This is a genomic window from Paenibacillus sp. FSL R10-2736, from assembly GCF_038000245.1.
In the GTDB taxonomy this organism is placed as follows: domain Bacteria; phylum Bacillota; class Bacilli; order Paenibacillales; family Paenibacillaceae; genus Paenibacillus_AQ; species Paenibacillus_AQ phytohabitans.
Genome location: NZ_JBBOBN010000001.1, coordinates 5,879,755 through 5,937,425, shown reverse-complemented (window position 1 = coordinate 5,937,425; position 57,671 = coordinate 5,879,755). Strand labels below are relative to the sequence as shown.

Genomic DNA, 57,671 nt, shown 5'->3' with positions numbered 1-57,671 from the left:
CCGAGTCGGCCAAGGATATGGCCCAGGAAGTCTTCATCAAGGCCTATAAGGCTCTTCCCTCCTTCAGAGGACAGTCTTCATTCTCCACATGGCTGTACCGGATTGCTTACCGGACCTGTCTGGACTGGAAACGGGCCAATGACCGGGAATGGCGGCACCGGAGCACTGCGGACTACACTGAGAATGATTGGGTGACTTCGCAAACGCCTGAGCAGGCGGCGCTCCGCAAGGAAGCCTCCCAGGAGCTGGGTGAGAATTTGAACAGTCTGACAGAGCCGTACCGGTCGGTTGTGCAGCTGTACTATTTTCAGCGACACTCGTATCAGGAGATTGCCGATCAGAAAGGGATTTCGGTCAAAACGGTTGAATCGCAGTTGTATCGGGCCAGACAGATGATGCGCAAAAGCGGGGAGGAATGGCGATGAATTGTGCAACAGTAAAAGAATGGATGCCGCATTATATCGATGGCCAGCTGCCGCCTGAGGCGCAGCAGACAATCCGCCTGCATGCCGAGTCCTGTCCCGACTGCGCGCAATGGCTGGAAGAGGCACGCGGTCTCGCAGCGCTGTGGAATGAGATGGAAGCCGGGCTGGACGGCCTTGGCCAGGAAGCAATGCAGCCTATGGACTTCCCTGATCTTACAGCGGATGTGATGGCTAAGATTGACCGTATGGAGAATGGCCGCAGGGAACGGGTGATTAAAGCAACGATGTCCAGACGGCGTACCGCCCCGGGAACCTCCTGGATGCATTATGGCGTTGCCGTGGGGCTGACTTTTCTCCTGCTGCAGTTCGGTGTGTTCGAACACCTTGCCTATGGCATTACCGAAATTAATGGGCAAATGTCCACTTCAGTCAGCGCCTGGTTCGGCCCTCAAGGCAAATAATCCAACAATTCGCAGGGGCTATTCCGGCTAATTCATACTAATTAAAACCCGCGTACGATAGAAGCAGCTTTGCTGCAAGAAGATTTCGAAGAAGCGGATGTTCCGCAAAACTCAGCATATGCTTTCGAAGCAGTTTTGCTGTAAAGAGAGTTCGAAGAAGCGGATGTTCCGCAAAACTTTTAGGAGGTTATTATATGATTAAGAAAAGACGCTGGCTCACTTTTCTCCTGGCGATGGTTCCGGGACTGGGCCATATGTATTTAGGCTTTAAAAAACTGGGTCTTGAGTATATGCTTGGAGCATCGCTGTGTATTATGTTCATTCCGTCGATGCCCACCGTATTTCCGTTCGCGCTGGCAGCACTCTGGTTCTATCAACTATTCGATGCGCTGCAAAAAGCGGCCTGGATGAAGCTCTCTGCGGCTGAGCATGAGCGGATGATGTTCCATCCAGACAGCTTCGGGGCACCTTGGACTATGGGAATGCCGGCACCTCCGGTGTATCCGCATGATGATGTTAATCCGGTATGGGTAGGCATAGGCTGTGTCATAGCGGGTATTATGCTAATGCTCATTACGGTATTTCCAACCCTCTGGAGAATACTCAATGACATGAACATCGGGGCGATCGTGCTGTCTCTTGCCTTGATCGGATATGGACTGAGAATGCTGAAGAACAATTCTAAAGTATAGTGAAATGGGGAAATGAATTATGGGGAGATGGAAAATCGGCAGCTTTACCGCCGCAATAGGCTGCATTGTGATTGGGGTCATTGTAGTACTTGCCCAGTACGATGTAATCACTTACGAGGCGCTGGGCTATATCTGGCCGGCACTGCTTATTCTGTTCGGGCTGGAGATGCTGCTTAGGCTCTTCATTAAATCGGATGTCAAGAGCCGTGTGAGCGGCTGGGCGATTGTGCTGATTATCGTGCTTGTCGCGGCAAGCGGGGCACAGACGGTACTGGCCGGCGGTTCGCTGAGCAGTATCTTGGGCAATACAACGCTTGTCCCGGTAAGCGGGACGGTAGAAGTGAATCAGGAAATTAAGAATGTACGGATTGAATTGCCTGACGGCAAGGTTAAGATTGAAGGCGTACAAGGAAACACCCTGGAATATGAAGGAAAGTTGGAGCTGCCGGGCAATACGGACAGTGAAGCAGCAAGCGCACTAGAGCGTAAATGGAAAGTGACGACCGAAGGCGACACGCTTGTCATGGAGCTGGAAGGAGATTCCGGCTGGCTCGCGAACATCCAGTTCGGAATTAATGTCAAAGCTCCTTACCTGAATGTTAGCATTCCGCAGAATTTAGCCGCCCAGGTAGAGACCAGCGACGGATCCATCGAAGCTGCCGGTCTGACAGCAGGCATTGATGTGGACACCAGCAACGGGACAATGGATATCCATGATATTACCGGAGGCGTGGAGGCTCACACCAGCAATGGTACAGTAACCGTGCAGAATATACAGGGTAAAGTGGAGCTGGTCAGCTCGAACGGGGCGATTACACTGGGCAATATCGACGGCTCCTTATCTGCCAAGAGCAGCAACGGCAAAATTACGGTCAATTCTGCGGTGACAGGCGACTGGGAGCTGAAATCCAGCAATGGCAAGATTATAGTGGGCCTGCCGGCTGTTACGGATGCGACAATCCATGCGGATACGAGCAATGGTTCGCTTAAAGGGAATGTTACCTGGGATGGCGATGATAACAATGGAACAGCTGTGCTTGGCAGCGGAACCCATGAAGTTACATTGTCCACCAGCAATGGTTCTGTGACGGTGGACACTGCACAATAAATCGCACAAAGAGCTGTTTACCGGAATAATTGCCGGTGAACAGCTCTTTTTATGACCTGCTATAGAACAAGAATACGAGTCAGATCGGGGTTCTTAAACCCTGCTTACCAGGCATAAGCCTTCGGAGCAGCCCCGCCGGGTCCCGGGAAAATCTCGTCCAGACGTTTCAGCACGGACTCGTCCAGAGTGATCTCCAGGCTGCGCAGCGCGCTTTCGAATTGTTCCAGTGTACGCGGTCCTATAATCGGAGCCGTCACCGCAGGATTGGCCAGCAGCCAGGCCAGTGCGATATTATCCTGCGGTTCGCCCAGCTCCAGACTCAGCTCCGCAAAGGCTTCCAGCTGGCTCTTATGCTGCTCTACACGTTCTGAATTGCCCCCGCTGCGGCTGCCTTCGATCTTCTTCAAGGCATTGCGGCCGAGGAGTCCCCCGTCAAGCGGGCTCCACGGGATAATTCCAAGACCGAGATGCTGGGCAGCAGGCAGAACCTCCAGCTCCGGCAGACGGCAGGTGAGGCTGTATTTATGCTGCTCCGATACCAGACCCAGGAACCCGCGGGCCTTCGCTTCCTGCTGGGCTACGGCAATATCCCAGCCGGCAAAGTTACTGGAGCCGACATAACCGATCTTGCCCTGGCTGACAGCAAGCTCAAAGGCGCCCCACAGCTCGTCCCACGACACGTTGCGGTCGATATGGTGCATCTGGTAGAGTTCAACATGATCGGTCTGCAGACGCTGCAGAGAGGCTTCCAGGTGCCTGCGGATAATATAGGAAGAGAGGCCGGCCTCATCGTTTGGACCATCCAGCTTGTCACTCATTGCGCCATAGACCTTAGTGGCGAGCACAACCTTTTCACGGCGTCCGCCGCCCTGCTTGAACCAACGCCCGATAATGGTCTCGGTCAGGCCGGAATTCTCACCCCAACCATACACGTTAGCAGTATCAAAAAAGTTGACTCCGGCGTCCAGCGCAGCATCCATGATGCGGAAGGCTTCCTTCTCGTCGGTAATCGGCCCGAAATTCATCGTTCCCAGACAGAGGCGGCTAACCTTCATACCGGACTTGCCAAGCTTAGTATATTGCACCTTAGTATCACTCCCTCATTAAGATGGACTAACGGTTATATACAACAATTGCATACTAATTGTAAACAACTTAAGAATCAAGAGCAAACTGCGGTGCAGTTTTTATCAGTGCAAGATACGGTAACCGTACTCCTATAGGCTTCGCCTATCAGTTCAATAGAATCTATATCTTTGTTCTTTGTCTGTTGTTATGATACAACAATATACAGAAGAACTATGTCTGCGAGCAGCAGGACTACCTAAGGAGTGACAGGAATGAGCGAGGTTAAGAAAATCGCCGTAATTGCCGGGGACGGTATCGGACCTGAAGTTGTGGCAGAAGCGGAAAAAGTATTGAAAAGAACGGAAGAAGTGTTTGGCTTTGCTTTTGAAACGGAGCATGCCCTCTTTGGCGGGATTGCCATTGACGAGCGGGGAACACCCCTGCCGGAGGATACGCTGGAAATCTGCCGCAGTGCAGATGCCGTACTCCTGGGAGCCGTTGGCGGACCGAAGTGGGACAACAATCCGAAGGAGCTGCGTCCGGAAACGGGACTGCTGGGTATCCGCAAAGCACTGGGTCTGTTCTCCAATCTGCGTCCTGCAGTTGTCTTCGACTGCCTGAAGGATGCTTCAACGCTGAAACCGGAAGTACTGGAAGGCACGGACCTGATGGTGGTGCGTGAGCTGACAGGCGGTATTTATTTCGGTGAGAAGCTGCGCCGTCAGGGTGAACACGGGGAAGAAGCTGTGGATACCTGCGTATACAACGTAACGGAAGTAGAGCGCATTGTACGCCAGGCGTTCGAGATAGCCGGCAAACGCCGCAATAAGCTGGCCAGTGTCGATAAAGCCAATGTCCTGGAGACCTCGCGCCTCTGGCGTGAGGTAGTGAACAGATTGGCGCCGGAATATCCGCAGGTAGAGCTGGAGCATGTACTGGTGGATAACTGTGCAATGCAGCTGCTGCGCCGTCCTTCAAGCTTCGATGTCATCGTTACTGAGAATATGTTCGGAGATATCCTTAGTGATGAAGCAGCGATGCTGACCGGTTCCATCGGTATGCTGGCTTCGGCTTCACTTGGAGAAGGCAGCTACGGCCTCTACGAGCCGGTACACGGCTCTGCGCCTGATATTGCCGGCCAGGGGCTCGCGAATCCGATCGCGACGATTCTGTCGCTTGCGCTGATGTTCCGCATGACCTTCGGCTACGAAGAGGCAGCGGCTGCCATAGAAGCAGCTGTCGCTGAGGTGCTCGATGCCGGCCACCGGACCAGCGATATCGCTGTAGACAAGAGCAAGGCAATCAGTACTACAGAGATGGGCGATCTGATTGTTGCCGCTATCCGCAAAGCCTAGTTCTACCACATATGCCCTCCTTTGACGCAGAAAGAAGAAAAACTTCACAAAATGTTGCTTATTTATAATAATTATAAAAAAGTAATCAATGTAATATTGACTTTGATTTTGTACGATGATAACATTTGTTCTGTAGCAGCAACAATGTAACCATCCCATCAAAATCAAGAAAAGCATATTGCACCGGCTAACGGCACCGTAGTTGTTTTTCTTACATAATCAAAGGAGGATTTAAGCAATGGCAGAACGTTTGGTAGGTAAACCAGCCCCTGATTTCTTCATGGAGACAGTAACGGGCGACGGTAAGGATTTCGGTAAGGTTAGCTTGTCCGACTATCGCGGCAAATGGCTTGTATTCTTCTTTTATCCGCTTGATTTCACATTTGTTTGTCCGACCGAAATTACAGCACTGAGTGATGCTGCGGCTGATTTCGCAGAACTCGATACAGAAATTCTTGGTGTGAGCATCGACTCCATTCACAGCCACAAAGCCTGGTTGACAACCCCTAAGGATATGAATGGCCTTGGTCCGGTTAACTTCCCGCTGGCGTCTGATATCACGAAGAAGGTTGCCAGCGATTATGGCGTCCTGATCGAAGAAGAAGGTATCGCACTCCGCGGATTGTTCATTATCGATCCTGACGGCGAACTGAAATATCAAGTGGTTAACCACAATGATGTAGGCCGCAGTGTGGAAGAAACTCTGCGTGTACTGCAGGCCCTGCAATCCGGCGGGCTGTGCGCTATGAACTGGAAACCGGGCGACAAGAATCTGTAAGCTGCCGGTCCTCATCAGCTGCGATCTTTGATATACGAAGAGAACCTCCTTGCGGGAGTATTTCCCGGCAAGGGGGTTTTTTGCACCAAAACGGCCCATCCTTAGCGGACAAGCCGTTTGAAAATGGGCGTAAAGGTTAATATATAGCTTCAAGGAGAGGAATCTCTCCTGCCATTGTGTAATATAATAATAGGAATTCAACGGAAAAAATCAAGGAGGGTGAACAAAAATGAGCTTTTGCTGTGGAGCGAGTATGGTTGGAACTAAGGGGACCCTAAAGCATTATCGCACGCAAGTCCATAATGTTCCCCTGCTTTTTTGTCCGGTATGCCACCGGGTAGAGGTACATTATAAAGTCGAAAATGAATATGAAATCCTGGCAGAATATGCCCATGGCGACGGAGTTACGGATGTTGATTTCCAGGATTATGTAATGGAAGATGAGGAAGCAATCTTCGAGAATGTGATAAATATGGAGAGCGAGGATCCGCTCGCTATTGTGCGCAGCCAAATCGACATGTCGCTTGACCTGCTGGCCGTAGCCAAACAAATTGGCGATACCAAATGGGAACGTGAACTGAAGAAGCGTCTGGCGGTTATGAGTCAGCGGCGTCACCGGCTGCAGCAGAAAGCCTGAATACCAAGCTTAATGCTTCCACGGAATGTCATAAAAGAGGAGAGTCTTCGCGAAATGCGGAGGCTCTTTTCATTGTATTTGCAGGAAACGAAACATTCTAACGATATTTAATGTGTCTTAAGAATCATTTTAAGAATATTTTTATCATTCGACAGTTTCTCCGATTGCGTTGTCTTCTTCTCTTGGATATGATTGGAATATAGTTGAAACGGTTGGATAATATAATACGATTTCCGAATGTTCTGGCGGCTTCGTCATATACTCATATACATAGTAATTTGATGTCGCTTAAGCGTCTTCGTCAATTGCAGTAAAAGGGGGAACTTCGTATCGTGATAAGCCAATATCAGGAAAGCTTGCTTTTACCGGCAAGAACGTTTCAATCCGGACCGATGGATACTACATATGAGGATGTTCTGGAGCATATCGACAGCGGGATTCTGCTTTTTGATGAAGAGGGAGTTCTGACGTTTGTAAACAAGCAGATGTACGGCATATTGGAGCTGGGCCGTCATTCTCTGCTTGGCTGCACCCTGACTCATTTGATAAGCCATATTCAACTAAGCCGTTTTAAGAAGAAGCTCGTTTTGCGGAGCTACCGTGAAATGGTGATCAAAGGTAAGCCAAGCTATGAATTTGTAGATGAGTATGGCCGATACTGGCGCGCCTCTCTCTGCAGCGGTGAGCAGATGAAGGGCTGCTACCTGTTCACGCTCAAAGAGATCTCAGACTTCAAGCTGATTGAACAGACAGCATACCAGAACGACAGTCTGGCGATGCTCGGCAGATTATCGGCTTCAATTGCTCATGAGATCCGCAACCCGCTGACTGCGATCCGGGGTTTTATTCAATTGCTGCATCCCCATCTTCACCTGCTCGGCAAGGAGGAGTATGCGAAGATTATATTGGCTGAGATTGATCGTGCCAATGACATTATTCATGAATTTCTGACTTCCTCCAAGCCTTCGGTGCCACAGGTCAGTATGATTCCTGTCTCGGCGCTCCTTAAGGAAGTCGTTCTGCTTACGGAGAGTGAAGCTCTGATGAAGGGCTGCCAGATTAATCTGCAGGTGCTTCAGGAAGATCTGTTCATCTCCGGAGACACGAAACAAATGAAGCAGGTCGTCTTAAACATGATTCGGAATGCTATGGAAGCGATCTCGGAGAGAGCGGATGATTCCATGGGCAGAATAGAGGTCGGAGCGCGCAAAGAAGGAACAGAGGTGCGGATTTTTATCTCTGACAATGGCAAAGGCATGGATATATGCACACTGGATAGGCTGTTCAATCCTTTCTTCACCACCAAGGAGAATGGTACGGGATTAGGACTCTCGGTCAGTGACCGTATCATCAAGAATCATGGAGGCTGCATCTCTGTCAGCAGCCGGCTGAATGAGGGAACCCGGTTCGTGATTTCGCTTCCGCTTATTCATTAATCTAACAATAGACTCGGTATTTCCAGGCTTCCGGGTTATAATCAATATATTAAGGGCTGATTCCTGCAGTGCACGGTCATGTGCGGGAGATCAGCCCTGTCTGCGTTATTTAGAATAATACAGTGAGTCAGTGGAGGGATGCAGCATGAATATTGAATGGAGCAGCGGTTCAGAGGCAGCTTCGCTGCAAGGCGATGCCTTATGTTTCATAGTCTCGGAGGAACAGGCGCAGGGGGAAGGACTTTCGGCCGAATGGGCGGAGAGGATCAGCCTGCTGTCCCGGGCAGGGCTGTTTAGCGGCAAGCTGGGGCAAATTTACCTGCTGCCGGTGACTGGCCGTCCGGAGCTGCCGGTAGTCATTCTGGCCGGAAGCGGCAATGGCAGCGCAGCAGTCCATGACCTGCGGCTGCTGATGGCGCAGGCCGCCAGGGCGGCTCACAGACTGAAGGCAGCTACCCTGATCGTGCAGATCCCCGATCAGCTGAACCAGCTGCCTGAGGCCCTGAAGGCTGAGACAGCAGGCCAGGCCCTTGCAGAAGGCCTGGTCCTTGGGGCCTACCGCCGCAGACAATACAAGCTGGAGCAGCCGGGTTACGCCGGCTTAAGCGCCGTAAGGCTGCATATGGAGCGTCAGACCGAAGAGTCAGAGGATGAGCGCTGGAAATCAGGCGTGTTGCGGGGGCAGGCTTTTGGGGAAGCGACGAATCTGGCCCGGGACTTAACCAATCTCCCGGGTAATCTGCTGACCCCTTCAGAGCTTGCGGCAGCAGCCATCGAAGTAGCAGAACGCCACGGCCTTCCTGCTGAGGTGCTGGATGAACGTGAGATTGAGCTTAAGGGAATGGGCGGATTACAGGCCGTAGGCAAAGGCAGTGTGAATCCGCCGCGTATGATAGCCATTCGCTATCAGGGAACCAATCAGTGGGAGAATGTGGTGGGGATTGTCGGCAAGGGCATCACCTTCGACACTGGAGGCATTTCGCTCAAAAGAGCTCCTGGGATGGAGGATATGATCAGTGACATGGGCGGTGCAGCCGCAGTACTCGGAGTCATGGAGGCCTTGGGGCGTTTGCGCCCCCGGATCAATGTGGTCATGCTTATTCCGTCGGCGGAGAATATGCCGGCAGGCAATGCTTTTAAACCTGGTGATATTATAACCTCCCTCAGCGGAAGAACGATTGAAGTGCTGAATACCGATGCGGAAGGCAGAGTGGTTCTGGGAGATGCAATCACGTACGCGCGGGAGTGGGGGGCGGAACGGATTATTGATGTCGCCACGCTAACAGGGGCCGTCTTGTCCATTCTGGGCGATGTGGCTACGGGCGCTGTAACGAATGATGAAGAGTTCCTGGCGGAGCTCCTGGAGGCCTCTAGGCTGTCAGGCGAGCAGATATGGGCCCTGCCCGTCTATCCGGAGTTCCGCGAGATGCTAAAAAGCGAGGTCGCCGATATCCGCAATGCTGCCGGAAGATACGGCGGAGCTACTACAGCCGGATTATTCATCGGCGAATTTGCCGAAGGTCTGCCATGGATTCATCTGGACATTGCCGGAACGGCATTTTTGTCGAAAGAGCGGGGAGTGAACCCGAAGGGGGCAACGGGTGTGATGGTGCGCACGCTCCTGGAGTATCTGCTCCGCTTAGCTCCTGGCTCTGGATTCGAGGCAGATACTGCGCAGTCCTCTTCATAAATCTGTTATGACCAATTATGAAGCTAAACAGCCGCAGTCTCCGGATTCCCGGGACTGCGGCTGTTTAAGCTTGAACTATTATTGGAAGAAGCGATTTTAGTTTGAGTTACAACCTATTTTCTGGCTTTCATCTGTGCAGTAAAGGACTGGACCCCATTCATGATCTTGTCCCGCGTATTCTTATTCTTCAGCAAGTAGGCTGCTCCCAATGCTACCGTAGTAAACAATGTCTTTTTGGTGTTCATGGTAATTCCTCCTTGGTATGGTCTGGCTGTAATTGCTTATAACTAACATACCCGCATGCCAAGGATTCTAAACGAATTGTATTCTTTTCTCTAGAGACGCAGACGGATCTAATGTTTGGGATCGGCTGTAGTTCCACAGCAGGACAAAGGTGAATCCAGCGATGCGGCCGAACAGGTTTTGCTTTTGTCACAGCCGGCACAGGCGCCTTCTTTGCCCTTTTGAACATGACGGTACAGCATCCAGCCGGAGTACCCGAAGATAAGCGCTACAATCAGAATATTGACTATCATTGCTGCTCTCGCTTCCTCTCAGTAAATCTTGGACTTGCTGCCTCTACGACCATCCCAACAGCCGGCCGCCCTGGAAAATAACCAGTGACACGGCATACGCCAGTACCAGTGAATATCCCATGGAGAAGAAAGTCCATTTCCAGGATGCCGTCTCTTTCCTGATTACTCCGACCGTAGCCAGGCAAGGAATATAGAGCAGGATGAAGGCCATGAAGCTGATCGAACTAAGTGGTGTGAAGACTGAAGCAATTTGTCCTTCCAGCCCAGCGCTATCCGGCGCATGGTAAATGATATTCATGGTGGAGACCACAACCTCTTTGGCGAGGAAGCCGGGAACCAGTGTGGAACCGGCCTGCCAGGTGCCGAAGCCGAGCGGCTGCAGCAGCGGTGCGATCAGCCCGCCGAATTTGGCCAGGAACGAGTGGTCCATCTCTACATTGAATCCGGCAGGACCCGCGTAGGACATCAGCCAGATAATGACCGAACCGGCAAGAATGATGGTTCCTGCTTTACGCAGGAAGCCTTTGCCCTTCTCCCAGGTGCTTCGGCCTAGTGTCTTGAACTGCGGCATCCGGTAAGGAGGCAGCTCGATGATGAAGATGGAGGATTCATTCTTGAACAGATGTTTGGAGAATAATTTACACAGAATCAGGGCGAAGACTACTCCCATCACATACATCGCCAGCACCGCAGTTGCTTGCCGGGCCGGGAAGAAGACCGCTGCAAACAGCAGGTACACCGGCAGCCGGGCTGAACAGGACATCAGCGGCATAAGCAGCGTTGTCAGCATCCGGTCCTTGGGCTGTTCGATACTGCGCGCAGCCATAATCGCCGGCACGTTACAGCCGAAGCCGATAATGAAAGGGATAAAGGCTTTGCCGTTCAGGCCCATCCGTTCCATCGTGCTGTCCATCAGCAGGCAGACGCGTGCCATGTAACCGGAATCCTCCAGGAAGGAGATCATCAGGAACAGAATGAAAATCTGGGGAACGAAGACAAGCACGCCGCCGACACCGCCGATAATACCATCGACAATCAAAGCATGAGTAAAGCCTGATGCACCGATCGCCTGCAGCAATGAGTTGGCTCCGTCACTGAGAGGGCCCCCAATAAAGCCGTCCAGAAGATCCGATAAAGGTCCGCCTGCCCAGTCAAAGGTCGTTTTGAACATAGCATACATAAAGACGATAAACAGAGGCAATCCCAGAAAACGGTGAGTCAGGATGGAATCCAGCCGCTCCGTCAGATTATGCGGCTTCTGCTTCGTCGCATCGATGGCCGCCGCGCATACACTGCGGATGTAGTCCATGCGGATGGAGCGGATCCATTGCGGGAGGGTAAGCGCCAGCTTCTGCTTTTGCAGCTGGGTCTGGCAGGCATCGCAGAGGAGCATCAGCTCAGAAGTATCCATACGTTTCTTGAGCAGCTCCAGTACTACCGGATTCTGCTCCATCAGCTGCAGGGAAACCCAGCGCAGGTTAGGCAGCCCGGAGATCTGCTGCAGTTGATTTGAAATAGAAGCTATCGTCGCTTCAACGAGTTCACCATAATTCAGATGGAAGCTTACAGGCGGAATATTCGCCGGCTTCTCCAGAACGCTGAGCACCTGGCTGCTGCCTTTGCCTGTTCTGGCAATCAGCGGTAACACGGTTATCCCAAGCTGTGCCTGCAGTACTTCAGGATTCACCTGAATTCCGCGGGCATTGGCAACATCGATCATGTTCAACCCGAGTATAATCGGCTTGCCGTATTCGAGCAGCTGCAGGGTAAGCAGCAGATTTCGTTCCAATTGTGATGCATCGACAATATTGATGAGTGCTTCGGGTGATTCTTCGATCAGATATTGGGCGGCTACGCCCTCATCGCGGGAGAGCGGATGAAGTGAATAGATTCCGGGTAAGTCGATCAGCTTGCCGGCTCCGTTCTTCAGGCTGCCGACCTTCTTCTCAACAGTAACGCCTGCCCAGTTCCCGACATATTCATACGAAGATGTGAGTGTATTGAAAAGCGAGGTCTTTCCGGTGTTTGGATTCCCTACAAGGGCGATGGAGCTCATGAAACTTTCACCTCAATCATCGAAGCTTCCTTCCGGCGGATAGCGAATAATTGACCGTTACATTCCAGCGTAATGGGGCCCATAAAAGGACCTTTACCCTTCAGGCGGATCATTACACCTTCGGATACTCCAAGATCGGCAAGGCGGCGGCGCAAGATGGGGTTCATGCCTTCAATTCTATAAATAGAACCGGTAGTGCCCGGTTGTAAACGCAGCAAGGAGCAGGATGCAGAAGCCATTGTAATCCCTCCGAGAGAGATTGATAATCAATCTCAATTATTTCTTGTACTGTAGCATTTTGTAAGGAACTTTACTGTGACTAATATCATTGTTTTGATCTCCTGAAATCTATATGGAAATTACTGAAATTTTCTTTACAATTTATTCTTCATTAAAGTATGATTGAACGATAATGTAAGCATAGTAAGTTTGTGGCCTTGTTTATTATGAGGATATAATATGAAGCTAAGCCCGAAGGGAGAACAGATTGTGAAGACTAATCATAGCAAAATTGTCGATTGTACCATCCGTGACGGGGGATTGGTGAATAACTGGGATTTCAGTATTGAATTTGTTCAGAAATTATACGCTGGTTTGAATGAAGCCGGTGTTGATTATATGGAAATCGGATATAAAAACTCACCGAAGCTGCTGAAAGGATCGGAGGGTGCCGGTCCGTGGCGTTTTCTGAATGATGATTTCCTGCGCAAGGTTATTCCGCAAAAAGGCCACACCAAGCTGTCGGCACTGGTCGATATCGGCCGTGTAGACGTGAATGATATCCTGCCCCGCAGTGAGAGTATGCTGGATCTGATTCGTGTAGCCTGCTACAGCAAAGATGTGGACAAGGCGCTTGAGTTGGTGCAGACCTTCCACGATCTGGGGTATGAGACTACGATTAATATTATGGCTCTATCCAATGTCATGGAGAATGAACTGCTTGAAGCGTTCGAACAAATCCGCGAAAGCGTTGTTGATGTTGTATATATCGTAGATTCCTATGGCAGTCTGGATCATAATGACATCCATTACCTGGTAGAGAAGTTCAGAACACATTTGCCGGATAAGCGCCTGGGTGTACATACGCATAACAATCTGCAGCTGGCCTTCTCCAACACACTGATTGCAGCGGAAAAAGGTGTCGAACTGCTGGACGCTTCCTGCTACGGCATGGGCCGTGCTGCCGGCAATTGTCCTACAGAGCTGCTGGTTACCCATTTGAAGAACACCAGATACACCCTCCGTCCCGTTCTGGATATCGTTGAGAACCTGATGATTCCGTTGCGCGAGAAGGAAGAGTGGGGATATATCATCCCATACATGATTACGGGAACACTGGACGAGCATCCGCGCTCGGCGATGGCGCTGCGTTCTTCAGCCGATAAAGACAAGGCGGTTGACTTCTATGACAAGCTGACTACACCTGAGGTTAATTTCGGGGATAAATAAACGTCCGGAAGAAGAAAGCACTGACCTCTATTTAGAGGAAGGTGCTTTTTTTCTGCCAGAGATGGCTTCTTTTAATATTGTAGGATGAACGATGTAACTTTACGGGGGTATTCAACCGATATTTATACATAGGACATGATACACATAAACTAGTTATTATAGATATCATTTTTAGACGCGAGGGACTTATGAGACAAGAAGAGAGAAAGACCATTCATGCGGCGGTTATAGGGGCTGCGCTGTTCCTTCTGATCCAGATTTTTCGTACACCGCTGGGCCATATAGAGGATAAAGATTTACTGCTGGCATTCTATCTTATTTCGGGCTGCTGCACTGTGGCTTTCGGCTTTGCGATTTTTGCCCAGGGCAGGTTGTTATTCTCCAATAAATTATCCAAAGCAAGACTTTATACATCCGCGCTGTTTTTGGGTGTAAGCATCTTTGATTTCCTGCATGTTCTCAGTTTTGTAGGCATTCCCGGAGTTGCCTCTTATATTAGTTCCGGACAGTCCCTATGGCTGCTGACCTTCTCGCGGCTTGCCAGTGCGCTGGGGATCGTACTTATCTTCTGCAGGGCAGATCAGCCGGTGTCGGTTGACAGCAAGCACAAGGTATTCCGGAATTCATTTATGTTAATTCTGCTATCTGCGGCAGCGTTTGGCGCCGGCAACCTGATTATCCCTGGACTGGCGGGTTATTCGTGGGTAGAGACCGTAAGAGATCTGGTGAATATGGCTGTACTGTTCGTTTATCTGCTTGGAGTAGGAATTATTGTATATCCGGGCAAAATTGAGAAGTCGGCTTCGTTGCTGATTATTATCCGCTCCCTTGTATTCTTTGCACTGGGCCAGGTCTTCTTCATGAATCTGTTCAGTGTCGGAGATATGGATTATCTGTTCGGGATGCTCAGCAGCGGAGTTGCTTATTATCTTCTGCTGACTGGTGTCTACAGATTGACGATTGAGGAGCCCTTTGAGGAGAACCAGCAGGCTGAGGCGCGGATTAATTATCTGGCCTTCCACGATGATCTTACAGGTCTTCCGAACAGACGCCGCCTGATGCAGCGTATGGAAGAGATCGTGCTCCAGAGTGAGAAGGACAAAAGCCGCGGATTCTCAGGCCTGGTTATCATGAACATCAATCATTTCAAGAATATTAATGACTCCCTCGGACATTATGCAGGAGATTTGCTGCTGCAGCTGGTCGCCCAGCGGATCGGGAATCAGGTTAGAGTGAATGAAGAGCTCTATAGTATGGGAGCGGATGAGTTTGCTTTTCTGATGACAGAACGGACCGGTCTTGAGAACTGTCTGGTCCGGGCGAATGAGCTGCTGCGGCTGTTCGAGACACCCGTAAGCCTCGAGTCCGGAGAATATCACATTTCGCTTAGTCTGGGGATGAGCATCTTCCCCGGAGACGGTGATACGGCAGAGCAGCTAATTCAGAACGCGGATACTGCTGTGCACAATGCCAAGGAGCAAGGGGTGGATATCCGCCGCTATATTCCGGCTATGCAGATGAAGGCGAAGGAACGCCTCAAGCTGGAGAATGATCTGCGCAGAGCCCTGGAGCGTAATGAATTCTATCTTGTCTATCAGCCTCAGGTGCTGCTTGAGACCGAAGAGATTGTCGGCATGGAGGCGCTGCTGCGCTGGAATCATCCCAAACGCGGACTCGTCTCTCCCGTTGATTTCATTCCAATCGCAGAAGAGAGCGGGCTGATTGTTCCAATCGGGGAATGGGTGCTAAGAACGGCCTGCCAGCAGAATAAAACATGGCAAAATGCCGGTTATCGGCCCATTTGTGTCTCTATTAATCTATCGATGCGTCAGTTCCTGCAGCCGAATCTGGCTGGTAAGATTGGGGCAATTCTGCAGGAGATCGGTCTCGATCCCAGCTATGTTGATCTGGAGATTACAGAGAGCATGACACTGGATAAGGAGACTGCCTTTGACCAGTTGAACCGCCTGAAGAGACTTGGCGTATGCATCAGTATTGATGACTTCGGCACAGGCTACAGCTCATTGCATTATCTCAAGAACATGCCGATTGACCGGCTCAAGATTGACCGCTCCTTTGTCTCGGAAGTGATGGAGGACAGCAACAATGCGGCGATTGTCTCCACGATAACGTCCATGGCTCACCACCTGAAGCTTAAGGTAACTGCGGAAGGCGTTGAGAATAAGGAACAGCTGCAATTCCTGCGCCAGCAGCATTGCCATGAAGCCCAGGGGTTTCTGTTCAGCAAGCCGGTCAAGGCAGAGGAGTTCGAACTGTCTTTTCTGAAGCCGCTGCTGGAAATGCCATCGTAATGTGATCTTGGAGATCCTGCTAGGGTTGCAATTTATTCGTAGTGATGCTACAATGTTTTTTGTACTCAATTTGAGTTGCGGGTGTAGTTCAATGGTAGAACTTCAGCCTTCCAAGCTGATAGCGTGGGTTCGATTCCCATCACCCGCTCCATATTTTAATTCCAAATCCTTGTCCGCAAGGGTTTTTTTGTTGCTTATTTTCGTTATACAACCGGCGAGAATAGGATTATAGGACAGTCATACGTATTACGTATTATGATCCGCAAAAAGCCAGGCTTCCGATTCTCCGGGAGCCTGGCTTTGCTGTTGCAGCTATTGTGGACCAGCCTGGGAAATGCTGTGCCGGATTATACGGTCTTCAGAAACTCTACAATCGTCAGCAGGCCTTTATCGAAATTCTCCAAATTGAAATGCTCATCCGGAGCATGCAGGTTCTCGTCATCGAGGCCAAAGCCCATCAGAACCACCGGAGCCTTCAGAATGCGGGAGAAGCTCTCCATGATCGGGATCGAGCCGCCGTCTTTGGTGAAGAGGGCACGGGTGCCGTACACTTTGCCGTAAGCATCCGCAGCAGTCTGCAGAATTGGATGAGAAGGATCGATGTTGAAGGCGCGGGCTTTCTCCATCTGCTTCACATGCACTTTCGCGCCGCTCTGGATATTAGCCTGCAGATGCGCTTCTACAGCATCCAGAATATGCTGCGGGTCCTGGTCGCCGACAAGGCGGCAGGTAATCTTAGCATGGGCTTCCTTCGGAATAACGGTCTTGCTGCCTTCGCCCTGGAAGCCGCCGTACACGCCGTTCAATTCAAGCGTCGGACGTGCGCCAACCCGTTCTACGAAGCTATAGCCTTCCTCGCCGTATAATTGCTCCAGGCCAAGGCCTGCTCTGATTTTGTCTTCATCTACGCCCTGCTTGGCGAATTCCTCACGCAGCAGCGGAGAGAGCGTAGGCACGCCTTCATAGAAGCCTTCAACGGACACACGGCCCTTGTCATCATGAAGCGAGCTGAGCAGCGACACCAGGGCATGCAGCGCATTGGGAACGCCGCCGCCGTAAGAGCCGGAGTGAAGATCTGTCAGTGCGGTGTTCACAGTGACTTCAAGTGAGCACAGTCCGCGCAGTCCGGTGCAGATTGCAGGGCGTCCGCGTTCCAGCAGGGAGGTATCCGAGACAAGTACGGCATCTGCCGCAAGCTTGTCCTGGTTGGCTTCCAGGAATGGAGGCAGGTTCACGCTGCCGATCTCTTCCTCGCCTTCGATGCACAGCTTGATGTTGACAGGAAGTGTGCCTTCCTGCTTGAGAATGGCTTCGATGGCTTTGATGTGCATAAACACCTGGCCTTTGTCATCAGTGGCTCCGCGCGCGTACAGCTTGCCGTCACGGATCTCCGGTTCAAACGGAGGGGTAGTCCACAGATTCAGCGGATCAACCGGCTGCACATCGTAATGTCCGTACACCAGAATCGTCGGCTTGCCCGGGGCATGAAGATAGTCTGCATATATAACAGGATGGCCTGCAGTGGGGTGCAGCTCAATATTGTCCAGTCCGGCACGCTTCAGGGTCTCTACCAGCCAGCCTGCGGCGGCGTTCACATCTTCCTTGTGGGTAGAGATAGCCGAGATGCTGGGAATTGCCAGCCATTGCTTGAGTTCGGTTAGCTGAGCCTCACGCTCAGTCTGAAAATAAGTTTCGTAAGACATAGTAATTATGTACCTCCTTGGAATCGCTGCATAATGCCGCCAAGACCCGTATCATGCCAGGGCAAGATAACAGGTCCGGACGGGCTTAGGTTCGGCAGTGTAATGCATCCATTATACTGGAGATATCATTAGGGATCAAAAAGGTTTGTTCAAAACGCTTACCAGAGGATGGTGGCCGGTGTAACGCCTTGGGGGAAGGTACCCTCGGCCTCAATGCCGCCAGCGTACAGATTGTACCATGCATCGGCAATCAGATCCGGATCGGCCGCAGTTCCCGGCCTGATAAATGCGCCGATAGCCAGATGGGCCACATAAATACCTTGCGGTGCCAGATCCGAATGCAGGTTCATCGCATAGTTGCGCAGCCCGCTGAGAGCTATACCCATATTGCCCATCATCGGAATCGGGTACAGGGAGGACAGTCCGGTTGTGAATAAAATAGCGCCGGTTTTCTTCTCCAGCATCTCCGGCAGCACCTGCTCCACACTGCGGATCGCGCCGATGACTTGTGACTGGAACGCGTCAAGGGCAATTTGTTCCGTAACCTGCGTTGCCGGAGTCGGCGGATAGCTGCCGCTGGCCGGACTGAACTCAAGGACATCAATGAAGCCGTAGTTGTCTTTGATGTCCTGGAAGGCAGCGGTCAGCTGCTCTTTATTGTAGAGATCTGCCGGAAAGGCAGCGGCTTCAATGCCCAATACTGCGAGTTCCTCTACTAAATTATTTAATTTGTCCGCGTTGCGGGAGATCAAAGCGGCACGGAAGCCATGTGCACCAAACTTCTTGGCGATAGATAATCCCAGACCCGGTCCTGCGCCTACGATAGCGATAGTTTTCATGGTTCATCAGTTCCTTTCAGGTTGTTGATTACTAACAGTAACCATGATAGACTTAGTTAGCTTAAGCGGCAAGAAGGCACTATTAGCTGCTTAGGTTACATGGAGGTAACTACCTTGAAGAATCAATCGAATGAACGGCTACAGGTACAGCAGCTTACTACGCTGGAGGATTGCACGGTTACCCGGCAGATCCTAGACCGTGTTGGCGATAAATGGAGTATGCTGATTATTGTGAACCTTGGTGTGCAGTCTTTGCGTTTCAAGGAACTGCAGCGCCGTTCGAGCGGTATCTCTCAGCGTATGCTGACCCAGACGCTCCGCCATCTGGAACGTGATGGGCTGGTCTGGCGCAAGGCCACACCCACAGTCCCTTTAACTGTAGAGTACGGTCTTACAGCACTGGGTGAATCTCTTCTTGGCCCGTTGACTTTACTGGTAGAATGGGTGAATGGAAACCGTGGCGAAATCGCCAAGGCAAGGATCAGCTATGATAGCGGGCATGAGGATGTTGAGCCGGCCGATAGCCCGGAAAAGTTGAGTATAGAATCAGAAACAGAAGCGCCGCCAGCGGCGGAAGCGATAGGAGCGGAATAACAGTGTCAGCGAATGTACCAGCAAGTCTTGAATATGAAGCACAAATGCCCCAGGCCGGAAACAGGTCTTATATCTATACGTACGCCCATTCTGAGGATGAGACATCCCTATGCGGTATGGAGCTGCGCTGCCTGTTTGGACGGGAGATCCCGCCGGCTATATTCTCAAGCGGGACCCGGGTGGACGTCAGCCGCAGCCCTTTTATCAAAGAGCGGATTGATGTGATATATGAAGGGGACACGCTCCCGGAAATCTACCGGCAGACGGAGCAGGTGGAGCTGGAGGGGAAGACCTTTAAAGTTATTTTTGTGAAGACGAATGATCTGGCACCTGAGCATAAAGTTGAATACGATGAGCGCAGAGTGATTGAACGGGAAATAGGCCTGCGGATTGAAGGCGAGGCGGATGTGAATCATCCGGAGCTGGTGTATGGAATTGTAACGCTGGGCGGACGCTGGTACTTCGGCGCTTATCATAAGAATAAGGCAACCTGGTTCCGGCAGATGAAAAAGCCGCGCAGTTACTCCATAGCACTCAGCACGCGGGTGGCACGGGCGGCGGTCAATATGGCGGTTCCCCGCATAGCCGGAGTGAAGATGATAGATCCCTGCTGCGGGATTGGTACAGTAATGGTTGAGGCACTGTCTATGGGAATCGATATTGTAGGACGTGATATTAACCCGCTTATTGCTGCCGGAGCGCGGACGAATATCGCCCATTTCGGCTTCGAGAGTGAAGTCACGCTCGGGGATATTGCCGACATTACGGAGCATTACGATGTTGCTATTGTGGATATGCCTTATAATCTGTATTCGCGGATTACCCCTGAGGAGCAGTTTGCCATTCTCACCAATACCCGCCGGATTGCTGACCGGGTTGTAATTGTGGCGATTGAAGCGATGGATGAAATGATTCATTCTGCCGGCTTTACGATCATCGACCGCTGTATTGCGAAGAAAGGTGCGTTCTCCCGTCATCTGATGCTCTGTGAGTAGTGCTAATAGGATGAATGGAGCTGCTGGAGTTCAGTAAAAGTATGTTCTATCCCATATCTGATTAGAGGCGGTGTACTTATGGAACAGAAATGGTTAACCTGGGCCAAAGAAATACAGGGGATTGCCCAGACAGGTCTGACCTATGCCAAGGATGTATATGATATCGAACGTTATCAGGCGCTGCGGGAGCTGAGTGTAGATATTCTGGCTAACTATACGTATGAGAGCAAGGAACGCATCCGGCTCTCTTTCGCGGGAGAGGGCGGATACAGCACACCGAAAGTGGATATCCGCGGAGTCATTTTTCAGGATAACAAAATTCTGCTGGTACACGAGAAGCTGGACGGGAAATGGGCATTGCCCGGAGGCTGGGCGGACATCGGCTTGTCTCCGAGCGAGGTGGTTGTGAAAGAGATTGCCGAGGAATCCGGCTATCAGGCAGAGGCCGTACGTCTGCTCGCTGTGCTGGACAAGAAGTTTCACCAGCATCCCCCGGAGCCTTATCATGTCTACAAAATGTTCATCCTGTGCCGGATTACCGGCGGGTCAGCGGAAGCGGGTGTGGAGACAAGCGGGGTAGGATTTTTTGCCGAGGATGCCTTGCCTGAACTGTCTGAGGAGCGCAATACGGCGGAGCAGCTGCACACATTGTTCCAATATTTACATAATCCTGAAAAGGCAGTAATATTGGACTAAAGTACTGCATATAATAGATGACCAGGAGTATATAAGTTTTAAAGTAGACAAAAATTGGTTAATATTATTTATGTAAGCCTTTGCATTAATCAACCGCTGAGCCTTTATATCTAAAAATTTATCAGAAACACAACTTTTTGGGCCAGGCGGTCTACATTTTTTCCTCTGCTGTGTCGATAACAATTTTAGGAGGGGATCGCATGGAACAAGAAGAGTTAAGACTTCCGCTGACGCAGGAAGGTGTAACACGTCCTGCAGAAGGTAATATTGCCACCGGCCTGGTATGGGGCGTCCTAATCAGTATTCCATTATGGATCTCGGTTATCGGCTGGATTACGGGCATCTGGAAATTTTAAGATTCATCGCTGAAGCTCTAACCTTATACTAACTTGCAACTATACAATGAAGGCTGCCTCTTCGGTTACGAAGAAGCAGCCTTTTTAAGTGCTAGGATTTACAGTTCTTTATTGATATGCACCAGTCGAAAGGTCTCGCAGATGACCCGCATACCCGGGTCGAATGGCTTACCTTCACCCTCAAGCTCTCTGGTGAAGAACACTTCATGGTTATAGCGCCACGATTCGAGGCTGCGGTCATCCTCCCCTTCAGAATACGCGAACTCAGCCGTTACATCCGCAAACGGAACAATCTCAACCTTCGTAGTCTCGATGATTCCGCGCGGCTGCCCCGTACTGTCCAGCAGCACGGATAGCCCGCCCGCAAAGGGCAGAGGCGTACCGTGTGCTTCATTTAACTCATAATTTTGTGCCGTTCCGGTCTTGATTCCAGCCAGGACCAGCTCCAGCAGTTCATCGGCCAGCCGGGGGTTGTCGCCAAAAGCCCAGGCGCTGTCGAAATTCTCCGCTGCCTCAGGATGGTCTTGCAGATAAGACTCCCAGTATTGTGCTATCGCCGGGGTTAATGTCACCTTGCTCACCTCTGTTATGGGATTAGAAATCAGTCTAAAGAATAAATGCAAAAGAATTAACATAAACGAATTAAGAGTTATCCGCTTCGCTTAACCAGCTGCTATACAAGTCATCCAGCTTCTGCTGCGCGGCATCCCGCGCCGTCATAAGCTCAGCCAGCTTCCCGGAATCGCTGGCAAATAGCGGGTTCAGCATCTCGCCGTCGATAACACTGAGCTGAGCCTCAACAGCAGCAATGTCCTGCTCCCAGGAGACGGCCGGGCGCGGCTTGCGGGAAGGAGCGGCGGATGCGGTACCATCGGCCGGACGGGGCTTAATGACGGCAGCAGCCGTACTCCCTGCTGCAGCTGCAGCTTGCCGTTCGGCAGCCGCGGCTTTCTCAGCCTGCTTCTCCTTGTAATATTCATAATTCCCGGAGAAGGATGAGAAACGCCCGCCATCAATATTCCATAGCTTTGCGAAGCAGCGGTTAATGAAATAACGGTCATGCGATACAGCCAGCACGGTCCCGGGGAACTCCTCCAGCGCCTCTTCCAGCGCTTCGCGGGAATCGATATCGAGATGGTTGGTCGGCTCATCCAGAATGAGCAGATTCGGACGGCGGTGCATCAGCACCGCGAAGCGCAGCCGTGTCCATTCTCCGCCGGAGAGATTGGTGATGTTCTTGAACACATCACTGCCGTAGAAGAGAAACCGGGCCAGCTGCCCGCGGGCCTCTCCTTCTTCAAGCCCTGCTTCCTCGCGGAAATAACGGAGCACGGATTGGCCGTTCTCCTCCGGTACAGCTTCCTGGGCCAGGTAGCCGACAACGGCTCTGGAGGCCAGCGTACAGCTGCCGCTGTCCGGGGCTTCCTGCCCTAGAATAATCCGCAGCAGCGTGCTTTTGCCTGCGCCGTTGCCGCCGATCAGTGCCGTAGTCTCTCCATATCTGAGAATGTCACTGGCTGCCGAGAAGAGCTTACGCTCTCCGAAGGCTTTGCTAATCTGGTCAAGGATTACGACCTGATTGCCGGTCCGGTCATCCTGCTCCAGCTGCAGATCCATGGACTTGCGCTCCAGAACCGGACGTTTGACTCTGACCATCCGGTCCAGCGCCTTCTGCATGGAAGCTGCGCGGCGGGGGAACGAAACGTTCTGCGGATTCAGCTTTCCCCATTCAATCAGCCGCTTGATGCTCTCCTGCATCTGCTTAATCTTCTTCTGCTGCTCCTGATAATCGGCGAACTGCTGCAGGAGTCTGGCTTCCTTCTCGACCTGATAGCCGCTGTAATTCGTATGGAAGGTGAAGGCTTCCCCGTCTTCGATCTCAATGACCTTCTTAACGACGGCATCGAGGAAATAGCGGTCATGGGAAATGGCCAGCACAGTGCCGTCATAGCTCTGCAGGAACTGCTCCAGCCATTCGATAGCATCCATATCGAGATGGTTGGTCGGCTCATCGAGCAGCAGAATATCGGGACGGCGCAGCAGCAGCTCGGCGAGGCCGACCTTGGTTTTCTCCCCGCCGGAGAGGGAAGAGAACCGGCGGTCATATTGGCCGCTTCCAATGCCAAGTCCGGTGGCAATACGGCTGATGGAGGATTCGATTTCATATCCGCCAGCGGCTTCGAATTTCTCCTGCAGGTTGCCGTATTCCTTAAGCAGCCGGTTCCAGGTCTGTTCATCGTCACTTGCACCGGAAGCGGACATTGTCTGCTCCAGCTCCCGCAGGCGGCGCTGCCACTGCAAGGGCTCGGCGAAGCTGCGCTGCAGAACCGCATATACGGTTTCATCGTCACTCACCTCCTGGATCTGCGCGAGCAGTCCGATGACGCTGTTCCGGCGGATGGAGATCTGTCCCTGATCGGGACGTTCTTCCCCGCTCAGCAGATGGAAGAGGGTGGTCTTGCCGCAGCCGTTGCGGCCGATCAGGCCGATTTTTTCGCCTTGGCGGATATCGAAGGTGATGTTCTCCAGGACGAGCTGGGCACCGTGGTATTTTTGGACATTTTGGCATGAGATGATCATAGTTATTCTCCTTTTATAGGAACGCCCTGGCTACAAAACAACATAAAAAGGCCGCAGGGAAATTTCCCCGCGGCCTGAGTATTCTCCGGTTTATGAGATCCGTTGAAGTGTAGGCGAGAAAGGCATTTCACAATGTTGTAGTGTTATTAAGTTCGTGTAAATGGACAGACTTCTCCCGTCCAGGGCATTTACATGAACGATGCCAGCCATAATATTAATCAGCCGGCTGCTAACACTATTGGTCCGATTGTGATCCATTCTCCTACACCTCCTTCTTCTAAATTTAAAGTCATTTTAACCAATAAGCCGGGAATAAGCAAGAGGGAAATCCCCTTGCTCTGGTATAAATCCATAAATCCGCAAGTAGTATGGACTATGGCGGAGGAGGAATTGCTGCCAATCTATTATAGGAAAAGGGGATTATGATGGCGATTTTTAACGGATTGCTGGGCAATGCTTCCCAGGTCCCGCTGGAAGATGTGAAGCGGGAATATGCGCAGATTCTGGCCCCGCAGGAAACGATCGAACGCGCCTACAAGCTGATCCGGGATATGTTTATTTTTACGGACAAACGTCTGATCCTCGTAGATAAGCAGGGGGTGACCGGCAAGAAAACGGAATATCATTCGATTCCCTACAAGAGCATCACCCATTACTCGGTGGAAACGGCCGGACATTTCGACCTCGATGCGGAGCTGTGCCTCTATGTGTCCGGTGCGGCGGTCCCGCTGAAGAAAACCTTCAACAAGTCCGTCAATATCTATGAGGTGCAGGCGGTGCTGTCGCAATATATTCTGAAGTGAGCGTCGGCTGCGGAGAAGGTTATCAGCCAGGGGGAACGTGAGAGTCAGCTAGACCGTGTACTGCAGCACCAGCCCTCCATAGGCAAAAGCAGCGAGAATAACCAGCGCGGGGTGGAGTTTTAAGTGCTTCAGTGCCCAGAAGGCTATTGCGGCAATGATCAGGGTCTGCCAGATGCCGATGGAATCTGCCGGGCCTTTGGCCATTTTGAAGGTAAGCACAACCATCATAATGGCGATAACCGGCTGGACAAGCAGCGTCATGCCTTTGACGACAGGCGACTGCTTGTATTTCTGCATCACGTTCAGCAGGATGATCAGCGCAGCAGCGGAAGGGACAATCGTCGCCAGCAGTGCAGCGGCCAGTCCGGGCCAGCCGTAGACATCGTAGCCTACATAAGCAGCGATTTTGGTGGCGATCGGTCCGGGCAGCGCATTGCCGAGCGCCAGCATATTGGAGAATTCTTCATCGGTCAGCCAGCCGTAATGCGGCACGATCTCTTCGTACATTAGCGGAATGGAGGAGGGGCCGCCGCCATAGCCGAGCAGATTAGCCATGAAAAACCCGTAGATCAGCTTGAGCCATTCCATTAGGCGGTTCCCCCTTTGTTCTGTTTCGCAAGTATCCGGTAATGGACCGTTCCATAGCCGAGGTATAGCACGATGACTATGGCCGGATGCAGATGCAGCACTTCAAGCAGCACCAGGGTAAGCAGCAGGAAGCCAGCCCCGATCATTACACCAAGGCCCTTAAAAGCCTTCCGGGCAAACTCATAAGCCATCATTCCCAGCATAACCGCAATCACAGGGGAAACCGCAGCGATCATTCCGGCTACAACCTTGGAACCGCTTAAGTAATTTACGGCAGATAACAACGCGATCATCGCAATTCCGCTGGGAAAGATATGTGCCAGCACGGAGAGGATGGCTCCCCGGACGCCTTTTAGCTTATAGCCGAGGTAAGCGGCCATTTTGGTAGCGATCGGACCCGGCAGCGCATTGGCAATGGCAAGCGTCTCGCCGAACTCCTCATCGCTCAGCCAGCCATAGCGGGTTACGGCATCATGCCGGATCAGCGGGATGACGGACGGTCCGCCGCCATAGCCGAGGATGCCTGTTCTGGACATAGCCATAGCAATCTGGATGTATTCGTTACCGGTGGTTTTCATTAGAGGATAGGCCCCATTTCGTAAGTGGATTCCGCAGCGCGGAATGGTGCTTGGCCGCTTGATCAGCTTATTCTATACAATTCATATGTCCGGTTCTATATTACAGGCTCTTATGGACGTAAAGTTTGTGCATGGCTCACAAAAATAACAGCGTGAATTTACGGTTTCCCGGAACCGATTGACAAAGGTTTCGGGCGTACTGTTAAATGACACTAACTTGAACGACACCGGAATGGGAGATGGTCAGCTTGACGACAGGACCTGTAATCGGCACTAAAACGATGGTTGTCAGTCCCCATTATCTGGCATCCGCCGCCGGAGCGCGGATGCTGGTCAAAGGCGGCAACGCCTATGATGCGGCGGTTGCAGTCAGCGCTGCGCTGGCTGTAGTCTATCCGCATATGACCGGGCTCGGCGGCGACGCCTTCTGGCTGGGCTACAGCGCCGGTGAAGGGCGCGTCCGGGCCTACAACGGCAGCGGACGATCCGGCTACGCCGTCCGCAGGGACTGTTACGCGGGGGAGATGGCCATCCCGCGGCGGGGTGTGCGCAGCGCCATTACGGTACCCGGAATGGCGGACAGCTGGGAGGCCGTCCAGCGTGAGTATGGACGGCTGACCCTGGCTGAGGTGCTGGAGCCGGCAATCGGCTACTGCGCCGATGGATTTCCGCTGTCACCGGACCAGCACGGTGGCAGCGTTCTGGCCGGAGCCGCGCTGTCTCCTGAGGCAGCGGCGATCTATCTTCCCGGCGGCCGGATTCCGGCGGCGGGCGGGAGGTTTGTGCAGCGGCAGCTGGCCGGGACGCTGCGGGCCTTGGCCGCGGGAGGCCGGGATGCTTTTTATAAGGGAAAGATCGCGGAAGAGATAAGTGAGTATATGCAGGCGTCGGGCGGATATCTCACCCGGGATGATTTCGCCGATCACCGGGGGAACTGGGAAGAGCCGCTGTCTACGGACTACCACGGGCACAGGGTCTATCAGGTTCCGCCCAACTCGCAGGGCTTCACAGCGCTTATGGCACTCAATATACTGGAGCGTTATAACTTTGCCGACATCGGGCACGGCTCGTATGAATATTATCATCTGCTGGCGGAGGCGCTGAAGCTGAGCTTCCGCGACCGGGACCGGGTGCTGACCGATCCGGCCTTCAGCAGGATTCCGCTGGATCAGCTGCTGGATAAGGGGTATGCAGCACAGCTGGCGGCATCCATCTCCCCGCAGCAGGCGCTGGCTATCGGCAGTGAGCCGGTAGGCCGGGATACGGCCTATGCTGCGGTCGTGGACGGGGAAGGCAACGCGGTTTCGTTCATCCAGAGCCTGTATTTCGAATTCGGCTCCGGGGTTGTGGCCGGAGATACAGGGATTCTGCTGCAGAACAGAGGCTCATTCTTCTCGCTTGATCCCGGCCATATTAATACGCTGGAGCCGCATAAGCGCACGTTCCATACGCTGATGCCGGCGATGGCCTGCCGGGACGGCAAGCCGGCCTATCTGTATGGCACGCAGGGCGGCGAGGGTCAGCCCCAGACCCAGACCCTGCTGCTGACCCGGATGCTTCATTACGGCATGGACCCGCAGACGGCAGTGAATGAACCCCGCTTCGTCTGGGGCAGAACCTGGGGAGAGCCTACCCAGGAGCTGAAGATAGAGAACCGGGTAGCCGGACATGTGCAGGCCGAATTGGCGGAGGCAGGTCATCTGGTCCGTGAGGTCGGGAGCTACGATGGGATTATGGGCCATGCCCACGCCATCTCGATTGACGGCAACGGCTACCGCAGCGGCGGTACGGACCCGCGTTGTGACGGTTCAGCCATCGGCTGGTAGCGGATTAACGGTAGCTGTAAGGAAACAGAGGCACCCGGTCCGTCCGGGAAGAAAGGTGGGAACAGCATGGCTCTACATAATCATCACGGTGCGTTCAGAGTTCCGGAGCTTGCGGTTCCCGGCAGCGGACACGGAGCTCTGCATGGCTTAAGCTTCACCGTTAAAGATGTATTCGCGGTAGCCGGACACCGTTCATCCGCCGGCAACCCGGACTGGCTGCGCACCCATGAACCGGCGGCTGCCCATGCCCCGGCTGTGAGCAGGCTGCTGCAAGCCGGAGCTGCGCTGCGCGGGGCAGCCCATACGGATGAGCTGATGTACAGCCTGGGCGGGGAGAATTATCATTATGGCACCCCGGTGAATCCGCACGGGGAGGGCCGGATTCCCGGCGGCTCGTCTAGCGGCTCCGCGGTGGCGGTGGCCTCCGGCAGTGTGGATTTTGCCTTAGGCACAGATACCGGAGGCTCTGTCCGTGTCCCTTCTGCCTATTGCGGTGTATACGGCTTTCGTCCAACGCATGGAGCGGTTGATATAGAGGGTGTAATCCCGCTGGCCCCGGGGTTTGATACGGTAGGCTGGATTGCAGGCAGCGCGGAGCTGCTGCTGAAGGCTGGCGAGGTGCTCTTGGGACAGCCCGTGAGGGTGACGGATCAGCCTGGTGAGATTCAAAAGGACAAGCAAACGGATGCTCAAAACGGTGAACCAGCCGATATGAGGAACGGTATGAGGAACGATATGAGGAACGATAAAGCCAAGCCGCACAACATTAAGCCAAGCGGTATGCAAACCGGCAAACAAACTGGCAAGCAAACCAATGCGCACAGGCTGTCCCGGATGTTCATCCCGCCGGAATGCTGGTCATTAGCCGGTCAGGAGTGCGGCGGCTATCTGAAGCTGGGACTGAATAGGCTTCAGACAGGTTCCGCATTGCAGACTGCTGTGATGGAGATTGCCCCGGAAGGCTTGAAGACATGGATGGATGTCTTCCGTGAACTTCAGGGCGCCGAGATATGGGCAACGCATGGCGCGTGGATTGAGCGGGAGCGGCCGGTCTTCGGACCGGATATTGCCGCCCGGTTCACTTGGGCGGCGGGGCTGGCCGGAGCGGACCACAGCGGGGCCCGCTCCTTGCGCAGGGAGTTCGCGGAGCGGCTGCGGGGGCTGCTCGGGAATGACGGCTGCCTCGTCATTCCGACCGTGCCCGGCCCGGCGCCGCTGCGCGGCGGAGATCCCGCGCAGCTGGAGCTGAACCGCAGCGGCGCCATGATGCTCAGCTGCATTGCCGGACTGGCCGGGCTGCCGCAGGTTACGCTGCCGGTGGCGGGACCCGGCGGACTGCCGCTTGGACTGTCCATTATCGGCGGGTATGGGCAGGATCTCGAACTCCTGTCATGGGTGCAGGAGGTATGGAAGCAATGATACGCTGAGTACTGGGAAGAGAGTAAGAGAGTAAGAGAGTAAGAGAGTAAGAGAGTAAGAGAGTAAGAGAGTAAGAGAGTAAGAGAGTAATAAGAAGAATGTGCTGACCATGTGGACGATACTTAAGCAAACGGGCAGCCGCAGAGTGAATCGGACTCAGAAGACCCTATTTTGCCCAAAAACCTATTATTCTGCCGGTTGCGGACTCAGGAGCCGTTATCTTGTTCTTTGAAGCCGGGAATGAGGGGAAATGAGCTTATTAACGGAATCTGAGTCCTCACAACCTGTGGAAGGCTATAATTCGGCCCAATAAGGGGCCTCCAGTCCGGAACGCTTCACGGCTACCCGGTTGATCCCCCTCAGCGGATTTGCCAAACCGGCGCTTATTGCCGCCGGGTCGTCCTGAAGGACGCCAACTGCTGCGCAGAGCAGCTGACTATCCATCTTAACATCGCACTGCATACAGCAAGCCCTAGTTCTCCCGATGAGGAGAAACGGGGCTTTTTCTATTTTGTACGTCAGATTAAAACCTGTGCTTGAGGATTTACTGGATTGAAAATAAGTAATGATTTAATTTTCCTCCAGCAACCCAATCGTTAAAATTCTGTGACTTACGTGATATTACCTGACATTCATGGTTTATATTTTCACTTTCCTCTTTCCATGAAGGGTCATTTTATCTATAATGTTACATAAAGTAACATAAAGAAGAATTAAAGAAGATGAACCTATAGAAGGAGGGATGGCATGCATCTTACGGTTGAAGAAGCGTTGTCCATTTATCCTTTATCTGAAGCTAAACTCATTGCAGGCTCCAAGGGGAAACACAGGATTGTCAAATCCATCAACGTGATGGATGCCCCGGATATCTCGGATTGGATCAAAGAAGGGGAAATGCTGCTGACTACCGCCTATCTGATCAAAGACAGTCTCGAGGATGCCTCGGCACTGCTGCAGACGCTGAACCGCCGCGGATCGGCGGGTCTTGGCATCAAGCTGGGCCGTTTCTGGGATGCGGTGCCGGAGAAGCTGATTGCCGAAGCGGAAACGCTGAATTTCCCGCTGATTGAGCTGCCGTTCCAGTTCACCTTCTCCGATCAGATGAACGGCTTGTTCCGTGCCGAACTCTCGCGCAGCACAAGTGTGCTGCAGAGCATTATGGAGAAGCAGCGCAAGCTTATGCGCTTCGCCCTGCGTTCCGGACGTAGCCGTCCGCTGCTCGAATCGGTCTCTGAGGTTATCGGCTATCCGCTGGCGGTGATCAGCGCCCGGGGCGCAGCGGTCTTCAATAACTCAGGTTATTCCGACAGCCAGCTGCTGGAGGGTTGGCCCTGGCAGAACCGGAATCAGCGCTTCCGCATCGGCGAATGCTCGGGATACCGGATTCCTCTGATGCAAGGCGAGAAATGCTCGGGTTATCTTCTGTACTGCAGGATTGATCCTTTGCTGCTCCCGGTCGAGGAAAGCCTGTTCATCCAGGGTGCTGAACTTATTTCATATCATATCCATTCCGGGTTTGAGGATTATTTCGAGCATGCCGAGCACCGGGAATTCAGTGGACTGCTGCGGCGTTGTCTGAACGGCGGGCTGTCGTGTGCGGAGCTGTCCCAGGCGGCGCTTAAGCTGGATGTGCAGCTGCTGCAAGCCCCGTTCCAGCTTCTGCTGACCGATGTAGCTGCTGCTGGAGAAGCAAGGCAGGCGGAGCTGCTGCGGCTGAAAGAGGAATATCTGGAGCATCCGGTGCTGCATGGGCTGCAGGCGGTTCATTTGATAATGGAAGAGGGATTGCTCTCCCTCTATCCGGTAGGCCCGCTAGCCCCGGAGCAGTTCCGGGAGCTGATTAATGAATGTTTTCACAATCTGAAGTTTGATAAAGGCTATTATCCGCGGGCCGCCGTCAGCGGAGTGAAGGTGAAGCCGGAAGGGCTGAAGGAAGCCTTTGCCGAGATTAAGGAATGTATGGGGATGGTCCAGCAGTGGGGGGCACACGGAAATGTGGTGCATTACCGGCAGCTTGAGCTCCATCTGTTGCTGAACCAGATCCCGGCGGAGACGATGGAGAGATACTGCAGCGGCAGTCTGCGCGGTCTGCTCAGCCGTGAACCGGAATACGTCAAGGAAATGCTCCATACGCTGGAGGTCTATCTTGATAATGACGGCCATGTGAATGAAACTGCGAAGAAGCTGTTTATCCACCGCAATACCGCCACTTACCGGATTGAGAAGCTTAGTGAGCTGCTGGATGTCGATTTCAAAAAAATCAATGATCTCATGAGGCTGAAGCTGGTATTCCTGTTCCGCAGAATGCTGGAACGTGAATAGCTGTAGTATGCCTCTGCAAATTAACGGAAGGAGTGGAGTGCACTTGAAAGTAGCCGGAATCTATCTGGCGGCAAGCCGGAGCAAGGAAGCAGTAACCGGGAGTGGCTCTCAGAGGCAGCCGGGTGGAGTAACGCTTGGAGCAGCCACGCTAAGTGAGCTGGAGCGGTGCGGGCTTGATCCGCTGATTGTGGTGGTCCGGGCAGATGATCCTCTGAAATGGATACCTCCCGCCAGTTCCCGGAGCAGCAGGCGTACGGAGACCTGCCTGACGGCTCATTTAGGGCTGTCCTTCTCTCTCCGGTGCGGCCTGAATGCCATTTCATCGCTGCAGCCTGATGCCGTTGTCATCGCTCACGCGGATCAGCCGTTTATTCCTGCGGCGCTGGTGAACCGGCTGACGGATGCCTTTGAGCAGAATCCCGGACTCGACTATGTGGCAAGCATAAATGAAGGTGTGGTGAATCCCCCTGTGTTGTTCGCAAAATCTGTGTTTCCGGAGCTTCAGGCACTGGACAGCGATAGGGGGTTATCGGCTATTTTTCATTCTCCCGGCTACAAGGGAATGATGCTGCAGAGTGATTCCGAACGGGATTTCACGGATGCGGAGCTGCCGGTCAGCTTTGGGGAGATTCGCAGGGAATGGAGTGTGCCAAGGGACAACTGACAGCGAAATCGCTATTTTCCGAAATTATGTTAGGGAATATCACATATTTTAAGCATAATTCAAGGTATCCTAGTGCACAAAACACAAAAACGACAGCGATTCTTATAAAATGACACAAAGCTATGTTATATAAATTTACGTAACTGCTGTGTCTCAGTATAGTAGAGATACATTAATGGCTGGAGCCATTATGAGAGATATCCTGGAGGAGGAGAATTATGAAAAGAAGGGGTCAGGGATTTAAATTCAGCCTGGTAACCATGTTCCTGTTAGCGGTGGTTCTGACGGGGTGCGGCAACAACAATACGGCGTCGAATACGAATGGGGCGGCCACAGAGGCGCCTGCGGCAACGAATGCGGCAGCAGCCACCGAGGCAGCAGCAACAACAGAGCCGGCAGCAGAGAAGCCGACGGTTGCGTTTGTCTATATCGGGCCTCCGGGTGACGGCGGATATACGTATCAGCATGATCAAGGCCGCCTGTACATGGAGAAGGAACTGGGCATTAAAGCGGATTTCGTGGAAAATGTACCGGAAAGCGCCGATGCTGAACGCATCATCACTGAACTTGCCCAGAACCATGACATTGTCTTCACCACAAGCTTCGGATATATGGATTTCACCTTGAACGTAGCCAGTAAATTCCCTAACGTGAAGTTCCTTCATGCCTCCGGTTACAAAACAGCCGATAACATGGGGACTTACTTCGGCAAAAACTATCAGGCAAGTTATCTGTCCGGTATCGCGGCAGGCAAAATGACGACAAAAAATCATCTTGGTTATGTTGGAGCCTTCCCGATCAGCGAAGTTATTTATAACCTAAATGCTTTTACCCTGGGAGCACAAAGTGTAAACCCTGATGTCAAAGTGGATGTAGTATGGACCAACACCTGGTATGACCCTGCTACTGAACGTCAGGCGGCAATCAGCCTGCTGGATAAAGGCGCAGATGTTCTGCTGGCTTACCAGGATTCACCGGCTACGCTGCAGGCTGCTGCAGAACGCGGAGCTTTTGCCGGAGGAAATGACTCTGACATGAGCAAATATGCACCGGACAACTATTTGACCAACCCTGTATGGAACTGGGGCCCTTATTACGTAAAAGCCGTTCAATCCGTTATGGATGGAACCTGGAAGAGCGAGCAGTACTCCGGCGATATGGCCGATGGTATGGTTGAGCTTGCGCCGTTCGGCAGCAAGGTTCCGGATGATGTGAAGCAACTAGTGGAAGATGCCAAAGCCAAAATCATCAGCGGAGAGCTGGATGTATTCACCGGCCCGATCTCGGACAACAAAGGAAATGTAGTGGTTCAAGACGGCCAAAAGCTGACGCTTGAAGAAGTGCTTTCCATGAACTGGCTGGTTAAGGGAGTAGAAGGTACCATCCCGCAATAACAATTGATTTGAATTGAATACAGCACGGCCTTATGGGTGGGGCGGGTTCCGTATGTCGGAATCTTCCCCACCCGTACTACAACTATAAAGGAAAGGAGCTTCCCACAATGCAGGACCATTCGGTTGAAATGCGCGGGATAGTGAAGAAGTTCGGTTCTGTAACGGCCAGCGATCAAGTCGATTTTTCGGCAAATGCGGGTGAGATTCACGCGCTGCTTGGTGAGAACGGAGCAGGAAAAAGCACAGTCATGAGTATGCTGTCAGGTGTGTACAGGGCGGATGCGGGGGAGATCCTCATTCACGGCAAACCAGCCAAAATCCGTTCTCCTAAAGATGCGGCACTCCTCGGGGTAGGCATGGTATTTCAGAACTTCAGACTGGTGCAAAGTCTCACGGCAGCGGAGAACATCGTGCTTGGCGAAAAGTCGTCTTTCTGGCGTGGCAGCAAGTGGATCAAGCATAAACATGAAGAGATTGAGGCGCTCGGAGAACGGTTTGGCCTCAAATTTCCGGTTGACCGGCCGATCTGGCAATTGTCTGTCGGTGAACAGCAGCGTGTTGAAATCGTCAAAACCCTGTACCGCGGTGCAGATATTATTATTCTCGATGAGCCGACCTCGGTGCTGACACCGGGAGAGGCGGAGCAGCTGTTTGAAACCCTCAAGGTGATGAAGCAGACGGGGAAGACGGTAATCATGACGACTCATAAAATGAAGGAGGTCATGGCTTCCTCCGACCGGATCTCGGTGATGCGCAAAGGGAAAATGATTGCCACTCTGGAGACGGCCAAGACGGATGAGCTGGAGCTGGCCCGGCTGATGGTGGGCAGAGAAGTCACGATCAGCCGTCAGGAGCGCGAGGCTACTGCAGGTGAACCCCTGCTGGTTGTTAAGGAGCTGGATGTTGCTGCCGATCATGGGCGCAAGGCGCTCGATGCCCTGTCGCTCACCGTACGTGAAGGCGAGATCGTAGGGGTGGCCGGTGTGGCCGGCAACGGGCAGAAGGAGCTGGCCGAGGTGCTGACCGGGCTTAGAACGTGGAAGACGGGCGAGATTATTTTTGACGGCAGTCCTGTAAAAACAGCCTCGGTGAGAGGTGCCATCGATTCGGGAATCTCGCATGTGCCGGAAAACCGGATGAAGAGCGGTCTGGCCGGACGCCTGGGCTCCGTTGACAATCTGCTGTTCAAGTCTTACCGCAGTAATGAGCATTCGAAATTCGGCTTCCTGAAGGCTGCGAAGAACCGTTCCTGGTCACAGGAGCTGGTCCTCCGCTTCAATGTGAAGACACCGGAGCTGGATACCCCGGTGCAGCAGATGTCAGGCGGAAACCAGCAGAAGCTGCTGTTCGCCCGCGAGGTCAGCCACCAGCCGAAGCTGATGGTTGCCGTTCATCCGACCCAGGGGCTGGATGTCGGCGCTACAGCCGGTGTCCACGAGCTGCTGATGGAGCTGCGGAGCTCCGGCAGCGGCGTGCTGCTGATCTCCGAGGATCTGGATGAGCTGCTGCAATTGTCTGACCGCATTCTGGTCATATACAACGGTTCAATTATAGGTGAAAGCGATCATGAGCATGCGGACCGGGAACAAATCGGACTGATGATGGCCGGAATCCGGAACATGGAGGGGAGCGCCGTATGAGTCCGAATACTGGAAGCAATACTGCAGTGCTGGAGCCCTCACCGGGGAAAAGCGGGAAATGGTACTCCCTCAGGCTGGAATACGATTCAAGCCGTACCCGTTCACCGTGGTGGACACCTGTTCTGTCAGTTATTCTGGCGCTGCTGCTCTGTGCGGTGTTCATTGCCGCCAATGGCATGAGCCCGCTGGTGGTATACGAAAAAATGTTCCGCGGAGCCTTCGGAACCTCCTACGGCTTCACAGAAACCATGGTAAAAGCCATTCCGCTATTGCTATGCGGACTTGGTATCGCGGTGGCTTACCGGATTTCCGTCTGGAATATCGGGGCGGAAGGCCAGCTGACTGTAGGTGCTATGGCGGCTACAGCGGTAACGATTTATTTCCCTGATCTGTCTTCGTTCTGGTCGATCACGCTAATGCTTGTCTTCGGTACGGCGGCCGGGGCATTGTGGGGTCTGATGACCGCCGTTCCGCGGACGCATTTCGGTGTCAACGAGCTGATTACATCGCTGATGCTGAACTATGTGGCTCTGCTGGCTCTGGACTATGTGGTCTTCGGACCGTGGAAGGACCCGAAGGGCTTCAACTTCCCGGGTTCACCTATGTTCACCGCTGCACAGTCGCTGCCGGTCCTGGGAAGCACGCGGCTGCATATCGGACTGATCTTCGGGCTGGTGGCCGTCCTTATCTATTATCTGATGATCAAATTCACCCGCTGGGGTTATGAGCTGCGCCTGATCGGTGCCAATCCTACTGCTGCCCGCTACGCGGGGATTCATATCAAGAAGCATATCATTATCGTCATGCTGATCAGCGGCGGCCTGGCCGGTATTGCCGGCATGGCTGAGGTCTCGGGGGTTACACATAAGCTGATGCAGGGGATATCACCCGGTTATGGCTATACGGCAATCATCGTGGCTTGGCTTGCCAAGCTGAACCCGCTGGGTCTGATTGTCACCTCCATTCTGTTCGGCGGACTGATCGTCGGCGGCTATAGTGTACAGACCATCGGACTGCCTTCGTCCATATCGGAAATGCTGCAGGGTGCGATCCTGTTCTTCCTGATTGCCGGCGACATGATTCACCGTTTCCGCATCCGCCGGAGCGCATAACAGCATTCGCTTAGAGAAGGGAGTTTACCCATGGATTTCACTACACAGTTATTAATAGCAGCTATATCCGCCGGAACACCGCTGCTGCTGGCTACACTGGGAGGCATTCTGACCGAACGGGCCGGAATCATTCAGCTCGGTGCGGAAGGGCTGATGCTGATGGGGGCGGTGACGACCTGTATCGTCTACATCCGCAGCGGGAATCTGATTCTTGCCCTGCTCGCGGCTGTAGCCATTACTGCGCTTCTGGGTATGGTGCATTCCTTCCTTACAGTTACCCTCCGGGCGAACCAGACAATGTCAGGTCTTGCCATGACGCTGTTCGGCAGCGGACTCAGCGCCTATCTCGGCAAGTCTATCAGCGGTATTCCGCTTCCGGGCACTTCACCCAAGCTGGATCTGGGGGCGTTGAAGTCGGTTCCGGTGATCGGGGATATTTTCGGCCGGATGGATTATCTGACCTGGTTCAGCCTGCTGCTGGTGCTGGTGCTGCATCTGCTGATCCACCATACCTCATGGGGCCTGCATCTGCGGGCAGTCGGAGACAATCCGGCTACAGCGGACGTCATGGGCATCCGTGTACAGCTGATCCGCTATAGCTACGTTACAGCCGGAGCTGCACTGATTGGTCTTGCCGGGGCAGACATGGTGCTGGCCTATGCCCCGACCTGGAATGAAGGCCTTACGGCCGGCCGGGGCTGGATCGCCGTCGGGCTGGTGATTTTTGCCAGATGGAATCCGCTGCGTGCGCTCTTCTGCGCATACTTCTTCGGGGCACTCGATTCCCTGGGCTTCCGCATACAGCTGCTGGGCAGTGTGGTGCCGTCTTATTTCCTCAAAATGATTCCTTATGTCGTTACGATTCTGGTCCTGATGTATCTGGGATACCGCAACCGCAACAAGCCTTCCGGCACGCCGGAATCGCTGGGAACCCCTTATGTCCGTGAACAGCGGTTCTGAGTTGCTGAATGCTGCATAGAAGGTACAATATAAGATAGTAAGTTTACACGAGCAGGAAGTACTATAACTATCACGCGGATTTATGGAGTAATACCGGTATGGTCCATTTCATGCAGTTCGAACATCTTAAATCACTGAGAGATCTTGATGGCAAAGTAGATGGCTTGAATGCGGAAATGGGCCTTTTTCACCCTAAAGAATGTTTGAATTTAAACTATGCAAATTAGATGGATGGAGGATGAGCCATTGAATACACCTGCGGATATTGTGACACTGGAACAGATCAACAGCATGGGACAACCGGAATTTGTAGATAGCCTTGGAGGTATATTCGAACATTCGCCCTGGGTTGCGGAAGGCGCCTATAGTGAGCGTCCATTTGAATCCGTGCAGCACCTGCATGACACTATGGTGGAAACGGCGCGGAGGGCGGATCGAAGCCAGGTACTTGCGCTGCTTAGAGCCCACCCTGATCTGGCAACAAGGCTGCAGGTCACTCCGCTATCGGCGGCAGAGCAGCAGGGGGCCGGTCTGGACCGGCTGACACCGGAGGAATTCAAGCAGCTTACGGAGCTGAATGCCGCCTATACCGAGAAATTCCAGTTCCCGTTCATTCTGGCTGTGCGCGGCAAAAATAAAGATGACATTATCAACGCCATCCGTGAGCGGGTGGACCGCAGCCTGCAGGAAGAATGGGATCAGGCGCTGCAGGAGATCGGCAAGATTACCCGTTTCCGGCTGAAGGACCTGCTGGCGGAGGAATAGGACATAGTGCAAGAGGCCTCATCCGATCCGCACTCTACAGCATACTTGCTTCTAACAAATCAGCAGGAGGTGTCATTCATGCCCGGAACCAGCGGCTTAATCCTTAGTATGGAGAGAAGAATGGACAAAAAAATGAGCAAAAGGCACAGAAGTCAGTACGCGGGAAATAACGCAGAAACGCTTCTGCCGGAATCGGAAGTCCGCTGCATCAATAGATGCAGCAGGCCTGGGGGGTGCCTGTCATGAGCGGGCGGTTAACGACTCATGTGCTGGACCTGTCGCAAGGGAAGCCTGCAGCGGGCATGTCGCTACAGCTATGGAGATTCGGTGAGGTAATGCCCGTGCTGTTATGCGAGGCTGTCACGAACAGTGACGGCAGATTGGACGCTCCCCTGCTGGCAGGGGAAGAACTGCTGGCCGGAAGCTACGAGCTGGTCTTCATGGCCGGCGACTACTTCAGGAGTGCTCAGGCGGGTGCTGGCGGTGAACCGGCAGGGAGTGGCAGCATGTTCCTTGAGCATATCCCGATCCGCTTCAACATTCCGGACCCGGCAGAGCATTATCATGTGCCGCTGCTGGTTGCACCGGGAGGATACAGCACATACCGCGGCAGTTAAATGTAACGATACAAATACGAATACCATTACTAATACCATTACTAATACCACTAGACCGGAGGTGGCCGTTTCATGGAGGAATCCTATGAGCTTATTATCAGGAATGGGGATGTTGTACTCCCCGGAGAAGTCCGTAAGCTGGATATCGGTGTGAAGGACGGCAGAATCGCTGCCCTGGGCGAAGCGCTGCACGGCTCACCTGCCACTACAATTATTGATGCAGCAGGACAATATGTGCTCCCCGGCATGATTGATATGCATGTTCATTTCAATGAGCCGGCGTTCGGCCATTGGGAAGGCTTCCGCAGCGGATCGGCTTCCCTTGCCGCTGGAGGCTGTACCTGTTATGCGGATATGCCGCTTAACGGTAATCCGCCGACTGTAAATATAGAAGCACTCCGCTTGAAGACAGATGCTGCAGCCGGGAATTCGGCGGTGGATTATGTGCTGTGGGGCGGACTCGTGCCCGGCAATCTGGAAGACCTGGAGGAGCTGGCAGCGGCAGGTGTTACCGGCTTCAAGGCGTTTATCTCGAATCCCGGCGGCGAAGGCGAAGGCCGGTTCCGCGAGGTGGATGACGACACCCTGTATCAGGGGATGGTCCGCATCGCCGCAATCGGCGGCATTCTCGCCCTGCATGCGGAGAGTGAGGAGATGACCTCGGCGCTCGGAGCAGCTGCACTCCGCGAGGGGCGGAGCACTGCGCGTGATTTCGCCGCCTCCCGCCCGCCCGAAGCGGAGCTTGAGGCTGTTGCCCGGGCACTCCTATATAGTGAACGGACCGGCTGCCGGCTGCATTTCGTGCACATTAGCACCTCCGCAGCCTTGGAGCTGATTCACGAGGCCAAGCAGCGGGGGCTGGATGTGACAGCGGAGACCTGCCCTCATTATCTGATTCTGAACGAGGACAGCATGGAGGAGCTGGGGCCGCTGGCGAAATGTGCTCCGCCGCTGCGCAGCAGCGGGGAGCGGGAACGGCTGTGGCATGCGGTGGCTGCAGGCCTGGTGGATCTGATTGCTTCGGATCATTCCCCTTGTCCGGCGGAATTGAAGCTGGCGCCCGGCTTGTCTTTTTTTGAAGCCTGGGGAGGAATATCGGGGGCGCAGAGCAGTCTGGAGCTGATGTTCCACGAGGGTGTCCAGGTGCGCGGCCTGCCGGTCACACAGATCTCTGCGCTATTGTCGGAGCTGCCTGCCCGGCGTTTCGGGCTGGAGCAGCGCAAAGGCTCCATCGCTCCGGGGCTGGATGCCGATCTGGTGCTGCTTGACCCGAATGCGAATTATACCCTGCAGGCGGAGGATTTATATTACCGCCACAAGCATAGTCCTTATGCCGGTATGACCTTATCCTGCAAGGTAACGGCAACCCTCTCCCGCGGCAATGTGGTTTATACCGCCGGAGAAGGCATTGTTGCAGCGGATGGCGGTGAATGGCTGCGGATCTCCAGCCGCCAGCCGGCCCGGTGAAGCTGCCGGTCCGGCATGTCCCGGCCGGAGAGATGCTGAAGCTGCTGGATGAACTCGCAGCCTTCAGTGCTCCCGGCCCGGGGGTTACCCGGCTGCTGTACACGCCGGAGTGGTACCGGGTCCAGCATTTTTTGCAGGAGAGAATGTCTGGATTCGGACTTGAGGTCAGAACGGATGAGGTCGGAAATGTATACGGCAAGCTGGCCGGATCAGTGGTAACGGATAAAGTAATTCTAACCGGCTCACATATCGATACGGTGGTGAACGGCGGACGTTATGACGGTGCTTACGGAGTAGCTGCTGCTGTAACTGCACTGCATTATCTGCAGATGACCTTTGGCCAGCCGCTGCGGACGCTGGAGGTGGTGTCCTTTTGTGAGGAGGAGGGCAGCCGCTTTCCGCTGACGTTCTGGGGTTCCGGCAATGTTACAGGGCTCTACGACGGGAGTGAGCGTGAGAACTGTGCAGACGGCGAAGGGGTAACGCTTGGAGCGGCGATGGCTGCCTGCGGTCTGGGCGGCAGCATTGAAGCCTCCGGAGCTAGCCATTATAATACTTCAGAGAGTGGCGGCACTGCCTTCGGACACAGTCCGGTCCGCAGTGATATTGCCGCCTACGTTGAACTGCATATTGAACAGGGGATTATTCTGGAACGGTCGTTCCAGGAGATCGGGGTGGTGCAGGCGATCGCCGGTCAGCGGAGATACAAGGTCAAGGTGTGCGGCACAGCCAATCATGCCGGAACAACGCCGATGGGACTGAGGCAGGATGCATTGGCAGGCAGCGCAGAAATGCTGCTGGCACTGGAGCGTTCCGCTGTGGCAGAAGGGGACCCGCTGGTGGCAACAACGGGCAGGCTGGAAGTCTATCCGGGGACGCCGAATGTCATTCCGGGCGAAGTTCAGTTCACGCTGGATATCCGGCATAGCGAAGCCGTGACACTGGAGCGCTTTTGCTTAGGGATGCTTGATAAGTTCACAGCGATTGCCGGCAGGCGCGGTCTGATTCTGGAGGTGCTGCCTCTGCTGGCTACAACTCCTGCACCTATGGATACGGAGCTGTGCCTGTCTCTGGAACAAATCTGTGTGGAGCAGGGGCGGTCGTACCGGAGCATGGTCAGCGGGGCGGGGCATGATGCCCAGCTGTTCGCGCCGCGCTGCCCGTCGGCAATGATATTCGTGCCCAGCCGGGGAGGGGTCAGCCATTCTCCTGATGAATATACTTCACCGGAAGAGCTGGCTGCGGGACTCGAAGTACTGACGGCAATCTTATATAAATTGGCTTATACAGAGAACTGAAGCTCAGGGGGTTCTTGAGAAGGTGGAATTCCGGAGATTCAGGAGATTCAGAGAGACGAGAGGGGGAGAGAGTGATGAAGCGCTACGAAGATTTGTCGCCGTCCTTGCGGTGTATTATGACTCCGGGACCGGTGGAGGTTGATCCTCGTGTGCTGCGGGCCATGTCTTATCCGGTATTGGGACAATTCGATCCCGAGTTCACGGATATTATGAACGAGACGATGGAGATGCTGCGGGAGCTGTTTGCTACAGGCAATAAGTGGGCCTATCCGGTGGACGGTACATCACGCTCCGGGATTGAAGCGGTAATGGTCAGTCTGATTGCTCCGGGAGACCGGGTGCTGATTCCGGTTTTCGGACGGTTTGGACATCTGCTGCATGAGATTGCCGAGCGCTGCGGTGCTGAGGTGTTCACTATTGAGCAGACCTGGGGCAGCGTGTTTCCGCCGGAGGATGTGATCGCGGCGATCCGCAGCTTCAAGCCGGATGTGGTGGCGATTGTCCACGGGGAGACCTCCACTGGACGTGTGCAGCCGCTGGCCGAGATCGGGCGGGCTTGCCGTGAGCAGGATGCCCTGCTGATTGTCGATGCAGTGGCGACCATTGGCGGGGTGCCTGTGGAGACGGATGCCTGGATGCTGGATGCCGTGGTCGGCGGAACGCAGAAATGTCTGTCTGTCCCTTCGGGCATGTCCCCGGTCACCTATAACGAGCGTGCCGAAGCCAAGCTGCTGAAGCGCAAACAGGTAGAGAGGGGGCTTAGAACCGGCGGCGATGAGGCAAGCGAGCTGCCGGTTGTCCGCAGCAACTACTTTGACCTCGGCATGCTGCAGGATTACTGGAGTCCCCAGCGGCTGAATCATCATACGGAGATGACCTCCATGCTGTACGCATTGCGTGAGGGGCTGCGGCTGGTGCTGGAAGAAGGGCTGGAGGCCCGTCATGCCCGCCATAAGCATCATGAGCGAGCACTTGTGGCCGGCCTGACCGCAATGGGTCTGGAGCTGTACGGTGATCCGGAGAGCAAGCTGACGGTAGTCACCTGTGTGCTGATTCCGGAGGGAGTGGACGGGGAGTCGGTGCGTTCCATGCTGCTGAACCATTTCGGGATAGAGATTGCCAGCTCGTTCGGTCCGTTAAAAGGCCAGATCTGGCGCATCGGCACGATGGGCTTCAGCTGCCGGGAGAATAATGTGCTGCGTCTGCTTGGAGCACTGGAGGCGGCGCTTGTACGCCACGGATTCTCCGTTCCGGCCGGCCAGGGTGTTCAGGCGGCACTTGACGTATACGAGACAAAAGTAAGATAATCATAAAAATGCGCTAAGTGGTGAAAGGTAAGCAGCACAAGTTGCGATCCGGAGCAGCCGGACGGCTTGTATTTTAGCTAAGTACCTCTGTATAAGCATCGTTAAGCTCCGCTTAGATAAGCAGTCAGGTCTATCTTCCTGGCGATAGTTCAAACAACGGCTTGCGACCCGTGAGGGGCGTTAGGGCCGTTTTTGCTAAATAGAATATAAATATAGGAAACCAATAACCGGAAGGGAGTGTGTATTATGACTTATACAAGAAAACCACTCGCGGACTGCGTGCCCGGACTTGTGGCTACAGCCCGCGGCGACCAGCCGGCGACACTGGTGATTACTGGCGGCAAACTGGTCAATGTATGCTCCGGAGAGATTCTGGAGGGTATGTCTGTAGCAGTACAGGGCGGACGTATTGCCTACGTTGGCAAGGATGTCTCGCATACGATCGGTGAGGGGACACAGATCATTGATGCGGCGGGCAAATACATTGCCCCGGGTCTGCTTGACGGGCACTGTCACATCGAGAGTACACAGCTGACGGCGACTGAGTTTGCCCGTGCAGTGCTGCCTATGGGCACGACCGGCGGATTCTTTGATGCCCATGAGATTGCCAATGTATTCGGGCTGAAGGGCATTAAGCTGATGCTGGATGAGATGCGTGAAACTCCGCTGGCGGCTTATATGCAGGTTGCCTCCTGCGTGCCTTCAGCAGGAGCGGAATTCGAAACGACCGGCGCATCGATCGGACCGGAGGAAGTAGCCGAGGCTTTTACCTGGGGTGAGGATGTCATTGCGCTGGGCGAAGTGATGAATTTCCCCGGCGTGGTGTACGGCGATGAGAAAATGCTCGGGGAAATTCAGGCGACCCTGCGTGCGGGTCGTTATGTGGACGGTCATTTCACCTGGCCGGCGGATGACTGGAGACTCCCGGTCTATGCCGCCGCAGGAGTAACAGGCGATCATGAGTGTGTGACGGCGGAGGATGTAATCGAACGCGTACGTCTTGGGATGTATGCCAAAATGCGCCGCGGCTCCGCCTGGCATGATGTGGCGAAGACCATCACCGCGCACACTGAGCATGGGCTCGACCCGCGACGGATGATGCTGGTGACCGACGACCGCAGCTCAGAATCGCTGCGGGATGAAGGTCATATGGATTTTGTCGTGCGGCACGCCATTTCCCAGGGCCTTAAGCCGGTCACGGCTTTTCAAATGGCAACGATCAATACCGCCGAACGGTTCGGGGTAGCCCGTGATATTGGCTCAATTACTCCGGGCTCCTGTGCAGATATCATTCTGCTGGACGGAAATCTGGCTGATGTTCATGTTGTCATGACGATTGCGGCCGGAGTGGTCGTAGCGGAGAACGGGATCATGACCGCTGAGCTGAGTCCGTACACCTACCCGGAGGAAGTGCTGGCTTCCGTGCATCTGCTGCAGCCTCCGGCTCCGGAGGACTTCGTGATCCATGCGCCAATTGCTGAAGGTATTCTGGCCACGCGGGTCATCAAAGTGATTGAGAATCATGTGGAGACCGGGGAATTGATCATCAATCTGCCGGTCACTGAGTCCAGGCTGCTGGTCCAGGAGGGCTTGTGCAAAATCGCCGTCCTGGAGCGGCATAAGGGAACCGGCAACAAATCGGTTGGCGTGGTTGAGGGGATCGGCTTCCATGAGCCTGCTGCGATTGCCATGACTGTAGCCCATGACAGCCATAATGTGCTGGTCATCGGTAATGATGATAACCTCATGGCTAAAGCTGCGGGTGCAGTAGCTGAAGCTCAGGGCGGTGTTGCGGTTATTACCGCTTCCGGAACAACTCTGTTCCCGCTGGCAATTGCCGGACTGATGTCGGCAGAGCCGTTCGAGATTGCGGCAGCCCAGTCTGCGGCCATCAGCAAAGCGCTGTATGATGCAGGCTGCACATTGAATTATGCTTTTATGACCTTGTCGCTGCTTGCACTGGCGGTCATTCCGACGTTGCGGATCTCGGATAAAGGGCTGGTGCGGATTTCGCCGGAAGAGGGGATTCAGCTGGTTCCATTGTTTGTGAGCTAAATCTGCGATCAGAAGCCGGCAAATGTCTTGCCGGATCATACAGACATCACCGAAAAGGGATGCTGCCCGCTCATTACAGAGCCTGGGCAGCATCTCTTTTTTTGCGTGTGATTTCTCTTGTCAGAATAGCCTTTACTGCTAAAATAATGACATTAATCCGGTGCGGGGCATATAATTAACCATTTCATCACAATTAGAAACATATTTTTTAAAATTTTAATGAAAAACATTAACAAATTGTGAGAAATAGTCGATAATACTTTTAAATTAGTTAAAATTATTGTCGAATCGTGTATTTGCTGAAAAATACTGAAAGTCCAAATATAAGGAACGGGGTGTATGAGATGATGAGATTAGAAACACAGGACATCGTGAATATCACCAAGAAGCAAATTACCGGTATTTTTAAAATGGAGCCGGTGGAACTGAGATTTGTCAACGACTTTCAGGGTGAGCAGTATCTCTTGACCAATGATAAGCTGCATCTCAGCAACCAGCATTATTGGGCCAAAGTAATGGATTGTGTCTTCGACAGTCATGTCAGACCTGTATTGATGTGTGAGGTGCTCTACTTCCTGCGGAATGAGTTTCTGGAGAGTGATATCAAGCTGATGTTTTCTTATGACTTTGCGGATGGGGCAGATGGGGCAGCGGTCGCTACTGCTGAAATCAGCTTCAATGATTCGCCGGAGCTGCAGCCGGGAGAGATTGCCGAATTGATTGATTTTGCGTTGACATTGCAGGATAAACAGTGGTTCGAGGAACTGACTGCCAAATATAAACAGCTGACCGCTTAAATATTATGCGGAAGGATAAGCTGACTGAATACAATTCATAGGATAAAGCCGTCCGGGCCGCAGGGGAAGTCAACCTGCGGACCAGGCGGCTTTTCTGTTGTATAGGAAATGATGATATTCGTTTGTTGGGGGGACTTAAAGGGATAAATCCCTCTGATTCCGCTGAAAGTAGGCGGTAGGGTGAAATTAAAGGGATAAATCCCTCTGATTCCGCCGAAAGTGGGCGGTAGGGTGAAATTAAAGGGATAAATCCCTCTGATCCCGCCTAAAGTGGGCGGTTGGGGGAAATTAAAGGGATAAATCCCTCTAATCCCGCAGAAAGTGGGCGGTAGGGTGAAATTAAAGGGATAAATCCCTCTGATCCCGCCTAAAGTGGGCGGTTGGGGGAAATTAAAGGGATAAATCCCTCTAATCCCGCCTAAAGTGGGCGGTTGGGGGAAATTAAAGGGATAAATCCCTCTAATCCCGCAGAAAGTGGGCGGTAGGGTGAAATTAAAGGGATAAATCCCTCTGATCCCGCCTAAAGTGGGCGGTTGGGGGAAATTAAAGGGATAAATCCCTCTAATTCATCCGTCTCTCTGCCCAAAGGAAGAAATGAGGAGCAAAAGTGCCCCTGATTCCACTGGATGCTGCCCAAAGGAAGAAATGAGGAGCAAAAGTGCCCCTGATTCCACCGGATGCTGCCCAAAGGAGGAAATGAGGAGCAAAAGTGCCCCTGATTCCACCGGATGCTGCTAAAGGGAGGAAATGAGGGGCAATAGTGCCCCTGATTCCACCGGATGCTGCCCAAGAGGTAGTCTGAATGGAGTAATGCGAAGCGGCTTTTAATCTGCATAAGCTGCTCTAGCCGTATAAACTTGCACAGGCCGCAGAAGCCCGGCTTTTACACGTTAGGGTGGTTTTTTCTTTAAATATAGAAGGAAGTATGTTTACGCCATACTTTATCCTTATATTTCCCGCTGGAACGGAAGCCTTCCCTCAAAGGACGGCATAGCCGCTTCCGCTTAGGTAATGAACGTCTCCGGAGTGGCTGATTCCGCAGCTTCTGCAGCTGGGAACCAGCCTAACGCTGTGCGGTTCACCATCCGGGCGAGGAAGTCTATCCATTCCGGGTGGTCATTCAAGCAGGGGGCGACAGTTAAATTCTCAGCTGTTCCACCGCCTGAAGCGAAGAGTTCCCGGCCTTCTACAGCCAGCTCATGCAGCGTTTCGAGGCAGTCGGTTACAAGCCCCGGGGAGAAAATCATAGGCCTCCGGATCCCGCGTCCGCTGAGCTCTTTGAGCGTATCGGCAGTAGAAGGGCCGACCCATTTCTCGGGTCCGAAGCGGGATTGGAAGGAAATCTGCCAGCGTTCCGGTGCCCAATTCATAGCCTCTGCAAGCAGGCGGCCGGTCTCATGGCATTGCTGCGGATATGGGTCTCCAGTCTTCGCATAACGGCGGGGTATTCCATGGAAGGACAGAATATAGTAATCCGGTTCTTCGTTCAGCTCGCCAAGCTTCCGGAGCAGCAGCGACTTCATCGCCGAGATATAGTCCGGCGCATCATGATAGGCTTCTATGAAGCGCAGAGCCGGCACGAAACGCTTGGAGACCTGCCCTGAGCGGCTATGCCGCCCCAGTGCGGCATAGCTTGCAGCTTCATAGACCGACGCAGTTGTGGTCGAGGAATACTGCGGGAACAGCGGCAGTACAATGATCCGTGTAATACCTGCAGCCTCCAGCTTGCGGAAGGCTTGCTGCATGCTTGGCTCACTATAGGCAAGACCTAATTCCACTTGGTAGCGGCTGCCAAGCAGTGACTGCAGCGCAGTCTGCTGAGCCCTGGAGTGGACGAGCAGCGGGGAACCTTCCTTCATCCAGATCTCCTGATACAGCTTCGCAGACCGGCGCGGCCGGGTGCGAAGGATGATGCCGCGCAGCAGAGGCTGCCAGAGCAGCGGATGATAATCAATGATTCTGCGGTCAGACAAAAAGCGCTTAAGATATGGACGAACCGCCTTGGCGCTTGGCGCGTCAGGTGTTCCGATCTGAGCAAGAATAACTCCTACGGGAGGCTGATTCATGAGCAGCAGCGGCTCCTTTCCATGAACATGACATCGTTTAAAAATATCACATATAGAGGCAGAGTTACTATGTGTTGTATCACATTATTATCATATGACGGTGTAAATGGGAGAATTTGAGAGTTAGAAGAATTGTAGTTTTGAAGTTAATTGCGAAATAGTGATGTTTCTTATAGGGTGTGTGATTTTATATACAGAGAAAAGTGTTTCAATTTTGATACCATCAAGCCAGAAATTACCGATAGCAGCCTGAAATCATCTTATGTGAATTTATTCACCTTTTTATGTGAATTGTTTCACCTTTTAAAAGATTGTATAAATGGATGCATCTTTTTTGCACACGGGATGGGTCGCGCAGGAACGGGAAAGGGGGGATGACCTCTTATGAAGAGTCAGGGTACTCTTTGTAAGAAGGAATGGAATGAACGGGAAAAACGGTTTACAAGAGCTACATACTACTGGGGATATAATAAAGGAGAATACGCATTTGAAAAAACTAATTGCTTTGACTGTAAGCGCAGCCTTGCTGCTCGCGCCAATCGCCTACACGATTAACGCACCGGCCTTGAACCTGAAGGTGGATGCGGTTTCAGCAGCTTCGGAAGAAGCTCCGGCAGCTACTGCCAAACCAGCTCCTAAACCGACTGCCAAACCAGCTCCTAAACCAACTGCAAAGCCTGCAGCAACACCTAAGGCAACCGCAAAGCCTGCGGCAACACCTAAAGCAACTGCAAAGCCTGCGGCAACACCTAAAGCAACTGCAAAGCCTGCAGCAACACCTAAAGCAACCGCTGCACCTGCAGCATCCGCCAAAGCCTCTGCTAAACCAGCAGCAACAGTTAAGCCAGCTGCTACAGCTAAGCCTGTTGCAACAGCAGCACCGGTTACTGTTAAAGAAGCCGTGTATCAAGACGGAGTCTATGTAGCCTATGGGGATGCTTATTCCAAAGGTACTGAAGGCGCTAAAGTTACAATCAAAGACGGCAAAATTGCCGACATCGAGCTGCTGAGAACCAGCCCGAAAATTATCGACCGCAACGCCCGTGATAATTACAGCGGCGTATGGGTGGCATACGGTCTTATGAAAGACAGACTGATCGGCAAAACAAGAGACGGCGCAGCAGCTGTTGACGCTGTATCCGGAGCAACCCGCTCCAGCAACGGCTGGAAATTGTCGGTTGACAGAGCGTTCGAAAGATCGCTGCAGGATAAACCGGCTGATGCTACTTATTTCGCCGGCGACCACATGGGTGTAGACCCTGAAGCCAAATATGCTGTATTCGCAAGCTATGATGCGAACAAGCTGACTGCAGTTAAGCTGTATCCGCTGACTGCAACTGGAGATTTCGCAGATGAGAAGACTTATACTGCTGAACAAACTGCAGCGATTGCAGCAATTACACCAGTGCTGTTGGCCAATGGTTCTGCGGCTAAGCCTGTAGCCGGCTTCGAAGCTGAATCCAAAGCTGCCATCAACGCATTCTGGGATGCTGAACAAAATGCCAGCATCAACAACACTTCCGCTTATGTGGACGGATTCTACTCTTCTTACGGTACAGCAAGAAGTGTAGGCGTTGAGAGAGCTGATGTTGTAATCCGCAACGGCAAGCTGGTTGATGTGAAATTGTTCAGACTTGGCACTAACCTGATTGACAGAGGCGCAACTGCTTATGCTGAAGTAGTGAAAGCTAATGCTCCTATGACTGCTAAATTGCTTGCTAACGGTTCTTATATCGCTAATTATGATGAGAAGGTAGACGGAATTTCAGGCGCTACTGAAAGCAGCCACGGCTGGAACCAGGCTGTAGAAAGAGCTTTCGAGAAGGCTCTGAAGGTATCTGCAGAAGGTAAATACTTCGACGGCAAATTTGCCGGAGTGGATAACCAGTCTAAAGTTCTTCTGCTGGTAGATGTTGCTGACGATCAAGTAACTGCTATCAAACTGAGCCTGTTCGGTACAGACGGCAAGATTATTGCTGACGACAAGCGTACGGATGCACAGAAATCCCTTGTGGATCAACTGACTGCCGGATTGCTTGCAAACGGCGTGGACACTGCTGATATCGCTGGCCAGGAAGCTGTATCTGCTGCAGCAAAGGCAGCCCTGACTGATGCCCTGACCAATGCTTCCAAAGTACAAGGCACTTATAAAGACGGCACGTTCACCGCTTACGGTGACGCGTATGACAAGGGTACAAACAAAGCTGACGTTACCCTGCGTAACGGCAAGATCGTAAATGTTGCTCTTTCCCGTGTAGGAATGAACATGGTAGACCTGGGTAAAGCCGCTTACGCTGAAGTTCAAAAAGCAATTCCGGTGCTGACAGCTAACTTCCTGGCTGCTGGTACAAGAGAAGGCGTAGCACAGGTTGATGCTGTATCGGGCGCTACCAGCAGCAGCAATGCACTTAAAGCTGCCGTTGACAGAGCTTACGGTAAAGCTGAAGTTGTTGAAACCGAAAAGGCTGCATACTTCGACGGGATCTTCATCGGTGCCAGTGCAGACAAATCCGTAAATGTAATGGTTACTACTAAGTTCAATGTTCCAGTAACTATGGTTGTTTACTACCTTGATGATAAAGGTAAAGTAAGATACAACCTGACGGATGACGAATTGCTCGTGAAATACGAAATCGAGAATACTTCTAATGGCAAAGGGCTGCACAAGTACGGATACCGTGCTGCAGCATTCGGAACGAATGATGCTCAGAAAGCAATCTCTGCCAAAGCTATTGAAGCTATCAAAGCAGCACTTGAAGCAGCTGGCAAATAATTAAATCTATCCACAAAGGGGCGTCCTTGACCATGCAAATGGTTGGGGGCATCCCTTTTTTATTTTTGCACGAACGGGCTGCAAGGGGGGATGGACATAATTAAGAATGGATATCGTATAGTAATTTAAAGGGATTTCGGATGTGAATGTCTAAACTTTAATATACACCGCAGGTTCAAAGCCTGTAAGTAATAGGAGGCTCCTCATGACATTAATTAAACAGCTATCCCCACAGGATGAATTCACCGGCTTCTATCTGCTTAGGGAACTGGTGCTCAAACAGACAAACGGTACTCCTCCAAAGGATTATTTTGATATTGTACTTGGTGATTCCAGCGGCCAGCTGTCGGCTAAATATTGGGATGTAAGTGTAACGGATAAAGAAACTTTTTTCCCTATGGCCCTGGTGAAGGTCCGCGGGATTGCCCATACTTACCGGGAGAAGCTGCAGGTCAAAATAACCAAAATCAGACTGGCGGATGAGTCCGATGGCGTGTCGCTTACCGAGTTCATCCGTTCAGCCCCTGTGCGTCCTGTGGATCTGATCCACACGATTAAGAATGCAATGGCCAGTATAACCGACCAGGAGGTCGCATCGATCGTATCCTTCTGTGTGGGGAAAGTCGAAGAGAAGCTGATGCACTATCCTGCAGCTAAAACGCATCATCATGCTTATTTTGCCGGACTGGCTTATCATATGGTGCGGATGCTGGAGATCGGGGATTTCCTGTGCAAGCAGCGCCCGTTCCTGAATCCTGATCTTATGAGAGCGGGAATTATCCTCCACGATATTGCCAAACCGGAAGAAATGATCTCGCAATTCGGCATTGTGTCGGATTATAGTGTGCAGGGCAAGCTGATCGGGCATATTTCGATGGCTTCGAGCTGGATTACAGAGGCAGCAATCCGCACCGGCATTGATCTGGAGTCGGAGAAGGTATTGGCCCTGCAGCATCTGGTCCTATCACATCATAATCTGGGTGAATGGGGAAGTCCGGTGCAGCCGCAGACCGCAGAAGCAGTCGCTTTGCATCATATAGATGCCATGGACGCCAAGCTACAGATGGTGGAGGATGCTCTTGATACCACTCCGGAAACTGAGGAATGGACACCGTTCATCCGCGGGCTGGAGAATAAGGCAGTATACCGGATGAAAATTTGAGGCTGTGCTGTAACGCATAAGAGAATAACAAACACCCCCAAGCCACCATTGCGGCTTGGGGGTGTTTGTTCATGCCATAAGGGGCATGAATTCTATGATTTGCGGGCAGACGGAGGAATGCTGCCGGCTGTTCGTACTATTTCTGCTGTTTCTATTGTTGCGGCTGATTCAGCAGCAGACTCAGCCGCAGCTTCAGGAGGTTCCACCTCAAGACCATAATGATTACACAGGTCACGGAGTCCGCCCGGGAATCCCTCTCCAATGGCAACAAATCTCCATTTGTCCTTGTACCGGTAGAACTCGCCTATGACCATTGCCGTCTCAAGGCTTATGCCCTGGCCAAAGGGAAAAGAGGCCAGCCTGGTTCCCGTCTGGGAATCAATTAGTGAAGCGGAGGCGTTATTGATCTGGCCCGGGTTCTGGCCGGAAGCCTCCCCATAGAGTGTGAAGGTCAAAGCGATCCGCGTAATGGACGCAGGCAGCTTCGCCAGTTGAAGATGCAGATATCCCGCGTTTGGAGCAGGCTTCGAGTAGAATACAGAACCGCTGGGGTCTTCCATGTTTCCATAGAAGACAAAATCCTGATCCTGTCCGCAGCGTCCTGTCTCTCGAAGCAGGAAAGCAGAGGTGTCGGGCTCCATGGCGGAAAGCGTTGAATCCCACTCCACAGACATGAGAATTCTCGAAGCACTGAGCTTACCGCCGATATCCACCCGCTGGCCTCTCACCAGCACGGGTACAGCTTGAACTTCAGGGACAGGCGGTGTTGCAGCCGGGAGACCTGCAGAAGAAGTCAGACGCTGAGTGGATACGAGGGGAGCTCCGTGATCAGGTACAGCCGGGCTTACGGGAATTTCCGTCTTTGCAGCAGTCTTCGGGGCCGCCGGTTTCTTGGCGGCTTTCTTGGGGGATGCCTTGAAGGCAGTATAACCGCCCGCATACATCGTGCCTGCCTGGTAGCCCTGGCTGCCGGCTAAGAGGAGGGGATCGAACTGCTGCCATTGCTCCATCAATTTCAATAGAATGAGTGCCGAAGCTCTGGCATCATCCAGCGCATCATGGTGCTTCAGCCTAATGCCGAAATGCTCGGAGACTACATTCAGTTTATGGGAGGGCAGCTCCTGAAGCATTTTTTTGCCCAGCAGGTAGGTACACATATATTTGAAATCCGGATAGCTGAATAACGAATCATCCAGGCAATAACGCAGAACACTCATATCGAAGGAAGCATTATGCGCAATCACAATCTCGCCTTGCAGCAGCGGTTCAATCGTGGGCCACAGCTCTGCGAAGGTAGGTTTGCCTTTAACCATTGAGGGCGTAATTCCGTGTATCGCGATATTCATTCCGTCGAACCTCTGCCGCGGGTCAATCAACCAGTCATATTCTGCGGTGACCACACCATTTCTAACCTGAACAAGCCCCAATGCGCAAGCGCTGGAGCGGCTGGAATTGGCTGTTTCAAAGTCTATTGCTGTAAAATCCATAGGTAAAGCCCCTTATCTATCATGTATAAGGTTCATATTAAAGGAGCGCAGAGAGAATTACAATCCAGCAGAATGTACAAAACGCAGCGGATATGGTATGCCTTATCTATGAACTGCTGGAATATGCTGCTATAACGGGGAGATGAGAGACTTGCAGCTGTTAAAAGGCCAAAAAGTAGATATCACCAAGGGAAAGGGCGTCCGTGATCTAACTATCCGGTTGCGCTGGAATACGGAGCATGCCGGAATCAGTGTGGATGCAGCAGCCTTTTTGTTGTCGGGGCAGAACCGGTGTGAACGGGACGAGGATTTTATATTTTACGGTAATCCGGTATCAAGGGATGGAACGGTAAGTCATACGGCAGAGGGGGAGAACGAGGAGAGCCTCTTGATTTCATTATCCGGAATTCCGGAGCAATATGCCCGGATTGCGGTGACGTTGACGATCTACGAGGGGGAGCAGCAGAATCTGCGGATGAAGGAGCTGTCCGGACTGCAGCTGTCACTGATGGACCACAAGAACGGTGAGGAATTATACCGGTTCGATTATGGAACGGATCTGTCCGACGAGACAGCAGTGGTGGCCGGGGAGCTGTACCGTCATCAGGGAGAGTGGAAATTCAGCGCGGTCGGCAGCGGTTTTAACGGAGGATTAGCTGCGCTCTGCAAGAGCTATGGGCTTGAGGTTGAACCGGAGGCAGGCAACGAAGCAGCAGCTACAGCCGAACTGGTGGAGAAGACGGAGACGATCGAGAAGGTATTGGAGAAGGCGGAGGGGGAGGTAGATGAAGTAGAGAAGGCGGAGAAAGTAGAGAAAGTAGAGAAAGTAGAGAATGTAGAAAAGTCGGAGACCATCCTTCCGCAGACTGCACCGGCCGCCGATGTCAACGTCCTGTCATCCATAGATTTGCGCAAGAAAATTGTCGGGTTCACCCTGGTCAAAAAACAGCTGACCGATGTAAAAGCCAGAGTGGGAATTGTGCTGGACATCACCGGCTCCATGAGAAACCTCTATTCCAGCGGTATCGTGCAGGAAGTAGTGGAACGTATTCTGGCCGTAGCCTGTCAATTGGATGACAACGGTTCGCTGGATGTGTGGGTGTATGATACGGAATTCAGCAGGCTGCCGCCGGTAACGGAACGGGATCTCGGGAGCTATGTCTTCAATCATATTATGAACAACGATTCAATCCATAAGTTCGGACGCAACAATGAGCCGCCGGTGATGGAGGATGTGATTCAGAAATACACCCGCGAGGAGAAGGATACAACTCCGGTTTTCATTATTTTTATTAATGACGGGGGCGTAGTGAAGCCAACCAAAAAAGTAATTATGGCAGCTTCCGCGCTGCCGATCTTCTGGCAGTTTGTGGGGATCGGTGATTCTGATTTCGAGGTACTGAAGCAGCTCGACACGATGGGCGGAAGGCTGGTGGATAACGCAAACTTCATCCATCTGGACCGCATAGAAGAAGTGAACGACGAGCAGCTCTATGATCAGCTGTTGAATGAATTCCCGCAGTGGCTGAAGGCGGCGAAGGCGAAGCGGATTCTCTAGCAGCGAACACCAGTATGGCGTACGCCTGTATGGTGTTTACGCAGTATAGTGTTTATCTATAGCCGTCCTCACCTGTATGGAGCTCACACTGGATAGCGTTTATTTTAGCCGTATTTACCACTATAGCGCTCACCAATATTCTACCTTCACACTGTATAGGCATTATTGTTGTACTTTTTACAACTTTGACTCGGAGATAGGTGGGCGTTCGGGAAGATTGTTGTATGAAATACAACAATCTTTCCCGCTAAGCGGCTTAGAGGAGGAGGAATGCTGTATTTTATACAGGCGTGTTGATTCCCCATATTATGGAATGAATATAATTCCCAAAATGCTCTTGTTCCTGAGTAGACTCAGTTGAACCTGCCACTCCAGCGGAAGACTAAATATACGCCAATGCTGCATAAATTCCCAAAGGGTCAGTTGAGCAAAGGCAGGCACGTTGGAGTGGATTTCATCATAAACGCGTCTCAGAAGCACATAGACAGCAAGGGCCACAAACAATTGGCTGTATACTGCATTTTCGGTGGTTCCAAATAGACATGGCACGTTCAGATGCTGTTTAATCCAGCGGAAAAAGACTTCAATTTCCCAGCGTGCCTTGTAGATTTCGGCGATTACATGAGCGGACTCTTTTCTCAAATCGGTCACGACCCGTACGACTTCCCCCCGGTCATTTTCAAATTCTACGACCCGGTGGCGCTGAGCGGATTGGCACTTCCCTTGACCGATATAACAAGTCATATCACGAACAATTTTCGTTTCTCCCTCTGCGGGTCGCTGGAGGTTTCTCGGCTTCACCAAATGGAGATTGTCTTTGAGTCGAATCACAAACGACTGGCCCTGGAGCACATATTGATCCAATCTGCTAATTTTTCCATACGCCCGATCCTGTACCAAAATGTAGTCCGTATCTGCCAAAACTTCTCCAAACGGAGCGTCATTGCGCTTCGCAATCGATTCCTCCACGTTCACGGGTAAACGCTGACCTTGCGAAAGAGCGACATGCAGCTTAATGCCCCCTCTAAATTTTTTGTACGAGGCCCAAGGCATTCGGGAATTCGCCGCCGTGACCGTCGTCGAGTCAATCAGCAGAAGATCTTTAGGAAGATTCAGATGCCGCCGGGTTTGTCGGTTACATTTCTTGACGAGCAGTTGAAAGATACGTTTGAAGATTTCGTAAGGGACTTCACCGGCCTTGCCGGAAAGGGTGGAGTAATGAATCTCAGGCAAGTCAAAGTTTGGGCCTAAGCGGGCACTTTGCCGGAAGCCGTCCCATTTGTGGTAGCAGGCTTGGACAAAGTAATCGAGTAGCAACCCGACGGTCATTTTGGTTCCACTATCTACGTAGTCCTTGGTTTGTCCAGTCACCATTTGGACTTCTTCCGGTGTTAATACTTGTTTGAAAACGGCTAAAAATGGGGTATATTTATTCATGAGGTCGCCTCATTTCGGTTTGGTTTGGTCGTACTTACCATTACCCGAAATGGCGGCCTTTTTCGTCCCTTTTTTTGGGAAATCAACACGCCTATATTTTATACAACAATTTTGGATTAGGGCCGAGATTATGAGGAAAATGTTGTATTTTGTGCAGGATTTTTTAAATATCCCGGATTTCCATCATAATTAGCGGACTTGCATCATAATTTGATCCCCACCATAATCACTGGACTCCACTACTATCAGCGATTACATATCTGCGGCTAAAATAAACTAAACCTCCCCGCCTGGGCGGAGCTATAGGCTCCTGCTAAAATAAAAGTCTGCCTATCAGCGCTACGACCTATCAGCGCCGCGCCTATCAGTCCCGGCCTGTCAGCTAGGCCGCCATCAGCGCAGCTAAGTACTCCTGCTCGGGTTTTATCTTGCAGGCGGGTTTCTTTCAGCACAATCCCTGCATACTTTATCCTTATATTCCCGCTGGAAGGGTTACCGTCCCCTAAAGGACGGCGGGACGTTTCCGCTCAGGCTGTGGAGGTGGAGGTTTGTTGCGTCTGCACGCCAGCGGAGACGGGAAGCTCCAGGCGGTATCCTTTGACCAGCGTGTCCCCGTTCTTAATATCCGTTTCATAAGCCCGCTGGAAGCCGAGCTTCTCGTACAGCCTGATTGCGGATGCCATCATGTCCGAAGTGTGGAGATTCAGGCTGGCTGCTCCAAGCAGCACCGATTGTCTGGCGGCCTCGCTGATCAGCAATCTGGCAACCCCGCGTCCACGGACAGCCGGAGAAACAGCGAGCAGACGGATGATCGGCGTATGGATACCCAGCTCCGGTCTGCCGTAAGCGGCCTCTGAAGAGGTGAACAGCAGCACACTGCCTATGATCTGCCCATCCAGCTCCGCTACAATCCGCGAGACCGGAGCATTGCCATGGACGGAATCAAGAATGGAGTCGCGGTACTCCACCCAAAAAGGTTCGGGCAGCACGGCTGAATATTCACTGTAAGCCTCAAGCAGAACTCCTGCGATAGCCTCGCGGTCAGCCTCTGCGGCTTCACGGATTACAATTTCTGCTGAATGATTCATCGGATACCTCCTGTTCAGAAATGGAATGTGACGCTTATTATAAACTACAATTCCGATGAATATAAGAGGAATTTAACAAAACCGATTAACAGATAGAAAAGTTCTATCTGTTTTTGTGATCTATGTAATGGTTTTTGCTGTATATTACACGATAAGTCAGTTGACAAAAAAAGGGCCGGTGACTAAGATATAAACAAAATCTATACACCCGTACGGCATTAATTCCTTGTTAATCAATTGGAATAGTTAATTTAAATAAAGTTGTGGAGGAGGACTACGCTTGAACATCGAGAATATTGAAGCCTTTGTCTACATCAACCACTACGGAAGCTTCAACAAAGCGGCAGATGTACTCTACATCTCCCAGCCGACCGTGACGGCCCGAATCCAGTCGCTTGAACGGGAGCTGGACTGCAGAGTGTTCGACCGGCTGGGCAAGCAGATTAACCTTACGGATAAAGGCCGCCAGTTCCTTCCTTACGCGCAGCAGATTCTGCAGGTCTACCAGAACGGTAAACATCAGATCCAGTCGAAGGGCCAGATTCCGGATGAACTTAGAATCGGCAGTACGGTATCGGTCTCCAATTATCTGATGCCGCAGCTCCTGCAGCATCTGAAGCGGCAATATCCGCATATCCGCTTCAAACTGACAACCTCATCCACCGATTCATTAATTGAGAAGCTGAAGGCGAAGGAGATTGATCTCGCTTTTATCCGCAAAG

The 57,671-nt window shown here is 52.6% G+C and carries 51 protein-coding genes, 1 tRNA gene and 1 pseudogene (2 of these 53 only partly in view); 37 read left to right on the top strand and 16 right to left on the bottom strand.

The window, feature by feature from the left end:
• The 4 genes from NSQ73_RS25310 to NSQ73_RS25295 form a co-directional block, all read left to right on the top strand.
• Positions 1–425, top strand: the 3' portion of a protein-coding gene (locus tag NSQ73_RS25310) for an RNA polymerase sigma factor (RefSeq protein WP_042134488.1). The gene continues 118 nt to the left of window position 1, outside the view; the window shows 425 of its 543 coding nt (coding positions 119–543); its start codon lies beyond the left edge, outside the window; it ends in the stop codon at positions 423–425.
• Positions 422–886 carry a zf-HC2 domain-containing protein gene (locus tag NSQ73_RS25305; RefSeq protein WP_042134489.1) on the top strand — a complete coding sequence of 155 codons (465 nt, stop codon included), beginning with the start codon at positions 422–424 and terminating at the stop codon, positions 884–886. Before NSQ73_RS25310 ends, NSQ73_RS25305 begins: the two co-directional genes overlap by 4 nt.
• Positions 887–1,080: 194 nt before the next feature.
• Complete coding sequence (locus tag NSQ73_RS25300) at positions 1,081–1,578, top strand: hypothetical protein (RefSeq protein WP_039301491.1); 498 nt, start codon at positions 1,081–1,083, stop codon at positions 1,576–1,578.
• Positions 1,579–1,597: 19 nt separating this feature from the next.
• Positions 1,598–2,686 carry a DUF4097 family beta strand repeat-containing protein gene (locus tag NSQ73_RS25295; RefSeq protein WP_171717405.1) on the top strand — a complete coding sequence of 363 codons (1,089 nt, stop codon included), beginning with the start codon at positions 1,598–1,600 and terminating at the stop codon, positions 2,684–2,686.
• 104 nt (positions 2,687–2,790) lie between these two features.
• Here the strand turns inward: NSQ73_RS25295 and NSQ73_RS25290 are convergent, their stop codons facing one another.
• Entirely contained in the window at positions 2,791–3,771 is a 981-nt protein-coding gene (locus tag NSQ73_RS25290) for an aldo/keto reductase (protein ID WP_076248689.1), read from the bottom strand.
• Between the two features lie 255 nt (positions 3,772–4,026).
• Between NSQ73_RS25290 and leuB the strand changes: the two genes are divergently transcribed.
• The 5 genes from leuB (at position 4,027) to NSQ73_RS25265 (ending at position 9,650) form a co-directional block, all read left to right on the top strand.
• Complete coding sequence (leuB, locus tag NSQ73_RS25285) at positions 4,027–5,109, top strand: 3-isopropylmalate dehydrogenase (RefSeq protein ID WP_039301483.1); 1,083 nt, start codon at positions 4,027–4,029, stop codon at positions 5,107–5,109.
• Between the two features lie 238 nt (positions 5,110–5,347).
• Positions 5,348–5,887 carry a peroxiredoxin gene (locus tag NSQ73_RS25280; protein WP_039301479.1) on the top strand — a complete coding sequence of 180 codons (540 nt, stop codon included), beginning with the start codon at positions 5,348–5,350 and terminating at the stop codon, positions 5,885–5,887.
• A 229-nt stretch (positions 5,888–6,116) separates the two neighbouring features.
• Positions 6,117–6,524, top strand: a complete 408-nt coding sequence (locus tag NSQ73_RS25275; RefSeq protein WP_039301477.1) for a hypothetical protein — start codon at positions 6,117–6,119, stop codon at positions 6,522–6,524.
• A gap of 332 nt (positions 6,525–6,856) precedes the next feature.
• Positions 6,857–7,960, top strand: coding sequence for an ATP-binding protein (locus NSQ73_RS25270; protein ID WP_340988620.1), 1,104 nt, complete (start codon positions 6,857–6,859; stop codon positions 7,958–7,960).
• A gap of 145 nt (positions 7,961–8,105) precedes the next feature.
• Positions 8,106–9,650 (top strand): leucyl aminopeptidase, encoded by a 1,545-nt coding sequence (locus NSQ73_RS25265; protein ID WP_340988619.1) that lies wholly within the window; start codon positions 8,106–8,108, stop codon positions 9,648–9,650.
• 113 nt (positions 9,651–9,763) lie between these two features.
• Here NSQ73_RS25265 and NSQ73_RS25260 read toward each other — a convergent pair whose 3' ends face one another.
• The 4 genes from NSQ73_RS25260 to NSQ73_RS25245 form a co-directional block, all read right to left on the bottom strand.
• Positions 9,764–9,895, bottom strand: coding sequence for a hypothetical protein (locus NSQ73_RS25260; RefSeq protein ID WP_256704057.1), 132 nt, complete (start codon positions 9,893–9,895; stop codon positions 9,764–9,766).
• 108 nt (positions 9,896–10,003) lie between these two features.
• A complete protein-coding gene (locus tag NSQ73_RS25255) occupies positions 10,004–10,186 on the bottom strand; it encodes a FeoB-associated Cys-rich membrane protein (protein ID WP_039301473.1) in 183 nt (60 codons plus the stop codon).
• A gap of 43 nt (positions 10,187–10,229) precedes the next feature.
• The gene (gene feoB, locus NSQ73_RS25250) at positions 10,230–12,242 is read right to left on the bottom strand and encodes a ferrous iron transport protein B (RefSeq protein WP_340988618.1); all 2,013 of its coding nucleotides are present in this window, start codon (positions 12,240–12,242) and stop codon (positions 10,230–10,232) included.
• Entirely contained in the window at positions 12,239–12,481 is a 243-nt protein-coding gene (locus NSQ73_RS25245; protein ID WP_042134498.1) for a FeoA family protein, read from the bottom strand. The genes feoB and NSQ73_RS25245 overlap by 4 nt, the downstream gene beginning before the upstream one ends.
• Before the next feature lie 250 nt (positions 12,482–12,731).
• Between NSQ73_RS25245 and NSQ73_RS25240 the strand changes: the two genes are divergently transcribed.
• The 3 genes from NSQ73_RS25240 to NSQ73_RS25230 all read left to right on the top strand — a co-directional run bounded on the left by NSQ73_RS25240 (position 12,732) and on the right by NSQ73_RS25230 (position 16,154).
• On the top strand, positions 12,732–13,691 hold the full coding sequence (locus NSQ73_RS25240) for an aldolase catalytic domain-containing protein (protein ID WP_179093653.1): 960 nt from the start codon (positions 12,732–12,734) through the stop codon (positions 13,689–13,691).
• Positions 13,692–13,879: 188 nt separating this feature from the next.
• Positions 13,880–16,003: a putative bifunctional diguanylate cyclase/phosphodiesterase gene (locus tag NSQ73_RS25235; protein ID WP_340988617.1), complete on the top strand. Its 2,124-nt coding sequence runs from the start codon at positions 13,880–13,882 to the stop codon at positions 16,001–16,003.
• Positions 16,004–16,080: 77 nt separating this feature from the next.
• Positions 16,081–16,154 (top strand) — tRNA-Gly (locus NSQ73_RS25230).
• Between the two features lie 196 nt (positions 16,155–16,350).
• Here NSQ73_RS25230 and NSQ73_RS25225 read toward each other — a convergent pair.
• Together NSQ73_RS25225 and NSQ73_RS25220 are read right to left on the bottom strand one after the other, a co-directional pair.
• The gene (locus tag NSQ73_RS25225) at positions 16,351–17,706 is read right to left on the bottom strand and encodes a dipeptidase (protein WP_042134502.1); all 1,356 of its coding nucleotides are present in this window, start codon (positions 17,704–17,706) and stop codon (positions 16,351–16,353) included.
• A gap of 158 nt (positions 17,707–17,864) precedes the next feature.
• Positions 17,865–18,545 carry an SDR family NAD(P)-dependent oxidoreductase gene (locus NSQ73_RS25220; RefSeq protein ID WP_340988616.1) on the bottom strand — a complete coding sequence of 227 codons (681 nt, stop codon included), beginning with the start codon at positions 18,543–18,545 and terminating at the stop codon, positions 17,865–17,867.
• A gap of 114 nt (positions 18,546–18,659) precedes the next feature.
• Here NSQ73_RS25220 and NSQ73_RS25215 point away from each other — a divergent pair, with 114 nt between their 5' ends.
• From NSQ73_RS25215 to NSQ73_RS25200, 4 genes are all read left to right on the top strand, one after another.
• Entirely contained in the window at positions 18,660–19,139 is a 480-nt protein-coding gene (locus tag NSQ73_RS25215; RefSeq protein WP_340988615.1) for a winged helix-turn-helix transcriptional regulator, read from the top strand.
• A 44-nt stretch (positions 19,140–19,183) separates the two neighbouring features.
• A complete protein-coding gene (locus tag NSQ73_RS25210; RefSeq protein ID WP_340989406.1) occupies positions 19,184–20,134 on the top strand; it encodes a TRM11 family SAM-dependent methyltransferase in 951 nt (316 codons plus the stop codon).
• Positions 20,135–20,212: 78 nt separating this feature from the next.
• Complete coding sequence (locus NSQ73_RS25205; protein WP_340988614.1) at positions 20,213–20,830, top strand: NUDIX hydrolase; 618 nt, start codon at positions 20,213–20,215, stop codon at positions 20,828–20,830.
• 200 nt (positions 20,831–21,030) lie between these two features.
• Entirely contained in the window at positions 21,031–21,186 is a 156-nt protein-coding gene (locus NSQ73_RS25200) for a hypothetical protein (RefSeq protein WP_156122990.1), read from the top strand.
• A 98-nt stretch (positions 21,187–21,284) separates the two neighbouring features.
• Here the strand turns inward: NSQ73_RS25200 and NSQ73_RS25195 are convergent, their stop codons facing one another.
• Together NSQ73_RS25195 and abc-f are read right to left on the bottom strand one after the other, a co-directional pair.
• A complete protein-coding gene (locus NSQ73_RS25195; protein ID WP_340988613.1) occupies positions 21,285–21,758 on the bottom strand; it encodes an ASCH domain-containing protein in 474 nt (157 codons plus the stop codon).
• A 70-nt stretch (positions 21,759–21,828) separates the two neighbouring features.
• Positions 21,829–23,766: a ribosomal protection-like ABC-F family protein gene (abc-f, locus tag NSQ73_RS25190; protein ID WP_340988612.1), complete on the bottom strand. Its 1,938-nt coding sequence runs from the start codon at positions 23,764–23,766 to the stop codon at positions 21,829–21,831.
• A 425-nt stretch (positions 23,767–24,191) separates the two neighbouring features.
• Between abc-f and NSQ73_RS25185 the strand changes: the two genes are divergently transcribed.
• Complete coding sequence (locus tag NSQ73_RS25185; protein ID WP_039301572.1) at positions 24,192–24,569, top strand: PH domain-containing protein; 378 nt, start codon at positions 24,192–24,194, stop codon at positions 24,567–24,569.
• A gap of 48 nt (positions 24,570–24,617) precedes the next feature.
• On the opposite strand, the gene NSQ73_RS25180 is transcribed toward NSQ73_RS25185, so the two are convergent.
• Together NSQ73_RS25180 and NSQ73_RS25175 are read right to left on the bottom strand one after the other, a co-directional pair.
• A complete protein-coding gene (locus tag NSQ73_RS25180; protein WP_039301448.1) occupies positions 24,618–25,157 on the bottom strand; it encodes a chromate transporter in 540 nt (179 codons plus the stop codon).
• Positions 25,157–25,735 (bottom strand): chromate transporter, encoded by a 579-nt coding sequence (locus NSQ73_RS25175; RefSeq protein WP_340988611.1) that lies wholly within the window; start codon positions 25,733–25,735, stop codon positions 25,157–25,159. Before NSQ73_RS25175 ends, NSQ73_RS25180 begins: the two co-directional genes overlap by 1 nt.
• 281 nt (positions 25,736–26,016) lie before the next feature.
• Here NSQ73_RS25175 and ggt point away from each other — a divergent pair, with 281 nt between their 5' ends.
• On the top strand, positions 26,017–27,561 hold the full coding sequence (gene ggt, locus NSQ73_RS25170) for a gamma-glutamyltransferase (protein ID WP_340989405.1): 1,545 nt from the start codon (positions 26,017–26,019) through the stop codon (positions 27,559–27,561).
• A 66-nt stretch (positions 27,562–27,627) separates the two neighbouring features.
• Positions 27,628–28,980, top strand: a complete 1,353-nt coding sequence (locus NSQ73_RS25165; protein ID WP_340988610.1) for an amidase family protein — start codon at positions 27,628–27,630, stop codon at positions 28,978–28,980.
• A 294-nt stretch (positions 28,981–29,274) separates the two neighbouring features.
• On the opposite strand, the gene NSQ73_RS25160 is transcribed toward NSQ73_RS25165, so the two are convergent.
• Positions 29,275–29,442 (bottom strand): hypothetical protein, encoded by a 168-nt coding sequence (locus tag NSQ73_RS25160; RefSeq protein WP_340988609.1) that lies wholly within the window; start codon positions 29,440–29,442, stop codon positions 29,275–29,277.
• Between the two features lie 285 nt (positions 29,443–29,727).
• Between NSQ73_RS25160 and NSQ73_RS25155 the strand changes: the two genes are divergently transcribed.
• From NSQ73_RS25155 to NSQ73_RS25095, 13 genes are all read left to right on the top strand, one after another.
• Positions 29,728–31,302: a PucR family transcriptional regulator gene (locus tag NSQ73_RS25155; RefSeq protein WP_340988608.1), complete on the top strand. Its 1,575-nt coding sequence runs from the start codon at positions 29,728–29,730 to the stop codon at positions 31,300–31,302.
• 43 nt (positions 31,303–31,345) lie between these two features.
• Positions 31,346–31,966 (top strand): NTP transferase domain-containing protein, encoded by a 621-nt coding sequence (locus NSQ73_RS25150; protein ID WP_340988607.1) that lies wholly within the window; start codon positions 31,346–31,348, stop codon positions 31,964–31,966.
• A 218-nt stretch (positions 31,967–32,184) separates the two neighbouring features.
• Positions 32,185–33,360 carry a BMP family ABC transporter substrate-binding protein gene (locus tag NSQ73_RS25145; RefSeq protein ID WP_340988606.1) on the top strand — a complete coding sequence of 392 codons (1,176 nt, stop codon included), beginning with the start codon at positions 32,185–32,187 and terminating at the stop codon, positions 33,358–33,360.
• A gap of 107 nt (positions 33,361–33,467) precedes the next feature.
• Positions 33,468–35,000, top strand: coding sequence for an ABC transporter ATP-binding protein (locus tag NSQ73_RS25140; protein ID WP_340988605.1), 1,533 nt, complete (start codon positions 33,468–33,470; stop codon positions 34,998–35,000).
• The gene (locus tag NSQ73_RS25135) at positions 34,997–36,112 is read left to right on the top strand and encodes an ABC transporter permease (protein WP_152679797.1); all 1,116 of its coding nucleotides are present in this window, start codon (positions 34,997–34,999) and stop codon (positions 36,110–36,112) included. The genes NSQ73_RS25140 and NSQ73_RS25135 overlap by 4 nt, the downstream gene beginning before the upstream one ends.
• Positions 36,113–36,142: 30 nt before the next feature.
• The gene (locus tag NSQ73_RS25130) at positions 36,143–37,072 is read left to right on the top strand and encodes an ABC transporter permease (protein WP_039301426.1); all 930 of its coding nucleotides are present in this window, start codon (positions 36,143–36,145) and stop codon (positions 37,070–37,072) included.
• A gap of 246 nt (positions 37,073–37,318) precedes the next feature.
• The gene (uraD, locus tag NSQ73_RS25125; RefSeq protein ID WP_340988604.1) at positions 37,319–37,837 is read left to right on the top strand and encodes a 2-oxo-4-hydroxy-4-carboxy-5-ureidoimidazoline decarboxylase; all 519 of its coding nucleotides are present in this window, start codon (positions 37,319–37,321) and stop codon (positions 37,835–37,837) included.
• A gap of 242 nt (positions 37,838–38,079) precedes the next feature.
• Positions 38,080–38,454, top strand: coding sequence for a hydroxyisourate hydrolase (gene uraH, locus NSQ73_RS25120; RefSeq protein ID WP_340988603.1), 375 nt, complete (start codon positions 38,080–38,082; stop codon positions 38,452–38,454).
• A gap of 72 nt (positions 38,455–38,526) precedes the next feature.
• Positions 38,527–39,921, top strand: a complete 1,395-nt coding sequence (locus NSQ73_RS25115) for an allantoinase (RefSeq protein ID WP_340988602.1) — start codon at positions 38,527–38,529, stop codon at positions 39,919–39,921.
• Positions 39,885–41,219: a Zn-dependent hydrolase gene (locus NSQ73_RS25110; RefSeq protein ID WP_340988601.1), complete on the top strand. Its 1,335-nt coding sequence runs from the start codon at positions 39,885–39,887 to the stop codon at positions 41,217–41,219. The genes NSQ73_RS25115 and NSQ73_RS25110 overlap by 37 nt, the downstream gene beginning before the upstream one ends.
• 74 nt (positions 41,220–41,293) lie before the next feature.
• Positions 41,294–42,526 carry a pyridoxal-phosphate-dependent aminotransferase family protein gene (locus NSQ73_RS25105; RefSeq protein WP_340988600.1) on the top strand — a complete coding sequence of 411 codons (1,233 nt, stop codon included), beginning with the start codon at positions 41,294–41,296 and terminating at the stop codon, positions 42,524–42,526.
• Between the two features lie 246 nt (positions 42,527–42,772).
• Entirely contained in the window at positions 42,773–44,581 is a 1,809-nt protein-coding gene (locus NSQ73_RS25100) for an adenine deaminase (protein WP_340988599.1), read from the top strand.
• A gap of 344 nt (positions 44,582–44,925) precedes the next feature.
• Positions 44,926–45,378: an IDEAL domain-containing protein gene (locus tag NSQ73_RS25095; protein WP_039301415.1), complete on the top strand. Its 453-nt coding sequence runs from the start codon at positions 44,926–44,928 to the stop codon at positions 45,376–45,378.
• 1,004 nt (positions 45,379–46,382) lie between these two features.
• On the opposite strand, the gene hemH is transcribed toward NSQ73_RS25095, so the two are convergent.
• Positions 46,383–47,444, bottom strand: coding sequence for a ferrochelatase (gene hemH, locus NSQ73_RS25090; RefSeq protein ID WP_340988598.1), 1,062 nt, complete (start codon positions 47,442–47,444; stop codon positions 46,383–46,385).
• Positions 47,445–47,931: 487 nt separating this feature from the next.
• Between hemH and NSQ73_RS25085 the strand changes: the two genes are divergently transcribed.
• Both NSQ73_RS25085 and NSQ73_RS25080 read left to right on the top strand, forming a co-directional pair.
• Complete coding sequence (locus NSQ73_RS25085) at positions 47,932–50,217, top strand: FMN-binding protein (RefSeq protein ID WP_340988597.1); 2,286 nt, start codon at positions 47,932–47,934, stop codon at positions 50,215–50,217.
• Positions 50,218–50,422: 205 nt separating this feature from the next.
• Positions 50,423–51,379, top strand: coding sequence for a 3'-5' exoribonuclease YhaM family protein (locus NSQ73_RS25080; RefSeq protein ID WP_039301406.1), 957 nt, complete (start codon positions 50,423–50,425; stop codon positions 51,377–51,379).
• A 92-nt stretch (positions 51,380–51,471) separates the two neighbouring features.
• Here the strand turns inward: NSQ73_RS25080 and NSQ73_RS25075 are convergent, their stop codons facing one another.
• Entirely contained in the window at positions 51,472–52,866 is a 1,395-nt protein-coding gene (locus NSQ73_RS25075) for a TerD family protein (protein WP_340988596.1), read from the bottom strand.
• 142 nt (positions 52,867–53,008) lie between these two features.
• Here NSQ73_RS25075 and NSQ73_RS25070 point away from each other — a divergent pair.
• Together NSQ73_RS25070 and NSQ73_RS25065 are read left to right on the top strand one after the other, a co-directional pair.
• Positions 53,009–53,482: pseudogene (locus tag NSQ73_RS25070) on the top strand (TerD family protein); the annotation flags it as partial.
• A 276-nt stretch (positions 53,483–53,758) separates the two neighbouring features.
• Positions 53,759–54,424, top strand: coding sequence for a vWA domain-containing protein (locus tag NSQ73_RS25065; protein WP_340989404.1), 666 nt, complete (start codon positions 53,759–53,761; stop codon positions 54,422–54,424).
• Positions 54,425–54,730: 306 nt separating this feature from the next.
• On the opposite strand, the gene NSQ73_RS25060 is transcribed toward NSQ73_RS25065, so the two are convergent.
• Both NSQ73_RS25060 and NSQ73_RS25055 read right to left on the bottom strand, forming a co-directional pair.
• Positions 54,731–55,861, bottom strand: a complete 1,131-nt coding sequence (locus NSQ73_RS25060) for an IS4 family transposase (protein WP_340986060.1) — start codon at positions 55,859–55,861, stop codon at positions 54,731–54,733.
• A gap of 527 nt (positions 55,862–56,388) precedes the next feature.
• Entirely contained in the window at positions 56,389–56,949 is a 561-nt protein-coding gene (locus tag NSQ73_RS25055; protein ID WP_340988595.1) for a GNAT family N-acetyltransferase, read from the bottom strand.
• 280 nt (positions 56,950–57,229) lie between these two features.
• Here NSQ73_RS25055 and NSQ73_RS25050 point away from each other — a divergent pair, with 280 nt between their 5' ends.
• Positions 57,230–57,671, top strand: the beginning of a protein-coding gene (locus NSQ73_RS25050) for a LysR family transcriptional regulator (RefSeq protein WP_340947485.1). It continues 455 nt past the right edge of the window; only the first 442 of its 897 coding nucleotides appear in the window; it begins with the start codon at positions 57,230–57,232; the stop codon falls past the right edge of the window.

Bases quoted from the DNA above. Each gene is read 5' to 3' on its own strand.
- NSQ73_RS25305 (WP_042134489.1), top strand. From the start codon at position 422: ATGAATTGTGCAACAGTAAAAGAATGGATGCCGCATTATATCGATGGC.
- NSQ73_RS25300 (WP_039301491.1), top strand. From the start codon at position 1,081: ATGATTAAGAAAAGACGCTGGCTCACTTTTCTCCTGGCGATGGTTCCG.
- NSQ73_RS25295 (WP_171717405.1), top strand. From the start codon at position 1,598: ATGGGGAGATGGAAAATCGGCAGCTTTACCGCCGCAATAGGCTGCATT.
- leuB (WP_039301483.1), top strand. From the start codon at position 4,027: ATGAGCGAGGTTAAGAAAATCGCCGTAATTGCCGGGGACGGTATCGGA.
- NSQ73_RS25280 (WP_039301479.1), top strand. From the start codon at position 5,348: ATGGCAGAACGTTTGGTAGGTAAACCAGCCCCTGATTTCTTCATGGAG.
- NSQ73_RS25275 (WP_039301477.1), top strand. From the start codon at position 6,117: ATGAGCTTTTGCTGTGGAGCGAGTATGGTTGGAACTAAGGGGACCCTA.
- NSQ73_RS25265 (WP_340988619.1), top strand. From the start codon at position 8,106: ATGAATATTGAATGGAGCAGCGGTTCAGAGGCAGCTTCGCTGCAAGGC.
- NSQ73_RS25260 (WP_256704057.1), bottom strand. From the start codon at position 9,895: ATGAACACCAAAAAGACATTGTTTACTACGGTAGCATTGGGAGCAGCC.
- NSQ73_RS25255 (WP_039301473.1), bottom strand. From the start codon at position 10,186: ATGATAGTCAATATTCTGATTGTAGCGCTTATCTTCGGGTACTCCGGC.
- feoB (WP_340988618.1), bottom strand. From the start codon at position 12,242: ATGAGCTCCATCGCCCTTGTAGGGAATCCAAACACCGGAAAGACCTCG.
- NSQ73_RS25245 (WP_042134498.1), bottom strand. From the start codon at position 12,481: ATGGCTTCTGCATCCTGCTCCTTGCTGCGTTTACAACCGGGCACTACC.
- NSQ73_RS25235 (WP_340988617.1), top strand. From the start codon at position 13,880: ATGAGACAAGAAGAGAGAAAGACCATTCATGCGGCGGTTATAGGGGCT.
- NSQ73_RS25225 (WP_042134502.1), bottom strand. From the start codon at position 17,706: ATGTCTTACGAAACTTATTTTCAGACTGAGCGTGAGGCTCAGCTAACC.
- NSQ73_RS25220 (WP_340988616.1), bottom strand. From the start codon at position 18,545: ATGAAAACTATCGCTATCGTAGGCGCAGGACCGGGTCTGGGATTATCT.
- NSQ73_RS25210 (WP_340989406.1), top strand. From the start codon at position 19,184: ATGCCCCAGGCCGGAAACAGGTCTTATATCTATACGTACGCCCATTCT.
- NSQ73_RS25205 (WP_340988614.1), top strand. From the start codon at position 20,213: ATGGAACAGAAATGGTTAACCTGGGCCAAAGAAATACAGGGGATTGCC.
- NSQ73_RS25200 (WP_156122990.1), top strand. From the start codon at position 21,031: ATGGAACAAGAAGAGTTAAGACTTCCGCTGACGCAGGAAGGTGTAACA.
- abc-f (WP_340988612.1), bottom strand. From the start codon at position 23,766: ATGATCATCTCATGCCAAAATGTCCAAAAATACCACGGTGCCCAGCTC.
- NSQ73_RS25185 (WP_039301572.1), top strand. From the start codon at position 24,192: ATGGCGATTTTTAACGGATTGCTGGGCAATGCTTCCCAGGTCCCGCTG.
- NSQ73_RS25180 (WP_039301448.1), bottom strand. From the start codon at position 25,157: ATGGAATGGCTCAAGCTGATCTACGGGTTTTTCATGGCTAATCTGCTC.
- NSQ73_RS25175 (WP_340988611.1), bottom strand. From the start codon at position 25,735: ATGAAAACCACCGGTAACGAATACATCCAGATTGCTATGGCTATGTCC.
- ggt (WP_340989405.1), top strand. From the start codon at position 26,017: ATGGTTGTCAGTCCCCATTATCTGGCATCCGCCGCCGGAGCGCGGATG.
- NSQ73_RS25165 (WP_340988610.1), top strand. From the start codon at position 27,628: ATGGCTCTACATAATCATCACGGTGCGTTCAGAGTTCCGGAGCTTGCG.
- NSQ73_RS25160 (WP_340988609.1), bottom strand. From the start codon at position 29,442: ATGCAGTGCGATGTTAAGATGGATAGTCAGCTGCTCTGCGCAGCAGTT.
- NSQ73_RS25155 (WP_340988608.1), top strand. From the start codon at position 29,728: ATGCATCTTACGGTTGAAGAAGCGTTGTCCATTTATCCTTTATCTGAA.
- NSQ73_RS25145 (WP_340988606.1), top strand. From the start codon at position 32,185: ATGAAAAGAAGGGGTCAGGGATTTAAATTCAGCCTGGTAACCATGTTC.
- NSQ73_RS25140 (WP_340988605.1), top strand. From the start codon at position 33,468: ATGCAGGACCATTCGGTTGAAATGCGCGGGATAGTGAAGAAGTTCGGT.
- NSQ73_RS25135 (WP_152679797.1), top strand. From the start codon at position 34,997: ATGAGTCCGAATACTGGAAGCAATACTGCAGTGCTGGAGCCCTCACCG.
- NSQ73_RS25130 (WP_039301426.1), top strand. From the start codon at position 36,143: ATGGATTTCACTACACAGTTATTAATAGCAGCTATATCCGCCGGAACA.
- uraH (WP_340988603.1), top strand. From the start codon at position 38,080: ATGAGCGGGCGGTTAACGACTCATGTGCTGGACCTGTCGCAAGGGAAG.
- NSQ73_RS25115 (WP_340988602.1), top strand. From the start codon at position 38,527: ATGGAGGAATCCTATGAGCTTATTATCAGGAATGGGGATGTTGTACTC.
- NSQ73_RS25110 (WP_340988601.1), top strand. From the start codon at position 39,885: ATGGCTGCGGATCTCCAGCCGCCAGCCGGCCCGGTGAAGCTGCCGGTC.
- NSQ73_RS25105 (WP_340988600.1), top strand. From the start codon at position 41,294: ATGAAGCGCTACGAAGATTTGTCGCCGTCCTTGCGGTGTATTATGACT.
- NSQ73_RS25100 (WP_340988599.1), top strand. From the start codon at position 42,773: ATGACTTATACAAGAAAACCACTCGCGGACTGCGTGCCCGGACTTGTG.
- NSQ73_RS25095 (WP_039301415.1), top strand. From the start codon at position 44,926: ATGATGAGATTAGAAACACAGGACATCGTGAATATCACCAAGAAGCAA.
- hemH (WP_340988598.1), bottom strand. From the start codon at position 47,444: ATGAATCAGCCTCCCGTAGGAGTTATTCTTGCTCAGATCGGAACACCT.
- NSQ73_RS25080 (WP_039301406.1), top strand. From the start codon at position 50,423: ATGACATTAATTAAACAGCTATCCCCACAGGATGAATTCACCGGCTTC.
- NSQ73_RS25075 (WP_340988596.1), bottom strand. From the start codon at position 52,866: ATGGATTTTACAGCAATAGACTTTGAAACAGCCAATTCCAGCCGCTCC.
- NSQ73_RS25060 (WP_340986060.1), bottom strand. From the start codon at position 55,861: ATGAATAAATATACCCCATTTTTAGCCGTTTTCAAACAAGTATTAACA.
- NSQ73_RS25055 (WP_340988595.1), bottom strand. From the start codon at position 56,949: ATGAATCATTCAGCAGAAATTGTAATCCGTGAAGCCGCAGAGGCTGAC.